56 protein-coding genes, 1 rRNA gene and 6 pseudogenes (2 of these 63 only partly in view) are annotated in these 57,671 nt (G+C 35.7%); 44 read left to right on the forward strand and 19 right to left on the reverse strand.

What is annotated here, in order from left to right; translation table 11 throughout:
• Window positions 1–455, reverse strand: a 16S ribosomal RNA gene (locus MHB50_RS14245) (it extends 1,095 nt beyond the left edge of the window).
• A 1,300-nt stretch (window positions 456–1,755) separates the two neighbouring features.
• Between MHB50_RS14245 and coaA the strand changes: the two genes are divergently transcribed.
• The 9 genes from coaA to MHB50_RS14290 all read left to right on the forward strand — a co-directional run bounded on the left by coaA (window position 1,756) and on the right by MHB50_RS14290 (window position 9,565).
• On the forward strand, window positions 1,756–2,712 hold the full coding sequence (coaA, locus tag MHB50_RS14250) for a type I pantothenate kinase (RefSeq protein ID WP_339164417.1): 957 nt from the start codon (window positions 1,756–1,758) through the stop codon (window positions 2,710–2,712).
• 480 nt (window positions 2,713–3,192) lie between these two features.
• The gene (locus tag MHB50_RS14255; RefSeq protein WP_340083985.1) at window positions 3,193–3,798 is read left to right on the forward strand and encodes a TetR/AcrR family transcriptional regulator; all 606 of its coding nucleotides are present in this window, start codon (window positions 3,193–3,195) and stop codon (window positions 3,796–3,798) included.
• Between the two features lie 145 nt (window positions 3,799–3,943).
• On the forward strand, window positions 3,944–4,654 hold the full coding sequence (locus MHB50_RS14260; protein ID WP_340085345.1) for an ABC transporter ATP-binding protein: 711 nt from the start codon (window positions 3,944–3,946) through the stop codon (window positions 4,652–4,654).
• Window positions 4,651–5,817 (forward strand): hypothetical protein, encoded by a 1,167-nt coding sequence (locus MHB50_RS14265; RefSeq protein WP_340083986.1) that lies wholly within the window; start codon window positions 4,651–4,653, stop codon window positions 5,815–5,817. Before MHB50_RS14260 ends, MHB50_RS14265 begins: the two co-directional genes overlap by 4 nt.
• An 87-nt stretch (window positions 5,818–5,904) precedes the next feature.
• A complete protein-coding gene (locus MHB50_RS14270) occupies window positions 5,905–6,213 on the forward strand; it encodes a hypothetical protein (protein WP_340083989.1) in 309 nt (102 codons plus the stop codon).
• 19 nt (window positions 6,214–6,232) lie between these two features.
• On the forward strand, window positions 6,233–6,442 hold the full coding sequence (locus MHB50_RS14275; RefSeq protein ID WP_077113027.1) for a DUF1648 domain-containing protein: 210 nt from the start codon (window positions 6,233–6,235) through the stop codon (window positions 6,440–6,442).
• A gap of 1,498 nt (window positions 6,443–7,940) precedes the next feature.
• Window positions 7,941–8,696 (forward strand): MerR family transcriptional regulator, encoded by a 756-nt coding sequence (locus MHB50_RS14280; protein WP_340083991.1) that lies wholly within the window; start codon window positions 7,941–7,943, stop codon window positions 8,694–8,696.
• Window position 8,697: 1 nt separating this feature from the next.
• The gene (locus MHB50_RS14285; RefSeq protein WP_340083993.1) at window positions 8,698–9,195 is read left to right on the forward strand and encodes a hypothetical protein; all 498 of its coding nucleotides are present in this window, start codon (window positions 8,698–8,700) and stop codon (window positions 9,193–9,195) included.
• A gap of 100 nt (window positions 9,196–9,295) precedes the next feature.
• Window positions 9,296–9,565, forward strand: a complete 270-nt coding sequence (locus MHB50_RS14290; RefSeq protein WP_340083995.1) for a hypothetical protein — start codon at window positions 9,296–9,298, stop codon at window positions 9,563–9,565.
• Between the two features lie 468 nt (window positions 9,566–10,033).
• On the opposite strand, the gene MHB50_RS14295 is transcribed toward MHB50_RS14290, so the two are convergent.
• From MHB50_RS14295 to MHB50_RS14305, 3 genes are all read right to left on the reverse strand, one after another.
• Entirely contained in the window at window positions 10,034–10,666 is a 633-nt protein-coding gene (locus MHB50_RS14295; protein ID WP_340083997.1) for an alpha/beta fold hydrolase, read from the reverse strand.
• Window positions 10,667–11,641: 975 nt separating this feature from the next.
• Window positions 11,642–12,085: a YaiI/YqxD family protein gene (locus MHB50_RS14300; protein WP_077113020.1), complete on the reverse strand. Its 444-nt coding sequence runs from the start codon at window positions 12,083–12,085 to the stop codon at window positions 11,642–11,644.
• 14 nt (window positions 12,086–12,099) lie between these two features.
• Window positions 12,100–12,228 carry a hypothetical protein gene (locus MHB50_RS14305; protein ID WP_340083999.1) on the reverse strand — a complete coding sequence of 43 codons (129 nt, stop codon included), beginning with the start codon at window positions 12,226–12,228 and terminating at the stop codon, window positions 12,100–12,102.
• Window positions 12,229–12,343: 115 nt separating this feature from the next.
• Here MHB50_RS14305 and MHB50_RS14310 point away from each other — a divergent pair, with 115 nt between their 5' ends.
• Window positions 12,344–12,499 (forward strand): hypothetical protein, encoded by a 156-nt coding sequence (locus MHB50_RS14310; RefSeq protein ID WP_171973967.1) that lies wholly within the window; start codon window positions 12,344–12,346, stop codon window positions 12,497–12,499.
• A gap of 483 nt (window positions 12,500–12,982) precedes the next feature.
• Here the strand turns inward: MHB50_RS14310 and MHB50_RS14315 are convergent, their stop codons facing one another.
• Genes MHB50_RS14315 through MHB50_RS14335 form a run of 5 tightly spaced genes read right to left on the reverse strand, consistent with a single transcriptional unit; the run spans window position 12,983 to window position 16,461 of the window.
• Window positions 12,983–13,987: a HAMP domain-containing sensor histidine kinase gene (locus MHB50_RS14315; RefSeq protein WP_139345691.1), complete on the reverse strand. Its 1,005-nt coding sequence runs from the start codon at window positions 13,985–13,987 to the stop codon at window positions 12,983–12,985.
• A gap of 5 nt (window positions 13,988–13,992) precedes the next feature.
• On the reverse strand, window positions 13,993–14,676 hold the full coding sequence (locus tag MHB50_RS14320) for a response regulator transcription factor (RefSeq protein ID WP_339164430.1): 684 nt from the start codon (window positions 14,674–14,676) through the stop codon (window positions 13,993–13,995).
• Window positions 14,677–14,695: 19 nt separating this feature from the next.
• Window positions 14,696–15,427 (reverse strand): ABC transporter permease, encoded by a 732-nt coding sequence (locus MHB50_RS14325; RefSeq protein WP_339164431.1) that lies wholly within the window; start codon window positions 15,425–15,427, stop codon window positions 14,696–14,698.
• The gene (locus MHB50_RS14330; protein ID WP_339164433.1) at window positions 15,420–16,277 is read right to left on the reverse strand and encodes an ATP-binding cassette domain-containing protein; all 858 of its coding nucleotides are present in this window, start codon (window positions 16,275–16,277) and stop codon (window positions 15,420–15,422) included. Before MHB50_RS14330 ends, MHB50_RS14325 begins: the two co-directional genes overlap by 8 nt.
• 10 nt (window positions 16,278–16,287) lie before the next feature.
• The gene (locus MHB50_RS14335) at window positions 16,288–16,461 is read right to left on the reverse strand and encodes a hypothetical protein (RefSeq protein WP_171973966.1); all 174 of its coding nucleotides are present in this window, start codon (window positions 16,459–16,461) and stop codon (window positions 16,288–16,290) included.
• 1,116 nt (window positions 16,462–17,577) lie between these two features.
• On the opposite strand from MHB50_RS14335, the gene MHB50_RS14340 reads away from it, so the two are divergent.
• From MHB50_RS14340 to MHB50_RS14355, 4 genes are all read left to right on the forward strand, one after another.
• The gene (locus MHB50_RS14340) at window positions 17,578–18,201 is read left to right on the forward strand and encodes a TetR/AcrR family transcriptional regulator (protein ID WP_340084001.1); all 624 of its coding nucleotides are present in this window, start codon (window positions 17,578–17,580) and stop codon (window positions 18,199–18,201) included.
• On the forward strand, window positions 18,202–19,074 hold the full coding sequence (locus MHB50_RS14345) for an alpha/beta hydrolase (RefSeq protein ID WP_340084003.1): 873 nt from the start codon (window positions 18,202–18,204) through the stop codon (window positions 19,072–19,074).
• Window positions 19,075–19,134: 60 nt separating this feature from the next.
• Window positions 19,135–19,734: a class I SAM-dependent methyltransferase gene (locus MHB50_RS14350; protein WP_340084004.1), complete on the forward strand. Its 600-nt coding sequence runs from the start codon at window positions 19,135–19,137 to the stop codon at window positions 19,732–19,734.
• A gap of 413 nt (window positions 19,735–20,147) precedes the next feature.
• Window positions 20,148–20,981 (forward strand): hypothetical protein, encoded by an 834-nt coding sequence (locus tag MHB50_RS14355; protein WP_077735371.1) that lies wholly within the window; start codon window positions 20,148–20,150, stop codon window positions 20,979–20,981.
• A gap of 332 nt (window positions 20,982–21,313) precedes the next feature.
• On the opposite strand, the gene MHB50_RS14360 is transcribed toward MHB50_RS14355, so the two are convergent.
• A complete protein-coding gene (locus MHB50_RS14360) occupies window positions 21,314–21,901 on the reverse strand; it encodes a hypothetical protein (protein WP_340084005.1) in 588 nt (195 codons plus the stop codon).
• Window positions 21,902–22,072: 171 nt separating this feature from the next.
• Between MHB50_RS14360 and MHB50_RS14365 the strand changes: the two genes are divergently transcribed.
• The 18 genes and pseudogenes from MHB50_RS14365 (at window position 22,073) to MHB50_RS14450 (ending at window position 40,166) form a co-directional block, all read left to right on the forward strand.
• Window positions 22,073–22,534 carry a hypothetical protein gene (locus MHB50_RS14365; protein ID WP_340084006.1) on the forward strand — a complete coding sequence of 154 codons (462 nt, stop codon included), beginning with the start codon at window positions 22,073–22,075 and terminating at the stop codon, window positions 22,532–22,534.
• Window positions 22,531–23,109, forward strand: coding sequence for a hypothetical protein (locus MHB50_RS14370; protein ID WP_340084008.1), 579 nt, complete (start codon window positions 22,531–22,533; stop codon window positions 23,107–23,109). The genes MHB50_RS14365 and MHB50_RS14370 overlap by 4 nt, the downstream gene beginning before the upstream one ends.
• The gene (locus tag MHB50_RS14375) at window positions 23,099–24,712 is read left to right on the forward strand and encodes a hypothetical protein (RefSeq protein ID WP_118889934.1); all 1,614 of its coding nucleotides are present in this window, start codon (window positions 23,099–23,101) and stop codon (window positions 24,710–24,712) included. Before MHB50_RS14370 ends, MHB50_RS14375 begins: the two co-directional genes overlap by 11 nt.
• Before the next feature lie 90 nt (window positions 24,713–24,802).
• The gene (locus tag MHB50_RS14380; protein WP_340084010.1) at window positions 24,803–25,864 is read left to right on the forward strand and encodes a DNA cytosine methyltransferase; all 1,062 of its coding nucleotides are present in this window, start codon (window positions 24,803–24,805) and stop codon (window positions 25,862–25,864) included.
• Between the two features lie 75 nt (window positions 25,865–25,939).
• Window positions 25,940–26,125 carry a hypothetical protein gene (locus MHB50_RS14385; RefSeq protein ID WP_095312477.1) on the forward strand — a complete coding sequence of 62 codons (186 nt, stop codon included), beginning with the start codon at window positions 25,940–25,942 and terminating at the stop codon, window positions 26,123–26,125.
• A gap of 101 nt (window positions 26,126–26,226) precedes the next feature.
• Window positions 26,227–26,541, forward strand: a complete 315-nt coding sequence (locus tag MHB50_RS14390) for a YdcP family protein (RefSeq protein ID WP_095312475.1) — start codon at window positions 26,227–26,229, stop codon at window positions 26,539–26,541.
• A 12-nt stretch (window positions 26,542–26,553) separates the two neighbouring features.
• A complete protein-coding gene (locus MHB50_RS14395; RefSeq protein WP_095312472.1) occupies window positions 26,554–26,934 on the forward strand; it encodes a YdcP family protein in 381 nt (126 codons plus the stop codon).
• Window positions 26,934–28,274, forward strand: coding sequence for an FtsK/SpoIIIE domain-containing protein (locus MHB50_RS14400; RefSeq protein ID WP_340084011.1), 1,341 nt, complete (start codon window positions 26,934–26,936; stop codon window positions 28,272–28,274). Before MHB50_RS14395 ends, MHB50_RS14400 begins: the two co-directional genes overlap by 1 nt.
• A 227-nt stretch (window positions 28,275–28,501) precedes the next feature.
• Window positions 28,502–29,704, forward strand: a complete 1,203-nt coding sequence (gene mobT / locus MHB50_RS14405; protein ID WP_095312466.1) for a MobT family relaxase — start codon at window positions 28,502–28,504, stop codon at window positions 29,702–29,704.
• A 26-nt stretch (window positions 29,705–29,730) separates the two neighbouring features.
• Entirely contained in the window at window positions 29,731–29,952 is a 222-nt protein-coding gene (locus tag MHB50_RS14410; RefSeq protein WP_010097509.1) for a hypothetical protein, read from the forward strand.
• A gap of 167 nt (window positions 29,953–30,119) precedes the next feature.
• Window positions 30,120–30,620 (forward strand): antirestriction protein ArdA, encoded by a 501-nt coding sequence (locus MHB50_RS14415; RefSeq protein WP_095312464.1) that lies wholly within the window; start codon window positions 30,120–30,122, stop codon window positions 30,618–30,620.
• 61 nt (window positions 30,621–30,681) lie between these two features.
• Window positions 30,682–31,074, forward strand: coding sequence for a conjugal transfer protein (locus tag MHB50_RS14420; RefSeq protein WP_095312461.1), 393 nt, complete (start codon window positions 30,682–30,684; stop codon window positions 31,072–31,074).
• Complete coding sequence (locus tag MHB50_RS14425; RefSeq protein ID WP_340084014.1) at window positions 31,058–33,514, forward strand: ATP-binding protein; 2,457 nt, start codon at window positions 31,058–31,060, stop codon at window positions 33,512–33,514. Before MHB50_RS14420 ends, MHB50_RS14425 begins: the two co-directional genes overlap by 17 nt.
• Entirely contained in the window at window positions 33,504–35,690 is a 2,187-nt protein-coding gene (locus MHB50_RS14430; protein WP_240033818.1) for an MFS transporter, read from the forward strand. Before MHB50_RS14425 ends, MHB50_RS14430 begins: the two co-directional genes overlap by 11 nt.
• Window positions 35,691–35,698: 8 nt before the next feature.
• Window positions 35,699–36,394 (forward strand): annotated as a pseudogene (locus tag MHB50_RS14435) (lysozyme family protein); the annotation flags it as partial.
• A 620-nt stretch (window positions 36,395–37,014) separates the two neighbouring features.
• Window positions 37,015–38,823 (forward strand): reverse transcriptase domain-containing protein, encoded by a 1,809-nt coding sequence (locus MHB50_RS14440; protein ID WP_340084015.1) that lies wholly within the window; start codon window positions 37,015–37,017, stop codon window positions 38,821–38,823.
• A gap of 104 nt (window positions 38,824–38,927) precedes the next feature.
• A pseudogene (locus tag MHB50_RS14445) lies at window positions 38,928–39,239 on the forward strand (C40 family peptidase); the annotation flags it as partial.
• A 15-nt stretch (window positions 39,240–39,254) separates the two neighbouring features.
• On the forward strand, window positions 39,255–40,166 hold the full coding sequence (locus MHB50_RS14450; protein ID WP_340084016.1) for a conjugal transfer protein: 912 nt from the start codon (window positions 39,255–39,257) through the stop codon (window positions 40,164–40,166).
• A 46-nt stretch (window positions 40,167–40,212) separates the two neighbouring features.
• On the opposite strand, the pseudogene MHB50_RS14455 reads toward MHB50_RS14450, so the two are convergent.
• Window positions 40,213–40,350, reverse strand: a pseudogene (locus MHB50_RS14455) (TetR family transcriptional regulator); the annotation flags it as partial.
• Window positions 40,351–40,673: 323 nt separating this feature from the next.
• On the opposite strand from MHB50_RS14455, the gene MHB50_RS14460 reads away from it, so the two are divergent.
• The 3 genes and pseudogenes from MHB50_RS14460 (at window position 40,674) to MHB50_RS14470 (ending at window position 42,891) form a co-directional block, all read left to right on the forward strand.
• Window positions 40,674–41,423, forward strand: a complete 750-nt coding sequence (locus MHB50_RS14460) for an alpha/beta hydrolase (RefSeq protein WP_204797938.1) — start codon at window positions 40,674–40,676, stop codon at window positions 41,421–41,423.
• Between the two features lie 399 nt (window positions 41,424–41,822).
• A pseudogene (locus MHB50_RS14465) lies at window positions 41,823–41,965 on the forward strand (helix-turn-helix domain-containing protein); the annotation flags it as partial.
• A 323-nt stretch (window positions 41,966–42,288) separates the two neighbouring features.
• On the forward strand, window positions 42,289–42,891 hold the full coding sequence (locus tag MHB50_RS14470) for a hypothetical protein (RefSeq protein WP_018705617.1): 603 nt from the start codon (window positions 42,289–42,291) through the stop codon (window positions 42,889–42,891).
• A 360-nt stretch (window positions 42,892–43,251) separates the two neighbouring features.
• Here MHB50_RS14470 and MHB50_RS14475 read toward each other — a convergent pair.
• Window positions 43,252–43,470: pseudogene (locus MHB50_RS14475) on the reverse strand (LOG family protein); the annotation flags it as partial.
• 650 nt (window positions 43,471–44,120) lie between these two features.
• Window positions 44,121–44,726: a TetR/AcrR family transcriptional regulator gene (locus MHB50_RS14480; protein WP_077735375.1), complete on the reverse strand. Its 606-nt coding sequence runs from the start codon at window positions 44,724–44,726 to the stop codon at window positions 44,121–44,123.
• Window positions 44,727–44,822: 96 nt separating this feature from the next.
• Between MHB50_RS14480 and MHB50_RS14485 the strand changes: the two genes are divergently transcribed.
• From MHB50_RS14485 to MHB50_RS14510, 6 genes are all read left to right on the forward strand, one after another.
• A complete protein-coding gene (locus tag MHB50_RS14485) occupies window positions 44,823–45,536 on the forward strand; it encodes a GAP family protein (protein WP_077735377.1) in 714 nt (237 codons plus the stop codon).
• A gap of 24 nt (window positions 45,537–45,560) precedes the next feature.
• Window positions 45,561–45,782 carry a hypothetical protein gene (locus tag MHB50_RS14490; protein ID WP_077735380.1) on the forward strand — a complete coding sequence of 74 codons (222 nt, stop codon included), beginning with the start codon at window positions 45,561–45,563 and terminating at the stop codon, window positions 45,780–45,782.
• Window positions 45,783–45,968: 186 nt separating this feature from the next.
• A complete protein-coding gene (locus MHB50_RS14495; protein ID WP_340084019.1) occupies window positions 45,969–47,036 on the forward strand; it encodes an acyltransferase family protein in 1,068 nt (355 codons plus the stop codon).
• A gap of 459 nt (window positions 47,037–47,495) precedes the next feature.
• Window positions 47,496–47,933, forward strand: a complete 438-nt coding sequence (locus MHB50_RS14500) for a sigma-70 family RNA polymerase sigma factor (protein ID WP_077735385.1) — start codon at window positions 47,496–47,498, stop codon at window positions 47,931–47,933.
• Entirely contained in the window at window positions 47,917–48,171 is a 255-nt protein-coding gene (locus MHB50_RS14505) for a helix-turn-helix domain-containing protein (RefSeq protein ID WP_077735386.1), read from the forward strand. The genes MHB50_RS14500 and MHB50_RS14505 overlap by 17 nt, the downstream gene beginning before the upstream one ends.
• Window positions 48,172–48,545: 374 nt before the next feature.
• Window positions 48,546–48,692 carry an SHOCT domain-containing protein gene (locus tag MHB50_RS14510; protein ID WP_091775827.1) on the forward strand — a complete coding sequence of 49 codons (147 nt, stop codon included), beginning with the start codon at window positions 48,546–48,548 and terminating at the stop codon, window positions 48,690–48,692.
• A 205-nt stretch (window positions 48,693–48,897) separates the two neighbouring features.
• Here the strand turns inward: MHB50_RS14510 and MHB50_RS14515 are convergent, their stop codons facing one another.
• Entirely contained in the window at window positions 48,898–50,823 is a 1,926-nt protein-coding gene (locus MHB50_RS14515) for an FtsX-like permease family protein (protein WP_094423637.1), read from the reverse strand.
• On the reverse strand, window positions 50,810–51,577 hold the full coding sequence (locus MHB50_RS14520) for an ABC transporter ATP-binding protein (protein ID WP_018705605.1): 768 nt from the start codon (window positions 51,575–51,577) through the stop codon (window positions 50,810–50,812). The genes MHB50_RS14515 and MHB50_RS14520 overlap by 14 nt, the downstream gene beginning before the upstream one ends.
• A gap of 207 nt (window positions 51,578–51,784) precedes the next feature.
• On the opposite strand from MHB50_RS14520, the gene MHB50_RS14525 reads away from it, so the two are divergent.
• Together MHB50_RS14525 and MHB50_RS14530 are read left to right on the forward strand one after the other, a co-directional pair.
• Window positions 51,785–52,456, forward strand: a complete 672-nt coding sequence (locus tag MHB50_RS14525) for a response regulator transcription factor (RefSeq protein ID WP_077113180.1) — start codon at window positions 51,785–51,787, stop codon at window positions 52,454–52,456.
• Window positions 52,453–53,478 (forward strand): sensor histidine kinase, encoded by a 1,026-nt coding sequence (locus MHB50_RS14530; protein ID WP_077113179.1) that lies wholly within the window; start codon window positions 52,453–52,455, stop codon window positions 53,476–53,478. Before MHB50_RS14525 ends, MHB50_RS14530 begins: the two co-directional genes overlap by 4 nt.
• 402 nt (window positions 53,479–53,880) lie before the next feature.
• Here MHB50_RS14530 and MHB50_RS14535 read toward each other — a convergent pair whose 3' ends face one another.
• From MHB50_RS14535 to MHB50_RS14545, 3 genes are all read right to left on the reverse strand, one after another.
• Window positions 53,881–54,093, reverse strand: a complete 213-nt coding sequence (locus tag MHB50_RS14535) for a hypothetical protein (RefSeq protein WP_033369738.1) — start codon at window positions 54,091–54,093, stop codon at window positions 53,881–53,883.
• Window positions 54,094–54,311: 218 nt separating this feature from the next.
• Window positions 54,312–55,486, reverse strand: a protein-coding gene (locus MHB50_RS14540; RefSeq protein ID WP_139345697.1) for an IS3 family transposase whose coding sequence is annotated in 2 segments (ribosomal slippage) — window positions 54,312–55,243 and window positions 55,243–55,486 — 1,176 coding nt in all. Because the reading frame shifts where the segments join, the coding sequence is not laid out codon by codon here.
• Window positions 55,487–55,621: 135 nt separating this feature from the next.
• Window positions 55,622–56,584 carry a VanZ family protein gene (locus tag MHB50_RS14545; protein WP_077113177.1) on the reverse strand — a complete coding sequence of 321 codons (963 nt, stop codon included), beginning with the start codon at window positions 56,582–56,584 and terminating at the stop codon, window positions 55,622–55,624.
• Window positions 56,585–56,626: 42 nt separating this feature from the next.
• On the opposite strand from MHB50_RS14545, the pseudogene MHB50_RS14550 reads away from it, so the two are divergent.
• A pseudogene (locus tag MHB50_RS14550) lies at window positions 56,627–56,716 on the forward strand (hypothetical protein); the annotation flags it as partial.
• Window positions 56,717–57,087: 371 nt separating this feature from the next.
• On the opposite strand, the gene MHB50_RS14555 reads toward MHB50_RS14550, so the two are convergent.
• A protein-coding gene (locus MHB50_RS14555) for an NAD(P)/FAD-dependent oxidoreductase (protein ID WP_018705598.1) crosses the window boundary here: on the reverse strand, window positions 57,088–57,671 show its 3' portion. It continues 331 nt past the right edge of the window; the window shows 584 of its 915 coding nt (coding positions 332–915); the start codon falls outside the window, past its right edge; the stop codon is at window positions 57,088–57,090.

A 57,671-nucleotide genomic window follows, 5' to 3' on the forward strand; every position in this document is an offset into this window, starting at 1 on the left:
TTCCCTGATAACAGAGTTTTACGATCCGAAGACCTTCATCACTCACGCGGCGTTGCTCCGTCAGACTTGCGTCCATTGCGGAAGATTCCCTACTGCTGCCTCCCGTAGGAGTCTGGGCCGTGTCTCAGTCCCAGTGTGGCCGATCACCCTCTCAGGTCGGCTACGCATCGTTGCCTTGGTAGGCCGTTACCCCACCAACTAGCTAATGCGCCGCGGGCCCATCTGTAAGTGACAGCAGAGCCGTCTTTTATCCTTTCTCCATGCGGAAAAAGAAATTATCCGGTATTAGCCCCGGTTTCCCGGAGTTATCCCAGTCTTACAGGCAGGTTGCCCACGTGTTACTCACCCGTCCGCCGCTGACTAAAAAGGAGCAAGCTCCTATTAGTCCGCTCGACTTGCATGTATTAGGCACGCCGCCAGCGTTCGTCCTGAGCCAGGATCAAACTCTCATGTAAAGTTTGGTTAGCTCATAATTAAAGCTGACTAATCAATTATTGATTGACGTTTCGTTTCGTTCAGTTTTCAAAGATCAAACTTTCGTTTGCCGCTCAAGAGGCGACTTTATTAATATAACACGCATATAAAATGCTGTCAACTCATTTTGAAATTCTTTTTTTGAGTTCACCGGATTGCTCCAGCAGAGTTATAGTACCACCGTTGTCTGTCTTGGTCAATATATTTTTTTAATAGACAAAACTTCTCCCTTATCAAACCGCGCATTCCACGTTTCCATGTTGACAAGAGGGTGACTTCACTTCAAACTGATGCACGTTTTAAATTTTGGAAAGGTGTTGCCCTGCCACCTTTTTGATTCAATGCGTATTATCTTCCCCATGACAACGGCGGATAAGCATTTTCCCCACTAATCCTGTTAATGGCGTACGTGTCAAGATCTTCTCGAATCATTATAGACGCGTTTGATTCGCTAACGCGCTATCGCTTGCTGGCCGCCATTTAGATGTAGGATTTATGAAAGTTCGTGAAAATACCTTTTCCAATTTGCTTATCGAAGATAGATCAGTCTACTATAAATAAATTGTACCTTGTTTTGCCCTCATTGATGGACACGCCATTTAATGAAGGAATGCGAACATCCTAAGGGCTTGATATTTCCTTTTGCTTACTTCTACGCTGTTCATTCAAATATGCGCGTCGCAAGGTCATGTTTAGGTTTAGTTGCTTGACTTTTATCATGACTTCCCTTCTTTGGCACTCTAATATATTTTCTTTTCTTCATGCGGGAGGTGATATGGGGGGCCGTTTGGATTCCATATCGCCAATGGTTCGGAAGTTCTGTCACTTTGTTCCTCCAGTCAAAAATTCTCTTCCCGTACAACAACGGTAAATATCGAGAAACTTCCATAAACAGTTACCAAAAAGATGGGATTTGCCAAAACTGCTTTTACAGTTTTTCAACGAAAGAAGAATTTTTTCCATAAATCAAAGAATGTTCAAAAAAACGAAGGCGGAATGTCAACCATTTTTCTCCTCAAACCTCTACATCTGATATTTTAAAGAAGGTGATGGTGCATTTTTCTTCTGGAAGCAGTTTCGGGATTTTTTCTTTCCATCAATTGAAAAAGCTCATGCTTCGTTCATTGTCTGCAGGAGGTGTCAGGTCATACGTCTAACCACATCCCGTATGCATAAGCATTCCTCACCCTTACGGTTCTTAAGCAGTCAAATTCGATATTGAAAAAAACATCATAATTTGTCAAAATGAAGAAACAAACAATACAGTAGGAGAAACCAGGTATGCTAGTTAATGAACATGTTTCCCCGTACATCTCATTCACACGTGAAGAGTGGCGGCAATTACGAAATTCGACCCCGCTTCCGCTGTCTGAGGACGAGCTCGTGAAGCTCAAGGGAATTAACGAACAAATCTCATTGGAAGACGTATCGGAAATTTATTTGCCTCTGTCAAGATTGTTAAACCTTTACGTTGCTAGCAGTCAAGATACGTACCGAGTAACGAAAACATTTTTACGACATCCGACGGAGAAGGTGCCGTACATCATCGGCATTGCCGGAAGTGTAGCTGTTGGAAAAAGCACGACTGCCCGCATTTTACAAGCGCTGCTTTCGCGCTGGCCGAATACACCTAAAGTCGATCTCGTAACGACGGACGGCTTCTTATATCCGAACCGCATCTTGGAAGAGCGCGGTTTAATGAAACGCAAAGGCTTTCCGGAAAGCTACAACATACGACGCCTGATTCGATTTTTGGCTGACGTTAAATCGGGACGCCCTGAAGTAGCGGCTCCGGTTTATTCACACATGGCGTACGATATTGTACCGGGTCAAGTACAAACGATTCGCAAACCGGATATTGTCATCGTCGAAGGGCTTAACGTACTGCAAACAGGCGAATCCGAACAACGAAACGGCAAGTACATTCCTAAGCTGTTTGTGTCGGACCTTTTTGACTTCTCCATTTATGTCGATGCTGATGAAGACGATATCGCCCGTTGGTATGTCGAACGGTTTAAAGTGCTGCAACGAACGGCGTTTAGCAACCCGAACTCTTATTTCCACCATTACGCATCCCTTGAAGACGAAGAAGCTACAGAAACGGCGCTGAGGATCTGGAGGGAAATCAACGGGCTTAACCTAGTCTCTAACATCTTGCCAACCAAACAGCGCGCGCAATTGATTTTGGAAAAAGGACCGAACCATTCCGTGCAAGGAGTCAAGCTGCGAAAACTTTAATATGAACTTTTGTAAAGCTCTCGTAAAAATAGGCGGTCGGAACGGACATGCGCTTGTCTTATCATTTTCCGGATTCTTCCAACCTTCTAAATAATCATGCGACTTGCTACTTCTTTTCATCCGTAAATATACGACACCAACTAAAACGATTTTCATAACATAGAACGCCCATGGTAACCACTATATTTTGTACAAAAGAATGAACAATAATTAACTGGTTTCAAAGTGAATGGAATGATTAACAGTTAAATGAAGTGAAATGCGATCTTACTTATTTTGATCACTTTTGACAGTTCATTGATCTGTATATAAGGAACGATTCACATATATTTGTATTTTATCATTCAGCATTTTTTTATAATTAAGTCGTTAAAAGGCAGTGATAAAAACGTTGGCGGGATGAAATGATGTAACCCGCCTCTACATTGAATTGACAAAGTGTCAGTTGTTGTATATACTCGCCATTAGAGAGGTGATTGTGTGCGAGATGTCAAAGATCCGGAAGTTCGCAGGGCCGAAATCATGGAAGCTGCATTACACCTATTTGTTAAAAAAGGATATTTAAAAACTACAACACAAGATATTATAACCAAAGCCAATATCTCTCGAGGCTTGCTATACTACCACTTCAAAGACAAAGAAGATATACTGTATTGTTTAGTGGAACGATATTCCGAACCAATGATAGAACGATTGTTTAAAATCACCTATGACGACAAATCGGCCATCGAAAAGATTCGCTCCTTTATAGAAGCTACTCTCATACAGCCAAACAGCGCAACTCCTGACATGATTGCATTGCAAAACAGTGTTGATTTGAACCAAAATCGCTATTTAATGGATCGTTTCGCTCATAAAGTTTCTGAGAAACTCACCACTTATTTGGGGCATATTATGGAGCAAGGTATCTCGGAAGGCGTTTTTCATGTAGCCCGGCCGTTGGAAACAGCTTCTTTTCTCATCAACGGTTATGTATTCGTTTCTATTGATACAAGTACGTTGTCGAACGAAAAAAAACTGCTTTATTATGAAGCATACAAAAGTTTACTCGAGCGCGCCTTAGGCACTACAACAACGATCTTTTAACTGGTGTATGAAGCTTGGCGATATTCTCATACGATAAAACGTTATATTTTGCAGTCATTTCGAAAACCAATGGTGTTTTACCATTGGGTATTCTTTACCAGTCAACTGACAAATTGTCAGTAAGAAAGGAGCACGATTTATGCCTATTTTAGAAATCAACCAGCTCACGAAGGTCTATAAAAACAATAAGAAAGCCGTTGATCAATTAACACTATCTGTCGAAAAGGGAGATATTTTTGGATTTATCGGTGGCAATGGCTCAGGAAAAACAACTACCATAAAAGCAGTCGTCGGCATTCACCATTTTGACCAAGGAGAAATCCTCATCGATGGCCATTGCATTCAAAAAGACCCGTTGACTTGCAAATCCAAAATGGCGTATATTCCCGATCAGACAAATTTATATGAACATCTGACTGGATACCAGTATATTCATTTCATTGCGGACCTATATCACGTTCCAACCGCTAAGCGGAAACAAGCGATTAAAAAATATAGTGATTTATTTGAAATGACGCCAAACCTTGGGAATGTTATCTCTTCCTATTCGCATGGGATGAGGCGAAGAACTGCTATTATTGCTGCTTTGGTTCATGCACCCAAACTCTTCATTTTAGATGAGCCATTTATTGGGCTTGATCCGAAAGCTTCTTATTTATTAAAACAGGCGATGCAGGAATGTGCTTCAAACGGTGGCGCTATTTTCTTTTCAACGCATGTTCTCGATGTGGCAGAAAAACTATGTAACAAAATTGCCATCATTCATAACGGCAAGTTGATAGCAAGTGGTCCTACTGAAGCTGTTAAAGGCAATCGATCGTTGGAAGATTTTTTTATGGAGGTACAGAGCCCATGAGTAGAGCCTATCTGCTGCTCCGAACCCAAATCACGAACTATTTGGCGCTTAATGAGATCAAGCAATCTGGAACGAAAAAGAAAACAATGGTCATTACCGCTGTTGGTGTCATCACATTTGTGCTTTTGTTTTGTATCTATAATTGGTTGACAGCACTCGCCCTCGTCCAACTCGGAAAGCAGGATTTAATACCTGCTTATATGGTTTCGATAGCGAGCTTTGCTATTTTTATTTTAACCGTGCTTCGTTCCAATGGCATTTTATTCGGAAGTCGTGATTTAGATATGTTGTTAGCATTACCTGTCAAATTCAGTGAAATCATAACCAGTAAATTTTTATTGATGTATCTCCTTCATTTCGTGGTTGCTTTTGTATTTATGGCTTCAGGTGGCATTGTATGGATGATGCACACACCTTTAGACATGTTGCAAACGGTGCTTTATGTTATTTCCATATTTTTTGTTCCAATCATTCCAATGTGCATCGCTTCTTTGCTTGGATTATGCATCGTATACATCGCTTCTTATTTTAAAAATAGCAACATGTTCTCCCTGATATTTTCCTTTGTCGCACTTGGCGTAGTAGGATATGGGGCGGTCTTTATTTTGCAATCGGAAGCAGGGATTGCAAATGTTGGAGCTATGCTAGCGGGACAAATTACTAAACTGTACCCTCCTGCCATTTTATTTCTAGATGACGCGCGCTTTCACGTATCGATTCGTTTAGGAATCTTTATCGCCCTATCGACTGCTGTCTTCTACCTTTTTATCCATTTTGTCTCCATGAGGTACAGTGCACTTAACGACCTGGCAAGCACATCATCAAAATATAGGGCTAAGCAGAAAAACGTGATTAAACAAAGATCTCCATTCGTTGCACTTTATCACAAAGATTTCTCGCTATTTTTCAGTTCTTATACAGCCGTACTAAATGCTGGGCTTGGAGTGATCCTATTGTCTCTTTTTAGCATTTTTCTGTTGCTCCTATCTCCAGAGCAGTTAGGAAAATTTATCGGTATGGATCATATCCATCGTTTTCTCCCGACATATGCTCCGGTGCTTATTTCCGCTATGCTCTCCTTAAGTTGCCCGGCTGCATTCTTTATTTCATTGGAAGGTAAACATATTTGGATCGTACAAAGTTCACCCATCTCCACCAAATAGATTTTAAATAGTAAACTGGCGGTTAATTTAACATTACATGCTGTTGCCTATTGTCTCGTGATTATAGCTATGATGACACGTATACAAATGAATACATTACAAACTGTGAGCACATTGCTTATTCCGATCGCCTATTCGCTATTTTCAGTTATCCTCGGTCTTTTTCTCAATAAAAAGCATCCGAACTTCACTTGGGATAATGAAATGATCATTGTAAAGCAAAGCCTTCCGGTGATTGCGTCTAGTTTAATCAGCATGGCAGCAGTCGCTCTGCCTGTTCTGCTTCATTGGTTTGTATCTTTTCCACTCCTCCCTCTGTTATGGGGAGTAGCGATTGTGATTACCATCGCATCAACCTTCATGTATCAAACAGCTTGTCGCTCAGCAGTTATTTAATAAAAGGTTGGGATATAAGATGACATTAAAAGATATCATCGTTTTTATACTAATTGCTGCCGTTATATTTGTTATTTGCTTGTTTTTACCTGAAGCCATTCCCATTCATTTTAACGCACAAGGAAAAGCGGATATCATTGTGAATAAGTATTTTTTACTCCTTGGCTCCGTTATTCCATACTCTATTTATTGGCGGTTTTTTCGAAATGACAACGGATCAAAAGAGTGACATCTTCTACAGTAAAAGGCTCCATAAGTGTTCCAAGTATATGTTTAATGGCTCTTTTCTCGAAGATGGTGGCTTTTGAACATATAAAGTGAAACTTCATAATGAGGATAGAGCATAAGCGTCCTTTGCTGTTTGAAGGCAGAGGATAAAAAAGTATATTAATTAAAGAAAGTAGCTGTATTAACTGCAACTTTGGCAATAGGTGGAATTGTATTTATTAGTCGTCGTCTTGCAGATTCATCAGAACTTAATGTTGATTATGAACGAACTAACGACTTCAATGGATAGTTTGGGAATCCAAAGCTAGCATGGATAGCAGAAGTTTGCGGAGCTAGTGAATTAAACGATTAGACATAGGCACAAATATGGCATAACAGATTGATAAAAGAGATAAAAAGAAGAATAATGGCGATATAGAGATATGTTAACTACATAAATCAATGAACACGATTTAAATCTGTCATAATTTACTAAGCATTTGATCATTATCATTTTCGGGAGGGCATATTTTCAATATGAAAAAAACACTTGGATTATTAATTACTTGCATTTGGGCAACATTATTCTTCTACTTTTATAATATGTTTATGCCTAAAGGAATTTTATATTTATTAGTTGCTATTCCTACTATATACATTACAACATTTTTTATTTTAAGAAAATCTGGATTTAAGATGTAGTTCGGGATCTACGTCCCTACTTCTAAATGAAAGACTCATACGAATCTTAATAAAACACCCCAGAAATGAACTGCCGACCAACCTGAAAATTCAAAGGACGGTAAACAACCCGTAAAACCTGATAACAAAGTCGGTAAAATTCCTGATAAAGCAAGTGATGACAAATCGGCCGTAAGGATGATCATAAAAAGATGGTTGACCATACGAATCATAAAGGTACAGGAGGAAAACAGCTGCCCAATACCGCAACATCAATCTATATGACATTATTAATTGACAGCTTACTAGTTATCACCGGCAGCTATCCTCATATATAGAAGATATAAATCAAAAATGACAAGGACACCTTAAATGAATTATATGTTAGCCGGTTTACTTTTTTTAGAGTAGCCACGTTCTTCTATTCAATAAGAGTCTCCCGAAGACAGAACCATGGGGAAGGAGCGTGTCCAGGATGAACAGTCCATCTCACCCTTTAACATGGCCTCAAACATGGGGCCAAATTTTAACGTTTTTTTTGATTTAAAAATACAAAAAAGAAATCTATTATTAAAATGACTAACCAAATAACAATAATGGTTATATTCACTTCACTAAAATAAACCCATATTTTGTTCGATTTGAAAATATGCTGTATGTTCTCAAGGCTTTTAGGTACTTTCTCCAATCTGATAAAGATATTTAGAACAATATGCCCCACTATAAATGTTATCAAATGCACAAAAAATTTTTGTTTATTATCCATTAAAATCACCTCATAAACATCTTGACATTCACGTTGACGTGAATGTCAAGATGTTTATGAGGAGGAGATTATTTTGTATACAATCTCAGAAGTAAGCAAAAGATTTAATATTTCGCAGCGAACATTGAGGTATTACCATGAGATTGGTTTGCTTCTACCCAATGTTGATCCAATGACAAACTACAGATATTATAACAATGCTCATTTAATTGATTTGCAAATTATTCTAAATTTTAAAAAAATGGGCATGAGTCTCGATCAAATCAAAATAATGTTAGAAAATATTCATTCTGAGAATACAAATAAGCATCTGGAAAATGCGATTGATTTAGAAATTTCAGTTATAGAGGAAGAAATGGATAAATTAATGAATAGAAAGAACAATCTATTAAGACTAAAAAATGGGATAGAAATAAACCCTAAAATGATGTCTCTTGATATTCATAGACTTCTCGAATATATAACACATAATGACATAGATAAAGATAACACTTTTTCATCAGATGATTTTAGCTTAGAAGAAATAGAAATATTAAAGAATCTCCCTAATTTAGATAATCCTGTTGACATTCATTCAGATATGAAAGAACTTCTACAAATGATCCGGCGCGGTATGGAAAAATCAAATGATTTGCTAGAACAACAAATATATGCAAAATACATTCAGGTCGTTCCACCATTATTTAATGGTGACCGTCATTTAGAAAAAAAGTACTTCGATATATTAGAAGAAAGCTTGTTAAAAGAGCCGAAAGTCATTCCTTTTAATCAAACATTTTTTAATTATATGAATCAAATATTATTGAAATTTGATGATTGGAGGAGTTGAAATGCTCATTTTAACTCTCATTATTATATGTGAAATCTTATTCTGGGTCTTTGCAATTCTGGGTGTCTTTTTCAGATCAATCATTAAAAATGCTAAGCTTGGGAACTTTTTCCTAATACTAATTCCAATAGACGATTTGCTATTAATTATTTTTAATATTGTCTCCCTATTAATGGGTGAACCTTTTTCTTATAGTCATAGTTTGTCTGGTATTTATTTAGGTGTAACAATAGCATTTGGAAAAACGATTATTAAATGGTTGGATAATAAAATGAATAGAGTTAAAACAAACAAGAAAAAAGATTACCACTATGAAATGTTTCACTTTAAAAAATGGCTACTTGCTGTACTCATTTATCTAATTGTTATGGGCGTTTTTTATATGATACTTACTATGACTGGAGAATCACATAACACCTTCGAAGCATTACCTGGATTCATTATTGTGAGTGTTATTTGGTATGTAACAGGACCCCTATGGGTGAAAAAAGAACATTAGAATTCTACATTTTTTCGATGTACTGTAAAAAAGAGTTAGAAGTTACCATTTTTCTTACTACCCATTATTTAGAAAAAGCTGATATGTTAAGCGACACAATATGTTTTATCAAGACGGTAAAAAAGTACTTCAAGATTCGCCAGCAAATCTTAAACGTTTTACAAGAAAAATTATAATCAGAATTATTGTTACTGTTATTCAAGATTCTGGAAAACTTGAAGAACTGTTACTTCCAAAAGACTATGTCGAATATGTTACTGTTAAGGATCGTTCCGATGATAGCCAACTAAATTTTTCAGATTTAAATTATTATGTACTTCGTCCAAAGATAAGTTTTGAGTTGAATAGAAATTATCGAACCTACTCTTGATGATATATTGAGATTATTGGTGAAAGGAGAAATTAGCTATGGAAGTACTTAATATCTTTAGGAAAAATGTAAAGTGGCGTTTTCAAAATCCAGCCACGTCTGTGGATTGGAATGAAATCCTATTTGTATCAATTCTGCTACTTGTAGTTGGACTTTTATGCTTCAAATTATCTGTTCATATGTTGAATATGGAAAGAAACATTACAATCTGTCGTCCAAACTAATTTTGTGATGAGCTATAATGGTATCCCTACACAAAAGCATACATTATTGCATGCCATTACATGCTACTGAATTTAATAGTGCATCTAAGCAATCTTTGAAATCTCTTCTAGAGAATAACCTTTTATGATAGAATTTACAGCGGGAGTAAAACGAGAATGAAATATATTCATTAGTGTTCACTCCCTACATTTCGTTAGCGTAATTTACACTTTATTGTGAATAATTCAGTATTCAAGCTATAGTTTATGTATTTTCAACCCAAAAACTTTTAATTATTTTCGCCATACCTTCAGGATTATCTACATTTGCTTCATGACCAGCGTTTTGAATAAATTTCAACTTTGCATCCATTATTAGATTGCTTAATTGTTTTGCTGCTTTTCGATTTGGCTTATCTTTTTCCCCGCATAGAATAAGTGTTTTACAGGATATTTCTGATAGCCTCATGCTGAAATCTAATTCTTTCATAGATTTCATTAATTGGATTGCATCCTTTTTGGGTAATCCCATTTTTTTAAATACGGAATTTGGTAGCACTTGAAAAATTACGTTTTGTACAGAAAGAAGAAACTGGGGCATTTTATATTGTGTATTTATTAAAATAAGGGAATTTACCTTCTCTGGACGATCCAATGCATAGTTTAAAGATAGAATTGCACCTAACGAAAGACCACCTAAATCAATAGAGCCATCTTGGTTTTCGCAATAATCAAAAAAGTTATGGTACAAATTACGATAATCAATTTTTCCTGCTTCAATAAATTGAAACAAGTCAGGTGAAACTATCTTTTCGGAATCTATTTTCATGTAGTCTATGACTTTTTGCCAGCTGGTAGCATTTTGACCAAGTCCATGGACCAACATATAAGTCATCATTGCATCCCCTTCTACTTTATGGATTAAACTGTTTTTATTATATCTTAAGTAATATTGAAAAACAAAAATGAAAGATTTAATACTAATCTAAAGAAACGTATTACAAACTTGCAACTGCTACCAATTAACATGTTGAATGAAAAATTACCCGACGGAAAATTTAATGTCATATCTTAAAGTTTTATGAAGTTCTTGAAAATCCAGATAAGTACGGATTGACGCAATTAGAAAAAAAGCAGCTCCCTCATTTGAATGATGTAGTTCTTCGTGACATTTTATTACCACAAAAACAGGATAAAGTTAAATAAGTTTTTTAATACATGAAGCGAGCTAGCCAGGTGATTTCGACTAACTCGCTTTTGCACTTATTGAATACCTCGTCATTCGTTGCTTCACGACATGTCGTTCTTCAACAGGAATCCGCACAATGAGCATCCAATCGTTTAGCAGCTAAAAATACTGCTTAGCTCTACACATACAGCAAAAACGTCGGGTTACGTTCGGCACTAGTCGAAGCTCCTCTTCTCCCGCAACACCTCCTGCACAGCCGAGCCCTCAAATGGAGTGCGCACCAAAAGGAAGCTCATTCATTAGTAAAGCAGCGATACGTGGCGTGGCAATGCCTGTACTTGAGACGAAAAAATCCCGTCCATTTCGGAAGGGACTCTTCATTTTACAAACTCCGACAATTGCTTCTTTAGCAAGGACAACAACATGTTCACAATAATGCGGATTGTGTTCTTCGAAAGTATGGATTCAAAAGGCAGACCATTCTAAAGGCATGCAGACGTCTCTAGTATCTATTTTTCCATTTCGAAAGAACTTTAAGTATTTTTCTTTCTGGCTTTTCAATTTTTTGTGCAGTTTATGACCTGACTTGTTAAAGAATGAACCGAAACAACTTTAGACATTTTTCACCTCCCGCAGTTGAAGGTAATTCCAACGATTTAAGGCGATACATGATTGTATTCCAATTCATTCAATAATAGCTAAGCAAAGTTGGCGTAAACTATCTGTAAATTGGATGTCTTGTTCCTTCAAGCGCTTTTTCGGTCCTGGTAAACGCCCGCCAGCACGACGAATTTTTTGAGCCTGATGCCGAGCATAAAGCAGCTGATCAATATTTTCTTCTGTATATAATTGTCCATTTTGGTTGATGGCATATGCCTGTTTGGCTAAAGCCATAGCTGCCAATCCATAATCTTGTGTCACAACAATATCACCGCGTTTTACGCGATTAATTAAAACGAAATCCACTGCGTCTGCCCCTTTTGAAACGATGATCGTACTCGCTCCATCTCGGTGGATTTCATGTGCAGTATCACAAATAATGACGCATTGTATGTCGAGCTCTTGGCATACAGCAATGGTTTCATTTACAACCGGGCATCCGTCTGCATCGATAAAAACAGTTGTCACATGAACACCTCCATTTACGACTTGAAATACTTCAACGCTTCGCGACGGCATCTCATGTAAGCTTCCATCGAATTTCCGAGCTCAACATTCCGCTGCTCTTCAGATAGATCAAGTAGAGCAGGCGTTGACCATTGTTTTTTCATAGCTGCTTCTCCTTACAGACCGTAATGCCTAAAGTGTATCATAGTGGTAAATCATTGCACATTGCAATTCAATGTATGTCATACTTGAACTAGTAAAAAAGAGGTGAGTTGAAAAATGAATGAAAGCTATTTTGTCGGGTGGGGGACATTGGCGCTCATTAATGCCGGAATCGCTCAAGGAAAAAACCGGAGTGGTTTAAACTGGTTTTTACTATCACTACTATTAGGGCCGTTCGCCACTTTATGCTTGGTAATCGCAGAAAAGAAATAGCCGACCTCAACATGGTCGGTTATCAATCCTGACAAATGTCTTTCAAACTTATCGTGCGATCATGATTCTATGCGACAGGATGTTTGAGCTTCTGCAAGAATATGGAGCAATTTTCTTTTATCGCATTTCACCGAGACATTATGGGAGCTTGCGGGAGAGGGCCGGTACCGGAAACATGATGAGAAACAGGTCCTTCAAAGCGAATTGTTTGAGGGGGATCGTAAGGAGTGGCCAGTTACCGGAAAAAACATTTGACTGCGTCCGCCACCAGGTGGGCAAAGACAGACAAAAACGGTTTTATCATCATTGAACAGAAGCACTCTTCCACTTCCCCAGTTATAAGGAATCCTTATTGCATTCTTAAATACTGTTGACAAGCGGCATTTATTAATTACTATTTTATACCTTTTTTACTTAGCAAATACACTTCTGAATCTAAATCATTGATTTATCTAACATGAGCCTATCACGTGCATTCTTTCTCTATATTTTAGTTAGTACAATCCTTGTGCCAGAATCATTGCTCTCTATTAGAATGTGAAGATTTAACAACTTAGGAACTTCATTAATAATATTTAGCCCTTTTTGATTCGATTGCTGAAGTTGTTTTTTTAAATCAAAACCCACACCATCATCGGTTATTGTCAACTGTTCTTGATCATTTTCTTTAACACCTTCTATAGTTAGATGACTAGCCTTAGAGTGGTATAAAACATTTTGCAAAATATTATCAAGTAGTCTTTCAAACCATACTCTATCCAACTTCCAAACAATATTAGATTCTATATTGCTGGTACAATTTATTTTCTTATGTCTTAAAGCATTGTTCCATTTTTCGATAATGGCAATTATGCAGTCATTTAAGCTGACCGGCGACATATGAGTAATGATAGAGTCCGGATTCAGATAATTCTTATGATATATTCGGTCGCTTAGCGTCGATATTATATCTGCATTTTTATTAATTTCTTCTATCGCTTCTTCGACGTTTTGTTGCGTTTTTAGGTAGAATAAATTAATTTTTATGAGAGATAACGGCGTTTTAATATCATGTGAAAGTTGATCTAAATATCTTTTTCTAATTTCTTCTGATTCCCTATATTTATCCTGATTATATTTTAATCTATCAATTAATATATTTATCGACTCACCCAGATGGTTCATTTCGCTATTTTTTAACACCTGGAGCTCTACTGGCTCTGGATAGTTTTCGTCTTTCGCTATCCCCCTTATAAGATGTGAAAGAAGCCTTATTTCAGATGAAATATTTATAATCATTTTTGATAGGAAGAAAACGTATAATAAAACCATAATGAAGAAAAGAGAAAAAATATATAAATAATGTTCATGTGCTATAAAAGGAGTATCAGTCCCATTGATATAATCGTGTATTAAATGGGCTAAGAATACGATATAATTTGACATGATAAAGGCAATTGGAAAGAACAAGATAGAGATAAGCGTGAAAAAGTAAATCTTTTTTTTCAATAACATCATTCCTTTTGATCTGTTAATTTGTATCCATAACCATAAATAGTTTGAATTAACTTGCCTTTAATATCCACTTTATTTCTTAAACTATTTATATACACATTTAGGGAATTTTCTTGACGGCTACGACCTTCTACTCCCCACACATGATTTATTATTTGCTCCCTTGATAAACTAATATTCATGTTATCAAACAAGTAAAAGAATATCTTATTTTCAGTCTCACTTAATGGTATTCTGTTTCCCGTTACACTATCTACAATTAAATGTGCCCGTTTATCGACTATTATTCCATCTAAATAGACAAGGTCTCCATACTTGTCCTTCAATAGATTTTTAAGCCTCGCAATAAGTTCTAAAGGTTCAAAGGGTTTAGGTATAAAATCGTCACCCAATTCTAAGCCTTTGATTTTATCATCAAGTTGACTATGCGCCGTGAGAAAAACGACAGGCTTGTTAGGATAAACCATTTTTATCCGTTTACAGACCTCATATCCACTATCGAACGGTATCTCGACATCTAACAAAAAAATATCGACATTGTCTAAATCCGAATAATTAAATCGATTATCTGTTTTCACAATCACCTTATTAAAATAATCACTCAAGAATATATTTAGAAACTTTGATATATCTGGATCATCTTCGAGAACAAAAATGTTTGACTTTTTAAGTATATTCTCCACGATCAGACTCCTTCTTTCCTTACAAATTCTTTTTATAAATTAATCTCAGGTTGATCATTAGCATAATGGCGTTTATTAAAAATAACAGGGCTATGCCTATAATAGTGGGAGTCATGCCTCCCTCATAATAGTATCCATTATCAATGACGAATAGTCCGAGTCTATACCCAAATGCTGTCGGAATGTAAAAGGAAAAAGGTGCCGCCATTAGAATCATTGACAATAAAGAAACACCTATCCCAATAGATATGCTTGCTACTATATTCTTAGTTAATTGGATGACAGCTGCAAACACTAGTGTAATGGTTGTAATCACTATTATATTAAGGATTATATAAGAGGATATTAAGCGAAGAATATTCTCTATATTCCCGTCTATAACAAAATAGAAAACAGACAAAATAAATAATTGCATTACACAAATGGCTGACATAATGATTGTAGAGACAAGTATTTTTGAAAAAAGTAATTGATAACGTGGAATATTATACGTTATCCAATCTAAATACATTTTGTTCTTGAATTCGATATAAAAAATAAAGGAGATTAACACACTAGAAATGATCGGTAACATCATGAAATACTGATTATAATAAGTAAAGTAAAAACCACTATCCAAGCTTATATCTTTATTATTTATAGCAAAATTAGCGAAGTTCATGAGTAAAGGAATCAAGCTAAGTACTGCAATGACTAGTATTACCTTTTCACTTTTAACTTTAATCCATTCATTTTTAATCAACTTAAACATAGCTTTTCACCTCTATCAAATCTGTAGACATCAACTTGATATACAAGTTTTCCAAAGTTAGGTTTTGCACATCACTATATACAAAATCGTTAGTCGTCTTTAGATTATTGAAATTGGTTTCGCTTAAAATAAAGTAGATTTCTTTTTTATTATCTTCCAATAAAGTAATAGCTTGTTTAACGTTTTGATGATCAGGTATTTGTTGCACCCGACCAAACATATATATATCTTCGTTATTATCAATTTCTAATATTTTTTTGCCTTCCCTCATAAATAGGAAAGTATCCGTAACGAAAGAAACTTCATTTAAATTATGACTAGAAATGACAATGGTTCTTTGTTTGCCTTTTAGGTTCTGTTCGATGAGATTTCGCATATCTTTCATCCCCATAGGGTCTAATCCATTAGTAGGTTCATCCAACAGTAATAAATTTGGATTTCCCATCAGCGCTTTTGCTACACCCAATCGTTGTTTCATCCCCATAGATAATTCTTTAAACTTTTTATGCTTCGCATCGGGTAAGCCAACTATTCCTAATAAATCATTTACAATTGAATCATTGTACTCTATATCAGCATATGAGGCATGCAGCTTTAGGTTTTCTACACAAGTTAAATTTGGATAAAAGGCAGGATATTCAATTAATTTACCTATTGTCACATGGTTATAATCTTTGAAAATGTCCCCCTTGTATTCTATTACATTTAATAAAGCCTTAAATAACGTGGTTTTCCCTGCCCCATTGGGACCTAATAGTCCATATACTTTACCTCTTTTTAATTTCATATTTATGTTATTTAGGATGTTATGTTTCCCCACTTTGAAACGAACATTTTTTAAAGTAATCATATTATCCTCCCTAATTGTTATAGACAATTAAAAGTAAAATCACACTAAAGATATAAACAACAAATAAGAATAAAGCTGGTTTAAAATTACTTCCCTTAAAACCGTTTTTAACAATTTCTACTATAAATAAGGCAGCGGATAGCAAAAACGAAACAACTGCCAGCATTATAAACACCTTTACCATACTTCCGACCTCCTTGATTTATGTTCTTGTCTATACAGTAATACATGATTATTAAAAAAAATTTAATTTTTATGATATACAATCATAGAATAAGTCAACAAGCTACTAAATATAATTAAAAAATTACCTATTCATCCTCACACCGTACAACATTTTTTGTGGGTATAAATAAGGCTTCAGTCAATGGTATGTAGGAATTAAACGAATTTTAAATAAACATTAAAGAAGTAATAAAATTGGAACTGATTTTTTGCGCTTACAGCCATCAACTTTATTAGTCGATTAGCTAAAACATACTAAGATTAGTATGTTTTGTGTAAAAAAATCCCAATCATCGCTACGTCAACATATTTCGCTTTCCGCGGGCCCGGCTTCAGCTTCCTCGGAAAGCAAAGGTCGCTTTCCTGCGGGATCTTCAGCTCGAGCTATTCCCCGCAGGAGTCTACATATGTTGACTACGCTAAAAGCTTGCGTATTATACACTGGGACCATTTATCCGGCATGTAAGGTGCCGTAAGCCTCCCACTTCAAAATCTTGAGTGAACACAAAAGGTCCAAGTGGGAGAAAACGGCACCTAAATGCCCGATTGGTTCAACTAACATTTAGTAGGAGCCCTACTGAATGAAGTTTCACTTTATCCCGCATGTAAGGTGCCGTAAGCCTCCCACTTCAAAATCTTGAGTGAATACAAAAGGTCCAAGTGGGAGAAAACGGCACCTAAATGCCCGATTGGTTCAACCATTCAGTAGGAGATGGAAGAAAACTCCTATTGAATGAAGTTTCACTGTATTGTTCGTTTTTTAATCAGATGATTTAGTTGTGTTCCAGCTTCTTTTGGTAGGAAACCAAGTATTTATACTTTTTATCCGTTTTTTTATTGGATTAAATGCTGTTAAATAGGCATTCCCAAACTAAATTTTCCTATCAAATATTACGAGTTATCAATGATATGAGGTGTGCAACAAAAAGTTCTTATCCAGTTATTGCTGTTTCGAAAAACGTTACAAATCATTTTTATCCTATTTTCCTAATTCAACTTATTTACCTTATAGGTAAATTATGTTAAAGTTAATTGACCTAACAGATCAATTAATAAATCCGCAAAGGTGATTATCATGCAATTAAAGCTTTTGAATCTGGAACCCAAAAGAAGAGGTGCTATTTTAAATGCTGCACTAAAAGAATTTTCCATGAAAGGATTTGATGATGCCTCAACGAATGTTATTGCAAAAGAGGCTGGTATTTCAAAGGGGCTCATGTTCCACTATATAAAGAGCAAGAAGGATCTTTTTCTATTCCTTTATGATTATTGCACTGACATGATTCATAAAGAATATCTTGATTTAATGGATTTGAATCAAAAAGATATTTTTGAAAGGATTCGACAATCATATATACTCCAGATTGAGTTACTACAACAGCATCCTTGGATATTTGACTTTATTAAAATTACTGGCACTACGAATTCCGATGAAATCAATAAGAATCTAGAAGGAAAAGTAAATGAAAAGCTAGCACGATGCCAAGAGGAAATGTTTGAATTTGTTGATGAAACTAAATTCAGAGAAGGATTGAACCTTGAAAGATGCAAACAGGTTATCTTTTGGGCGAATGTTGGTTTTACAAATCAGATTCTGGAAGATCTTCGGAACTTAGAATTTACTGAATTAGATTATGACAAAGTGCTTGCAGAACTAGATGGTTATCTTAATGAACTCAAGAAGATCTTTTATAGATGAATGTATCTGGACTACCCAACTACCTTTCAGAAAAGGAGTGGGGATGTATTCATACCAGCTGCCGGGATGGTCGGACTTGATTACCTGAATCTGCATCATAAAGTTAGTACATATACAACATCAGTCATTTATGATCGATTGGGAACTGGATGGAGCGATCATGTTAAGCTTCCTCGAAGTGCCATTGAAGTCACTGATGAATTGCGAAATGTATTGCATACGGCTGGTGTTTCAGCTCCCTACCTGTTCGTCGGTCATTCGCTGGGCGGAATCTACGCGCAGCGGTATGCTCAACGATTTCCAGATGAGGTAGCTGGGATGATTTTGCTAGAACCACCTCACGAGGACTTTCGCACCAATACACCGAAGTTTAAAAAACGTTACCTCCTTCAGCAGAGTTTTACTATCCTTCGGGCACTCTTGACTTACAAAAAATCCTTTCGTGCTTTATTTAATCAAATGTTTGCAACTTGGCCAGACGAAATCCGTGAACTACTAATTAAATATCATCTCAAGACATTATCTAAAACGTTTACAGAAAGAAAAAACTTAAATAGCCAAATCTATGAAGAAATACGTAAAGGAGGAAAACTGCCAGATATTCCGTTGATCGTATATACAGCGATGGGAATCGACCCATTCATGACTCCAATCACAAGCAAATCATTTCTTCGTGATACACATGATCCATTCAATCACATTAAAAATATTGTTTACACAAAATTAGCAAATTCCGTTCCGCAGGGAGAACTTCGTATTCTCAGAAATGCTGGACATACCACAATCCATACTGACTGTTCAGATGAGGTAGTCGAAGCGATCAGTCATTTAATTGACTTAATTCATACACATGAAGAAAGTACATCTGAATAGAGAAATATGATGAATCACCTGGTTTTAAAAATGATTTAAATGACAGAATGGAGCGATGGTATGGACCGTCAATCATTAATTCAAAAGTTTGATGAGCAAGCAAAGAAATATAGTAAAAGACGAAAAAACAATCATGCTTATAAGTTTCGTCAACGAATTTTTCAAGAAGCTGAAGGAAAAGTATTAGAAGTTTCAATTGGTGCTGGACTTAATTTTCCCTTCTACAATAAAAATATTGAATTAACAGGAATAGATTTTAGCCATGAAATGTTAAAGTCAGCACAGGATGCTGCAAAAAATTATCCTTTTAAAACAACATTTATACAAGAAGATGTTGAATCTATTGAACTTAGCGCAAGTAGCTTTGATACGATCGTATCATCGGGAAGTTTATGCGCTTATCAAGATCCTATCCATGTTTTAAATAATTTTCAAAAATGGTGTAAGCCAAAAGGAAAGATTCTTTTGTTAGAGCATGGACTTTGCACAAACAAAACTCTGGGATGGTTACAAAAATTTTTGAATCCTTTATTGCTCAAGCTTACAGGGTGTCACCAAGACAGAAACATGACTGATATCGTTAAAAAATCTAATTTAAAAATCATTTGGGCAGAACGTCACTTTGGAGGCTATTTATATCTGATATGGGCTAAACCCTAAGCATTTCTTTTGGGCGTATTGATTGAGAAATACTGAATTTAAACGTCTACCGAAATCAATAAAAAAACTTAAAGGCCCTGTATTACCAAGGCCATTAAGTACTTGCGTATTATTCCCACTCTACTTTCACGATGCTAGTTATAGAGCAATATCATTGATTATAAAGGGTTTTAAAGAAGTATCAATCCATATAAATTGATATAAAAAATTAAAATAATGCAATTTTAATGCAATAAATGCAAATCGCAATTTAGAGTTATCACTATAAAAATTTGATATCTTTTGGTGGAACAAATGTTATAAATATCGTTTATGCACCACCTGTTCAAAAAAGGATACAACTTTATCACTATACCCAACAGACCTTAAAAGTAATGTTATAATAAAAATAGAAACACTTGAGGAGGTATAGTGTGTCAGAACGTGCTTACAGCTTAGAATTAAATAGAAATATAAGTGCAAAACAAGCGAGTAATTTTTCGATCAAGGGACGATTACACGACAGGCGGGCATTTCAATGTAGTAATCCAAACTGTCAAATTAATATGACTTGCACAAACTGGAACAAAAAAGGAATACGATATTTTTTTACACCATCATCTCAAGACGAGCTTCATGTCATTGGATGTAGTGAATTGTCGGAGGAGGAAATTAAAGAACAAGAAAAACTTGAAAGCAATCTTGCCAAGGAATCTATTCAAAAAAATGGATTAATTAAGATGACAAAATCGATTGGTAAAGCAAAAAGTAATGATAAAACTAATTTAAAAACTGAATTCTCCAGTGAGGAAACTAATCAAACAACTAATTCGAATAATAAAGTGAAAAGCGAAGCAAGACACGTCTACCCTATTGCCAGTTTTATTAATTTATTTGAAGATCCTGGACTAGACAAAGATTCACAAATCATCGCTATCGAAAATGAAAAAATTTCATTGAACGAATTATTTTTGGAAAGTAAAAATAACTTTGTTCCGTATGACTGTACACGAATAATCTACGGGGAAGCATTAATTAGAACCGCTAAGTTTGGTGATAATATGTTAGAAATTGAATTCATTAATAGTAAATTACCAAAAATTTTTTCAAATATAAAATCGGTATCTGAGAATAAGTCTACGTCTGATTTAAAAAAATTCTTAGACACAAACAAAAAAGTAGTTGTCTATTATCGAGGTAAACTAATCAAAAATGGTACTAAGTTTGAATCATTCAATGATCATGTATTTAAAGATATTTACTTTTAAGGAATCAAAACAAATCTATGATCCTTCTCCTAAAATAATTTAATGTAGATTACTTGTAGAATAAAAAAAGAATCTAAATTCTTTGATATACAAAGATTTCTAGCCCCGCTATTACTACTCTACTCCCAGTCTGTTGTAAACGTACATCATATAAAGAAAAACACAGTAGTATCATGGAGTTTGGGAGCATATGAAAACAATTAAGCCGCATAGAAAAAAGTAAAAAATGCCAGTTGTACCAAATCGGAATTTCTATTTACTATCTGGAAATAGAGCCTAAACTTAAATATTCTTAATAGGGCGTTCAAGTCTTTGAACATCTTTTCATTTGTCTAGTCACTTAACTTTTTTCCAAGTGAGTCTAACAGTTTCAAACCCACGTCAAAAACCCAGTCAAAAGTTTCACTGTTATACTCACCCAATTGGCTGTGAACAGCACGATTTAAAACACTTGAAATATCATATATCAATGAACTTTCACCGCTAGTAATGATATTGTTTTTTGATAAAATATTAGTCATTTTATTTAGACCAAATCGTTGACCATCGAGAGAGTTCTTTTCAACTAATTTAATCAATGTGCTTTCTAATTCAATTCTTAAACCTGCAAGGGCAAGTTTTGGATCTTCATATCTTAAATTGTAAAATGTATAATTATTACTTATTTCATTCTCTTTAGTACCAGTTAAAATTCCTGCTTCATCAGCATTCTTCTGGATTGCTTGCTTTTGGTCTTCTGTAATTAACTCAACTTTACCAAGACCATTTATTTCTAAAGACTTTATGTATTGAATAAACCAAGGTACTAACGCTAATACAATTAGCATTACCAAAATCGAATCGATATTTAACTCTGGTTTCAATATTCTTAACAGAAAAATTCCAATAAATAATATTGAGGCTGATAGTTTAAATTTCATTTAAGGTACCTCCAAAGACATATATATTGATTATATTAATTATTAGCAAGAAAAACATTACGAATAATGATGAAGCATTTATTTAGTGAATAATTTAATTTGAATTATTAGATTGTTTATTACCTTTAATATACAATGAAATTAAAACTGTTGCTAGAAAGGGAAAATATTATGGTCTATACTGTCTCCTCCTCGGAAAAATTAAGAAAATCCGCAGCAGATTCGGAAACGAAAGCGCTACTTTATTTAATGAATTTTCATGAAAACAATGATGATATTCACTATTTTGTTGTGGATTTTTTTAATGATTTAACTGGAATGGATCGAATGGCAGATAGACTTTGGGATATTCAATCTAAAGGAGCAAAAAACAACTCCCCAAAAGCACTAGGAAGAGAACTTGTAACATTATATAAAAACTTTGTTAGTTATTTTGAATTTGACAGTTATATTTTGTTTGTTGGGGGCGTGTCATCCACTGTTCGTATTGATTCAACAAAAAACATCTTTAAAATCGATAACATTCAAGTGAATGCACGTGAAAAATTAAAAGAGGGATTAGTCGAAGAGGCTCAATCAAAAAATTATTTTAATTCTTCTGATATTTCCGATGAAAGAATTGAGGAATTTTGAACAACGTTCTTTTCGTGATAGATGATAAAGAACCCAGTGATTACGTAAAATCTATTATTAAAGATCATATTGCTCTAATACCAAAAAATGACGAACTAACAGCAATTTTTAATGAAATTCGGAAAATTCAATCGGATAAGAAAAATACAGACCCAGTGGAAGGCGTTACCATTACTTCTATCGATCAATCCTTATACTACTATCGACATTTAACTAGTGGTCAAATAAAAACACTTGTAATAGGTAGATTAATTAATAAGAACCCATTTGAAAAAGGGTGTCCTGTTCCTTTTATAGATATCTACACTTCTTTTCCTCCTGAATCAAGAAAAGATGCATTAGAGGAGTGTAAAATTGCATTCTCAAGAGCTCTTTTCAATAAAAACTGTGCTGAAGAATTTTGGGTATTATTTAACGAAACATATAATAAAATACTTGATTATCCAAATAAAAGTGTAGAAGAAATATTTAATTTACTAGATAAAAACACAAAGCAAAACTGTCCTGACTTTGATAACTTGTCTTTAAAATACTTTATTGCAACTGTAAAAGAGGGTTTACAAAATGATAATTAAAAAGATTGCTGTGGGAAATTCACATGAAGCATATATAGAAAAAAGGTTAACAAAAGAACTAAACGTTATTTCAAGTGATGACAACAACAAAGGAAAAACTATTATTATACAGTCTTTGATGTATTGTCTTGGTAGCGAACCAGTTTTTCCATCATCTTTCAAATTTGAAGAATATTATTATATTATTGAGTTTGAATTTAATAGCACTACGTACATTATCTCAAGAAAAAAAGACACTTTTGTATTGTATGTAGAAAAATCAATATTAATATTTGATAATGTTTCCGAACTAAAAAGATACTGGACAAAAAACATATATCCACTGCCTGAAATTATAAAAAATGGAGTCCAAAGAATTGTAGATCCTGATTTATTTAATCAAATTTTCTTTGTTGGTCAGGATAAAAAGGATTCTTCAAATATTTCAAATAAAGGGTTTTATACAAAAAAGGACTTTTATAATGTCCTCTATTCTTTTGCTAGTCTAGGGGGAAAGACACTAAGTTTGGCAGAAATTTCACTTGAAAAAGCTAAATTAAAAAGCTTGAAAGAAGAAAAAAAGATTCTTTTGGAAAAAAATAAAATTTTAAATTCAAAGGATCAGTCTATGACTTATATAAGTAAACATAGCGATAGAGTAGCCTTTGAAGATAAAATAAAACAGATTGAAAATGTGAGGAAAAATTTAGTACTCTCAAAAAATGACAGGAATCGAACATTAAATCGTCGTATAAAATATGAAAATACTTTAAAAGAACTCAACTCTTTGAATAGAACAATATCAACAGGTGAATTACAATGCTTAGATTGTCATTCTACTCATATAGGGTACTCTTCTAGCATCAAAAAAAGTTTTACTTTTGATGTTTCAACTAAAGAGGTTAGAAACCAAATTATTGAATCTATCACTGAAAAAATAGATTCATATACTGAAGAACTAGATAAACAAACTAGTGAAATAAATATCTATCAACAACAGCTTCAAGAACTATTATCTGATGAAGACATTTCTTTAGAATCAATCATTCTTTACAAAGAAGATGTAACTGACATTGATAAAATTGAAGTAAAGTTAGAATCTTTAGAAAAACAAATTTCGGGGATAAACTCATCTATTAAAGAGAGTGAATCGAATAGTAAAGAAACTATTAATAAACAAAATTTACTCATGAAAGATATATTAAAGGTAATGAATGATGTATATAAACAAATTGATCCTAATGGAAATTTGATTTTTGACGATATATTTACTAAGAAAAGTCAAGTTTTTTCCGGAAGTGAAGCGACTCAATTTCATTTAGCTAAAACTTATGCTCTTGCTAAAGTTCTGAAACATCCCTATCCAATTGTTATTGATTCTTTTCGAGCTGAAGATTTATCAACAGATAGAGAACAAATTGTAATTGATTTATTTAACCAGCTAGATAATCAAGTAATATTTACAACGACATTAAAAAAGGAGGAAATTGGAAAGTATAATAATGTTTCAGAGATAAACCATATTGATTACAGTTCTCACATTCCCAGCAAAATCCTTCGAAAAGAATATGTAGATGAATTTACTATACTAACGAAAAAATTGATGGTAGATATTTTGAATTAAAATTTAATATCTTTAAAATTTCTAAAAGTATTTTAATTAGACACTTCTCATTCCGAAGTGTCTTTTTTATTTTAAAGTGAGTTGATTAAAATGAAAAATTTAACACTTGGTAGCCTTTTTGATGGAATCGGTGTCTTCCCCCTCTCTGCTTCCCGTTTTGGAATTAGTCCAACATGGGCAAGTGAGATTGAAAAAGCACCTATATCTATTACAAAACGACACTTTCCTAACATGATTCATTTTGGAGATATTACTAAAGTAAATGGTGGGGAAATTCCACCTGTTCATATCATTACATTTGGGTCACCTTGTCAGAACCTATCCAATATTGGTAAACGAGAAGGTCTTACTGGAAGTCAATCCAGTTTATTTTATCATGCAATACGAATTATAGAAGAAATGAGGTGCGCAACGAATGGAACATATCCAGTTATCGCTGTTTGGGAAAACGTCATGGGAGCTTTTTCATCAAATAACAGGCTGGATTTTAAGGCCTTGCTTGAATCGTTCACAAATACCGAAATTTCAATGCCTACTTCTGGAGTCTGGGCAAACGCTGGAATGGTTCGAGGGAATGATGTTGATATCGCTTGGCGATTGTTGGATGCCCAATATTGGGGAAAGCCCACACTCGCTCAAAGAAGAAGACGTATCTTCCTCGTGGCAGATTTTGGAGGAACACGTGCCACAGAAATACTATTTAAAGCCCGCGATTTGCAATCGATTTTTACGTCTTGCAGAGAAAGCAGGCTGTCCTCCCCCACTACCAGTAGAATATCTTCTCAAAAAGCAGGGGGGAAAATACCCATCGTCCGCCCCTTTCAAGAAAGACGCATGCGAAGTACAGCTAAAGAAAGAAACAAAAAAGGATTTCATGGAAGTTTCGGAAAAACAAACGATCCCTTCCCTACTTTGTTAGCGGGCTCTGTCAATAACTTTTCTTTTTGGTACGAAGGGAAAGAAAATGAAGGCTATATTCGGCAGCTTACTCCATTGGAATGCGAACGTTTAATGGGTTTACCAGAGGGTTGGACAGCCTTAGGGAACAAAGGTGAAGCGATTAGTGATTATGCTAGATATAAGGCAATTGGAAATGCGATTGCTGTACCATGTGCGGAATATATTATGGCTGGTATTGCTGAAGTTTTATAGATAATAAAACCAACGTATGACAAATTCTATCTGTCATGCTTTTTTTATTGCCCAAAATAAGGTGGTGTGATTTATATGGAAGAAATTGAAACGAAAGTAATGGATTGGATTGAAGACCATTTTGTTTTAAATGAGATAAAGATTGAAGACTTTCCGTTTTTTCCTCATGGAAAATTGATACGTGATAAAAATGAAGAAACGATGGTTGTTTTTTGGTGTGTAATTTATGGACGTGTGGATTATCGACTACAAGAAGCATAGGAGTGATTGACAAATGAAAGAGTATTTTCCCCGTTCCCCTCCCTTCTCCCCTTGCTTACTAATAAATAACAAAAATTAAAACAAGAAGAGAGGTCTATATAATGGAGTTAAAACATGTCATTCCAAATATGGAAAAAACGTTTGGAAATTTAGAATATGCTGGTGAAGGTAAGGTGGAACAACGCCGTATTAATGGGCGCATGACAACATTGTCACGTAGTTATAATTTGTACTCCGATATTCAACGTGCAGATGATATTGAGGTAATCTTGCCTCAAGAAGCCGGAGAGAAATTCTTTGAACATGAAGAAAAAGTGAAATTGGTCAATGCAAAAATTACCGCAGAAGGTTATAAAATTGGTGATCGCGGTTTTACAAAATACATTTTACATGCTGACGATATGGTCAAAGCATAAGGAGGAAAAAACATGAGGTTAGCAGAAGGAATTGTCATTGATAAAGAAAAGACATTCGGATTATTAAAGTTTTCGTCATTACGTCGGGAAGTGTTTTTGCAAAATGAAGATGGAACGGTATCAACAGAAGTAAAAGAACGCACGTATGATTTAAAGTCTCGTGAACAAGGACGTATGATTCAAGTAAGTATTCCTGCATCCGTTCCATTAAAAGACTTTGATTATAATGCAGAAGTGGAACTGATTAATCCTGTCGCAGATACAGTCGCAAATGCAACTTTTCGTGGTGCGGATGTGGATTGGTATATCAAGGCAGATGACTTGGTTTTAAAAGGGAAAACAGCGTCGCCAGGCACTAACACTCAAAAATCCACTCCATCCAAAGATAAATAATGAAATTTTACAAAAAAAGAGGGAAGCGAATTCGACCGAGTGACGCCTCTCTCTTTTTTCAATTTATCTTTTTTGGGTTGTTTGGTGTATGGCTCGTTTTCTTTATCCCTTTTCATATAAAGTTTTTACTTTCGACAACGTGGGAAGTTGATCCATTTCAAACTCACTTTATAAGTACGTATGGATTCAGTTCCCTAATTATTAGTTTGCTATTGATGGCAATCTGTGCATTTGTTTATTATCGGTATCGTTATAACCATCTAAAACAGTTGATGCATCGTCGAAAGCTCGCAAAGATGATTTTAGACAATCAGTGGTATGAAACAAAACAAGTGATAAATGAAGGATTTTTCAAAGATATCCCATCTAGTAAGGCGAAGGAAAAAATGACTCATTTTCCAAAGATGTATTATCGGTATGAAAAAGGCATGATTCATATTCAAGTAGAAATAACACTTGGTAAATATCAAGAGCCACTTTTAAATTTGGAAAAAAAGTTAGAAAGTGGCTTGTATTGTGAGTTAGTGACAAAGGAATTACATGATTCCTATGTGGAGTATGTGCTTTTTTATGATATGATTTCGAACCGTATTTCAATTGATGAAGTCATTGCGCAAAACGGTCGTTTAAAGCTCATGAAATCAATGGATTGGGAATACAATCAGCTGCCACATATGTTGATTGCTGGCGGAACAGGTGGCGGAAAAACGTATTTTATTCTTACATTGATTGAAGCGTTGTTAAAAACGAATGCGAAGTTATATATTTTAGATCCGAAAAATGCAGATTTAGCCGATCTAACTACTGTCATGCCTGGAGTATATTATAAAAAAGAAGACATGATGGCATGTATTAACCAATTTTATGAAGATATGATGGCTCGAAGTGAAGAAATGAAACAAATGCAAGGATATAAAACAGGGGAAAATTATGCTTACTTGGGTTTACCTCCCCATTTTCTAGTGTTTGACGAATACGTAGCTTTTATGGAAATGCTTGCTTCTAAAGAAAGTACAGCTGTATTAACGAAACTAAAACAAATTGTAATGTTAGGTCGTCAAGCCGGTTTCTTTCTTATTCTCGCCTGTCAGCGGCCAGATGCAAAGTATTTAGGCGATGGGATTCGTGATCAATTTAATTTTCGCGTTGCTTTAGGCAGAATGTCCGAACTAGGATATGGCATGATGTTCGGATCGGATGTCCAAAAACAATTTTTCCTAAAACAAATTAAAGGACGCGGGTATGTCGATAAAGGTGATGGTGTCATTTCTGAATTTTACACACCTCTTGTCCCCAAAGGACATGATTTTCTAAAAGAAATTGGAAAGTTAGTGTCATAAAGGCTGCCCAGTGCGGCGGCGTGCGAAGCGAAAGCCGACGTGCTGGGCTAAGCCTGCGTGGCGACAGCCACGCCTTAACCCCCCAATTCTAACAGGGGGGTAGAAAAACAATAAGAAACTGTTCCAAAAGCCAATAACACCTGATGGCGCAACGGTTTGGAGCATATCAAGAAGATGTCAGCTTTTAACCTTTAGTTGACATCTTTTTTTAGTTTGGAGGAATGCACATGAATCAAGTACCTTGGTATCAACGGTTAAAAGAAAAACGATTGGAATACGGTGTATCGCAAAATAAACTAGCTACTCATATTGGGATTTCAAGACAATATATGAGTGAAATTGAAACGGGAAAAGTAACACCTTCCGATTCACTACAAGCTACCTTGTTCGATATTTTAGAGCAATTTAATCCAGACGCTCCATTAGAAATCTTGTTTGACTATGTACGAATTCGATTTTTAACGATAAACCCGAAGCCTGTCATTGAAGAGATTTTGAAACTCAAAATGGAGTACATGTTACATGAGGATTATGCGTTTTATTCCTATATGGAACAATATGTTTTTGGTGATATTGTGGTGATGGTTTCACCTGATGAGGACAAAGGCTGTTTACTTGAACTTAAAGGAAAGGGATGCAGACAATTTGAGAATTTCTTACTAGCACAGCAACGAACATGGTTCGATTTTTTTATGGACGTGTTTCGTGTTGGCGGAGTTTTCAAACGAATTGATCTTGCGATAAACGATAAAACAGGGATATTGGATATTCCATTTCTGACTAACAAATGTCGTAATGAAGAATGTATCTCTGTTTTCCGTAGTTTTAAAAGCTATCGTTCTGGTGAACTTGTGCAGAGTGAAGACAAGCCTGACATGGGAAATACGTTATATATTGGCTCTTTAAAAAGTGACGTGTACTTTTGTGCGTATGAAAAGGATTATGAACAATACGTGAAATTTGGAACATCACTCGAAGATACGGACGTGAAAAATCGCTTTGAAATTCGATTAAAGAATGATCGTGCTTACCATGCGGTTGTCGATCTAATGATGTATGAAGACGCTGGACGGACTGCCTTTTCGATCATTAATCGGTATATTCGTTTTGTCGATAAGGACGAGGAAAAACGTCGCAGTAGTTGGAAAATGAATAAGGAATGGCAACGATTTTTGGATTTGGGTGTGAATAGAAAAATTTCATTAACGACAAAGCCCGAACCTTACACTTTTGATAAGACACTCAGATGGCTAGCTCATCAAGTCGCCCCCACTTGGAAACTAGCGACAAAGATAGATGAACTCAATCAAACGAGTGTAATTAAGGATATGTTGGAACAGACAGAGTTATCCAAGCGCCATCAAAAAATACTCATGCAACAAACCATTCCTATAGAGAAAGTGATTCAACCATCATCAGATAACGAATGATTAACTTTTGAAGGGAGAAAATCCAAATGAATTTTGGGCAGAATTTATACAACTGGTTTCTAAGTAATGCACAATCGTTAGTATTAATGGCAATTGTCGTGATTGGAATTTATTTAGGCTTTAAACGAGAGTTTTCCAAATTGATAGGCTTTTTAATTATTGCTTTGGTTGCGGTTGGATTAGTCTTTAATGCGGCCGGAGTGAAAGATGTGTTGTTAAACCTCTTTAATCGAATCATAGGGGCTTAAATTATACCGTTTTTTTGTGGAAGATAAGTGGTCTTCTTATGTTCTGCAAAAAAATGGTGGACCAAACGGTAGTGCGGTAGGGATTAACAAGCCTCATTTGTGTATCAGCAGATAAAACGCTGCTGCTTTTTTTATGGCTATTTTTAATAAAAAGGATGTGATAACCAATGGAAATGCAGGTCTATATAGCTAACCTCGGAAAATATAATGAGGGTGAATTGGTTGGTGCTTGGTTTACCCCACCCATTGATATGGAAGATGTGAAAGAACGTATTGGTTTAAATGACGAATATGAAGAATATGCAATTCATGATTTCGAGTTGCCCTTTGAGGTGGATGAATATACGCCGATTTCTGAAATCAATCGGTTATGTGCAATGGTTCAAGAAATCGAAGGCTCTCCTTTATATGATGCACTATCAGAAGTGCAAGGCTATTGGTTTGATAGTTTGGAAGAATTACTGGAACATCAGGATGACATCATTTGTTATTCTGATTGTGAAGATATGGAAGATGTTGCGAGATACTTGATAGAAGAAACAGGCGTACTTGGAGAAGTCCCTGCTAACTTACAGAATTATATTGATTACAGAGCTTTTGGACGTGACCTTGAAATTGAAGGCAGCTTTCTCGTGACGTCACATGGTGTATTTGAATATGTTCAATAGATGAAGAAGCAGCTTGTTCTCGTACAGGCTGCTTTTTCTATGTACGAAAGGATGATTTTATATGAAAAAACTCAAAAGTTATACTCGTATTTGGTCAGTCGAAAAAGTGATTTATGCCATTAATGATTTTCGTTTACCTTTTCCCGTAACATTCAATCAAATGTCATGGTTTGTACTTTCGCTCTTAGTTGTCATGTTGTTAGGAAATCTTCCCCCGTTATCTTTGATTAATGGTGCATTATTAAAATATGTCGGAATACCAGTTGGTTTGACATGGTTTATGAGCCAGAAAACATTTGATGGCAAAAAACCGTACAGCTTTCTCAAGTCTGCATTGACCTATTGGTTTCGACCTAAAGTTACGTATGCAGGAAAACCTATCAAACTACAACATGTAAAGGTAAATGAAAGCTTAACGGCTGTTAGGAGTGAAATCCATGCGTTATCCGATTAAATATCTTGAAAACAATCTTGTTTTCAATCATGACGGCGAATGTTTTGCGTATTATGAGCTGTTGCCATATAATTATTCCTTTTTATCGGAGGATGAGAAAATACAGGTTCATGACCATTTCCGTCAATTGATTGCACAAAATCAAGACGGGAAAATACATGCTTTACAGATTAGTACCGCAAGTAGTATTCGCTCGGTACAAGAACGAAGCAAAGACTTAGTCACAGGGCGATTACAAGAGGTTGCTTATGAACGGATTGACGACCAAACGGAAGCCCTTGTTTCCATGATTGGTGAACATCAAGTAGATTATCGTTTCTTTATTGGGTTTAAGCTGTTACTGAATGAAGAAGAAGTCAGTATGAAATCAATGGGGAAAAACATTAAAAATTCACTATCTTCATTTGTCCGTGATGTGAATCATCATCTGATGGGAGATTTTGTTTCCATGCCTCATGATGAAATTAGACGTTTCTCTAAAATGGAATCGTTATTACAAAACAAAATTTCGAGACGTTTTAAGGTACGCCCATTAGATAAAAATGACTTTGGCTATCTAATTGAACATCTTCACGGCCAAACTGGAATGGCTTATGACGAGTATGATTATGCTCTTCCCCTAAAGAAGTTAAAAAGGGAAACGTTAGTGAAACGATATGATCTGATTAAACCGTCCCGTTGTTTAATTGAGGAAAACCAACGCTATTTAAAAATCGAACAGGAAGAACAAACAACATATGTGGCCTACTTTACGATTAATTCCATTGTCGGTGATCTTGAGTTTCCATCGGATGAAATCTTTTATTATCAACAACAACAATTTGATTTTCAAATCGATACTTCCATGAACGTAGAAATTGTAACGAATAAAAAAGCATTGTCTACCGTTCGGAATAAGAAAAAGGAACTCAAAGACCTGGATAACCATGCCTGGGAATCCGATAACGAAACAGGTAGCAATGTCATCGACGCGCTGGAACAGGTCAATGAACTAGAAGATGTGCTCGACCAAAGTAAAGAATCAATGTATAAGTTAAGCTATGTCATTCGAGTATCTGCCCCTAACTTGGATGAACTCAAACAGCGTTGTAATGAGGTGAAAGATTTTTATGATGATTTGAACGTAAAACTTGTTCGTCCATTTGGAGATATGATCGGTTTACACAGTGAATTTATCCCAGCCAGTAAACGGTATATGAATGATTATATCCAGTACGTAACTTCTGACTTTTTAGCAGGACTCGGATTTGGAGCTACACAAATGCTGGGAGAAACAGAAGGAATATATTTTGGTTACAACTTAGATACGGGAAGAAATGTATACCTAAATCCAAGCTTAGCCAGTCAAGGTGTAAAAGGTTCCGTCACCAATGCGTTAGCTTCCGCTTTTCTAGGTTCACTGGGTGGTGGAAAATCATTCTCGAACAACTTACTTGTTTATTACTCGGTTCTCTTTGGTGGTCAAGCTCTCATTGTTGATCCCAAGGCGGAACGAGGAAACTGGAAAGAAACATTGCCCGAAATTGCTCATGAAATAAATACTGTCAATTTAACGAGTGAGGAAAGCAATAAAGGATTACTTGATCCTTTTGTCATTATGAAAAAGAAAAAAGACTCGGAAAGTCTTGCAATTGATATTCTTACCTTTCTCACGGGTATATCGAGTCGAGATGGAGATAAATTCCCGGTATTACGACGAGCGATTCGAGCCGTCGGCCAACAGGAAGAACGTGGTTTACTTCTTGTGATCCATGAACTAAGAAGTGATCCCAATCCTTTAGCAGGCCCTATTGCTGACCATATCGAAAGTTTTACGGATTATGACTTCGCCCACCTTCTGTTTTCAGATGGAGCAGTGAAAAACTCGATTAGCTTAGAAAAACAATTAAATATCATCCAAGTGGCAGACTTAGTATTACCAGATGCAGAAACAAATTTTGAAGAGTATACGACGATGGAGTTACTTAGTGTCGCTATGCTCATTGTCATTTCTACATTTGCATTAGATTTTATCCATTCGGATCGCAGTGTATTCAAAATTGTAGATTTAGACGAAGCTTGGTCATTCTTGCAAGTAGCACAAGGAAAGACATTATCTAACAAACTAGTGCGAGCGGGGCGTGCGATGAATGCGGGTGTGTACTTCGTCACGCAAAATGCGGCTGATCTAACCGATGAAAAACTAAAAAATAACATTGGTGTGAAGTTTGCTTTTCGCTCTAGGGATATAAATGAAATAAAAAAGACACTTGAATTTTTTGGAGTAGATAAAGAAGATGAAGGGAATCAAAGGAAACTTCGGGAACTGGAGAACGGTCAATGTTTAATTCAAGATTTGTATGGACGTGTGGGGATTATTCAAGTCCACCCTGTCTTTGAAGATTTATTTTATGCTTTTGACACGCGTCCACCTTCACAGGAGAAGAAAGGTGGCGATTAATTTGAACAAACAAAAATGGAAAAAGATTGTCTTAACGGTGGTACTTATTGGTACTGCCGTTTTTCTATACCTTCTTTTACTTGGAACATTTGCCCAAGCTGCTGGGTTGGTTGATGATACGATATCGGAAGACAATCTGTATTCTAAATATCCGCTTGATCATTACCAACTCGATTTTTACGTAGACACAGGTTGGGATTGGCTGCCATGGAATTGGAATGATGGCATTGGAAAACAAGTGATGTATGGACTATACACAATCACGAATTTCATTTGGATTATTAGCCTGTATTTATCAAATGCGACAGGCTACTTAATCCAACAAGCTTATTCTCTCGACTTCATTTCCCAAACAGCAGACGCTATCGGGAAAAACATGCAAACATTAGCTGGAATTACAGCAAGTGGGTTCAGTAGTTCTGGATTTTATGTAGGTTTTTTGCTTCTTTTCATTTTAGTGATTGGGATTTACGTGGCATATACAGGATTAATGAAACGGGAAACGACGAAAGCGATTCGGGCAATCCTAAACTTTTTAGTCGTGTTTATTTTGTCAGCTTCTTTTATCGCTTACGCTCCAACATATATTGCTAAAATCAATGATTTTTCAGCAGATATTAGTCAAGCAAGTTTAGATTTAGGAACTAAAATTTTGATGCCTAACTCTACAAGTCAAGGAAAAGACAGCGTTGATCTGATACGGAATAACCTCTTTTCCATTCAAGTGGAACAGCCTTGGATGTTATTACAATTTGGTGATTCGGATAAAGAAACAATTGGCGAAGAACGTGTCGAAACCTTAGTTTCTATCAATCCTGATACGAATAACGGGAAAGATCGTGAAGATGCTGTCAAAGCAGAAATTGAAGACCATGACAATAAAAACTTAACGATTACGAAAACGACCACTCGCTTAGGAATGGTCTTCTTTTTATTTCTATTCAATATTGGGATTTCAATTTTTGTGTTTCTTCTTTCGGGAATTATGATCTTCTCGCAAATTCTGTTTATTATCTATGCGATGTTTTTACCCATCAGTTTTTTACTGTCGATGATACCGACTTTTGAAAACATGGGAAAACAGGCGATTATGAAACTATTTAATGTGATTATGCTTCGGGCTGGTATTACGCTCATTATTACAGTTGCTTTTAGTGTTTCATCCATGCTTTACAGCTTAACAACAAGTTATCCATTTTTCTTGATTGCCTTTTTGCAGATCGTGACGTTTGCAGGCATTTACATGAAACTTGGTGACATTATGAGCATGTTTAAACTGCAAAGTAGTGACTCGCAACAAGTTGGACGTCAAGTTATGCGTCGCCCTTACCGAATGTTTAATCGTGGCAGCCGGCGATTACAGCGAACAATCGGACGCACCCTTGCAGGAGCAACAGCTGGAGCAACGGTCGGGGCAATGGTTGGAAAATCAAAGCAAACAAAAGGGGCCTTCCCCCCTATTCGACCGTTACAGCGGTTGACATCAACTGCAAATAACAATAAAGAACGCTCAAATGGCAATACAAAACAAACAACTTTGAGCCAGAAAGTAGGTCAAGTCACAGGAAAAATGCTTGGTGCGAAAAGTCAGTTCCGTGCAAATATAGTTCATCGTAAAGAACAACTGCATGATTTACCTACTACTGCTCAATATGCGGTGATGCAAGGAAAAGAAAAGCTTACAAAGCCTACCCGTAATTTTAAAGAAGGCATGAAGCAAGCAAAGGAAAAGAGACAAAAAACACATGCAGACCGTCAAGCAAAACATCGTCAAACCATTGCAGATAGACGGCAAGCATTGGATAAAAAACGTACCCCTTCTCTAAAGACTGCTAGTTATGAACGACCAGTCACGCATGATGTCAATGAATCAGCACATCAAGACAGATTAAAGAACCCAACTGTTCAACAAAAAGAAAAGATAAGACCTGTCGCAAAAAGCGAGCATATGAAGCAATTCAAATTACAACGACAGTTATCGAGTCCAGACAGAAAAGTGTATTTTACAGATAATCCCAAACAACCAGTAAAAAAAGAAAACCGATCTCCCAATGAAGAACGTTCTCGATCAAAAAATAGTCGGACAATCATCGAGCGTCCTTCTAAACCGTTGAAACGTACAAACCAGAAACAAATCACTAAGCGTCCAATCCATGCAACTAGGAGGAAACGCTAATGAAAGTCATGAAATTAAAAATCATGTTCATTGCTTTGGGATTAGGCTTTCTTGCCTTTTTAGGATTATTGGCCTTTGTAGCGATTTTTATATCGAATGAAGAACACTCATTAGATAGTGATGACTCCATTGATGAGATAGGCGGTATATCTGTTTCTGCGGATGTGCTAAAACATCAAGCAATGGTAGAAAAATATGCGAAAGAATATGGCATTCTTGAGTATGTTTCTACTCTACTTGCCATTATTGAAGTAGAAAGCGGCGGCAAGTTAAAAGATGTGATGCAAAGTAGTGAATCATTGGGATTACCACCAAACACATTGGATACCGAAGCATCGATTCAACAAGGGACAAAATACTTTGCGGATTTATTACGTTCCGCAAAAGCAAGCGGTGTCGATGAGAATACAGTCATTCAAGCATATAACTATGGCGGTGCTTTTATTGATTACGTTGCAAAAAGAGACACACAATATAGTTTTGGACTAGCCGAAAGTTTTGCGAAAGAACGTTCAGGCGGTAGCAGAGTCATTTATTCAAATCCAATAACCAAAAAGAAAAATGGTGGTTGGCGTTACCGTTATGGCAATATGTTTTATGTCGATTTAGTCAGTCAATATTTTATATCGCCTCACTTCGATGATGAAATGGTTCAGATCGTGATGAATGAAGCTTTAAAGTATGAAGGGTTTCCTTATGTTTTTGGGGTGCGCCCATAAGGGCTTTAAGAGATTGCGTACTAACAATACGCTAGGTAATTGGATTTGTATGATTCAACCTATCAACAGTCAGCTTATCTGGAATAGAAATTGAACAGGGAGTGTAGCATGCTGGCAAAGCCGAAAGTTAGATAGTTGCTAATCTACAACTGAACAGGCGAGTTGAAAGGATAAGAATAAGGATGAAAGCTAAACTGCCTAAATGACAATCTGATTGGTCTAACATAGCCTACAGCGGAAAGCAACTATACACGCTGTACATTCATGAATAAATAAGGTACCGTCGAAGCCTTATTTATACAAATCCTCATGAATGAACCTTTTGGTAGAAAAAAGGAATACAGATGAATGTCACATCCGATATCTTATCAAGTTATCTTTTAAAGTACTAAATGGGGATTACCTAAATCAGAATGCTTAGAAAAGCTATGTGCAATGCCTTCATTGGTGAGAAATCTCAAGATTAATTCGAGAGAGATGGCACTGAATATCTGACATGGTAACGGAGACTCCGTAGTAGTCCGAGCTAGGGAAAGCCTAGTACATGGCGAAGGGAGTCAGCTTATTACGTTTAATAGAAATTTTAGGAAGGAGCGTGAGGCTCTATGAGAAATCCCGAAACTGTATTAAACAATCTAGTGAAAAGTACCATCAAGCGAAACTACAAGTTTGAGAGACTTTACAGAAATCTTTTTAACAAAGAATTTTACATCTTGGCATATGCAAGGCTCGCACCGAAAGTAGGAAATATGACTAAAGGAACTTCAGAAATCACGATTGATGGCTTTAGTATGAAAAGAATTGAAAATTTGATATCTCAAATGCGGAACGAGAAATATCAACCTAACCCTGTCAGAAGGGTTTATATACCAAAATCCAATGGCAAAAAAAGACCGTTAGGTATTCCAACATTTGAAGATAAATTAGTACAAGAAGTCATTCGAATGATTTTAGAAGCAATCTATGATAAGACCTTTAGCAAAAGCTCACATGGATTCAGACCAAATAAAAGCTGTCATACAGCTTTAGCAGAAATACAGGTTAAATTTACTGGGGCTAAATGGTTTGTCGAAGGAGATATAGCTTCATTCTTTGACAACATCAATCATCATATATTAATCAAGCTACTTTACAAAAAGATTAAGGATGAAAGATTCATACGATTAATATGGAAGTTTCTTAGAGCTGGATATTTAGAAGAATGGAAATATCATAAAACTTTTAGTGGTTCACCACAGGGAGGCATTATCTCTCCCCTTCTTTCCAATATATATCTGAATCAACTGGATAAATATATGAAAGAATACAAACAAAAGTTTGATAAAGGAACAGCTAGAAAAAAGAATCCTAAATACAAGCAGATAGACAACAAAATTCAGCGCTTGAAAAAGAAACTTCAAAAATTAGATAAGCATTCTGAAACAAGGGATGAAATTATTTCAACTATAAAGCGCCTCAAAGAGGAAGCCATTAATATTCCTTACTCTTTACCTATTGATGAAAACTATCGAAGAATTTTCTACACCAGATATGCGGATGATTTCATCATTGGAGTTATTGGCTCCAAACAGGACGCAATAGATATTAAACAGGATATAAGTAATTTCTTGTGTGAAAAGCTTGATATCAAATTATCTGATGAAAAAACATTGATTACCCATTCAAGTAAATTTGCTAGATTTTTAGGCTATGATATTGCGATTAGTCGAAACAAATCTACAAAAAAATATGCTAATGGTCAGAAAAAACGGGCGCATAGCTATAGATGTAATTTGTATTTACCAAAAGATGTCTGGATTAAAAAAGTAAAAGAACTTGGGGTTTTATTAGTCAAAAAGGATGGTACTTGGCGACCAACACACCGACCATGCCTACTTCACCTTAGTGATATAGAAATTCTAAGTATCTATAATGCTGAAATCAGAGGATTATATAACTATTATAAACTTGCGAAAAATGTGAGTGTGCTTAACAAATTCATGTATTTCATGAAGTATAGTTTGTACATGACTTTCGCTGCAAAGTACAATTCCTCCGTACCGAAGGTACTAAAAAAATATCAGCACAAGGGGAAATTTACTGTAGCATACCAAACCAATAAAGGGAAAAAAGCACTTAGTCTCTATGACGAAGGTTTCAAAATGGACAGAACCGTCTTCAAAAATAAATCAGTAGATGAGATTCCAAATACCTTTGTATATAGTGCCCCTACGGAATTAACTCAAAGGCTACTAGCTAATGAATGTGAATGGTGTGGTGAAACAAAAAAGCCTGTCGAGGTACATCATATTAAAAAACTAAAAGACCTTAAAGGCAAGGCGAGATGGGAAGAAATAATGATTGCTCGTCGAAGAAAAACAATGGTGCTATGTGTCCCCTGCCATCATAAATTACACGCAGGGAAACTAGATTAATAAGTGGAGAGCCGTATACATCGAGAGGTGTACGTACGGTTTGGGAGGGAGCGTTTGGAGACCTGCTGTAGAAATATAGTAAGGCGCTGGGCGCTTACCTCAACGGAGATAATCCAAATACTTCTTTTGATTGTAGCGGATTAACACAATGGAGTTATCGAAAGGCGGGTATTAACTTGCCCCGAACAGCGCAGGAACAGTATGACGTGACCGAGCATATACCCTTGTCTGAAGCAAAACCTGGTGATTTAGTATTCTTTCATTCCACATATAATGCAGGAACCTATGTCACTCACGTTGGAATCTATGTTGGGAACAACCAAATGTATAATGCTGGAGATCCAATCGGTTATGCAAATTTAACTACTGCCTACTGGCAAAAGCACTTAATTGGAGCTGGACGTATTAAACAATAGAAAGGTTTGAATCAGATGAGAAGATTTTTTAAAAGAAAAGAAAAACAAACGACCGAAGCAAAATCCAGAAAAATGAAAGTACGGACTGTCGGTACACGTAAAAAAACAGTAACTCTTTTATGGATGTTACTTATTGGTAGCCTAGCCTTTGGGATCTATAAAAACTTTACAGCAATTGATCAACATACCGTTCATGAAAGAGAAATCATTGAAACCAAGATCATGGATACCAATGCGATTGAGAGCTTTACAAAAAACTTTGTGAAAGACTACTACACTTGGCAAAACGAAAAAGATTCCATTGAACAACGAGCGGAAAAGATCAGTCACTATTTGACAGAGGAATTACAAGCTTTAAATACCGATACTGTTAGAGTGGATATTCCTACTAGTTCCAGTGTGAGTGGTATTGATATCTGGTCAGTGTCACCAAAGAATGATAGTACCTATGCGGTTGTTTATTCGGTAGATCAAAAAATTACGGAAGATAAAAATAGCGAAAGGGTCCGATCCACCTATCGAATCATACTACATCAAGATAATATAGGTAACTTAGTTATTAAACAAAACCCTACCTTATGGAGCATACCGAATAAATCAGACTATGAGCCACAACAACCTGAAAGTAATGGTACAGTTGATTCCGATACTGTGCAAGAAGTGACAGAGTTTTTGGAGACGTTCTTTACATTTTATCCGACTGCAACAGAACAGGAACTTGATTATTATGTGAAAAATAATGCTTTACCACCGATTGGTAAGGATTATCTATTTTCAGGGCTAGTCAATCCAGTATTCCAGACAATAGAGAACCAAATAAAAGTATGGGTTACTGTTAAATATATTGACGAAGCAACAAAAGCCACACAGTATTCGCAATATATAATCACGTTAGAAAAAGATACAAATTGGATGATTGTCGAGTAAAAATGATTTAGTTTATTTACTGTAGCTTTAGAATAAAGGTTTGATCAATTGCTCCAGTAGACATTCCAGCTTCAGATGCAATTCTTCGGATAGATGCTTTTTCAATGCCTTCCGTTTCAATAATTTTCCAAGCTGTTTCAGCGATCATTTTTCTTTTGTGATCATTATCAACTATTTTCGGCACTCAAATCACCTCTTGCTTTTATTTCACACACTGTGTTATTATCATTTCATCACAGTGTGTGAAATAAATAAGGGGGGATGTTTAAATTCTTGAAATCGCTTATTAGAACATTAAAGCGGATGGGCATTATAAAAGTGGTGAAATAGGACCTTCTTGAGCAATTAAATCATTTGTAATGGTACATTAAACTTCCTTTTTAACCGAACAAGTTAATTAAATGGTTTTGTAAACAGTTTGGGAGATAAGAAAAGGAATCTTAGAAATGAAACGAAGATAGTCATGGGGCAATGCCTACTTTTTTCAGGGAAAGGAGATTGAAATAGATGGATCTTCATTACGAAATTAAAGGAAGAGGAAAGCCAGTTATACTACTTCATAGTGGAGCTATGGATTCACGTGACTGGGAATTCATCACACCACATCTTTCAAAGTCGTTCAAAGTAATCACTCTTGATGTCCGGGGTGCAGGGAAGTCACCTGTTCCGAATGAACCCATTGATTATGTTAAGGATCTTAGAAAACTCTTGGATCATCTTAAAATTAAGAAAGGTGCCCTCGTTGGACATTCCCTAGGTGGACAAATTGCAACTGATTTTACTCTGACCTATCCAAAAAGGGTGTCTCAATTGGTATTGGTCGCTCCAGGCCTGTCGGGGTTTAAATTTTCTTCCGAACATGCGGAATTAGAGAGCCGAGTTTCTAAAGTTGCACCAGATGTTGAGAAAATGACTAATATAATATTAAGCGAGCCTTCCTGGAGCGTTTCTTTTGGAAAAGCATACGATTTATTGCGCGAAATGATGATACACAATATTCAAAAAACTTTTGATTGGAAAACATTCGAAACTGTTTCCTCCAATTCAGCGATGGAAAGATTGGGAGAAATTAAAACGAAGACACTTTTTATCATAGGCGAGAAGGACTCTGGAGATCTCTTTAAAATCGCACAATTATATAAGGAAGTTCCCAATATTAACTTTGTGCGTATACCTGGTGCTAATCACATCATCACTTTGACCCACCCTAAGGAAGTTTCCGACCATATCAATCTTTTTTTGAGGTTACCAGAATGATAATCAGAAATGACATCTTATCACCATAGACAAATAATTCTAAACCACTTGCGCCAAAACTAGCAAAATCTAAGGTTTTCCATTCACCTGATTCTGTATTTTCATTTAGTATATCTATGATTTTTATATTTTCTTCATTAAAGTTTTTAAATTTTTATCATACTCAATAAAATAGAGTGCCATGTTACCTCTGTTCCAGTCAATGAATCCATGGGGCTGTCTCCACCTAAAGAATATTGATAACTTATGACACCTTCACGTCTTTATATCAGTTGGTGAGAAATTAAATGACAAAAGTAATGGTTATTCTCAAACAGCATGACTAGAGCCAGTGGTACCACTGTTTCTTTTTTATACATTAAAAGAGATTAAAGGATTTCCTATTAATAAGGAGTGTTTATGATTGCTCGAAACTATCACGGTTTTCATGCTGTTGGAATAAAGAAAATTATTGAGGAAGCAAATGTAGCTACTATGACGTTATACAAAACCACTTTACATCAAAGGAACAACTAATCGAAGAGGTCCTTATGCAATGTGAAGACATTGCTTTCCAAATGATGCTTTTATTAGAAGGGCAACTTCGATGGCAGAAACCGTTGGATCCTAAAAAGCAGAAACATGCCATTCATATGTTGAAATCACTTTTAAAAACATGGGACAAGTAGATGCAGGTCTATGTAAATATCATATCTTACCAGAAGAGTCAGTCAATTATTAAGGAGGTGAAAATTAAGTCATATTATTACAAAAAGGAAGGTGAGGTTCAAGCGGAATATCGTGTTGTGGATTTAAAATAAAGTTTAACCGTTTTGAAAAAAGTTGCACTACAATAGATTGACTTTTAATTTAAGGAGGAACTTTGATGAAAAGAAAAATGATACGTAATCTGTCTTTAGCTTTAATAGCCCTAGTAGGAGTTTTCTCTTTAGTTTTTAGTTTTGAAGGTAGAACAAATGCAGCTAGTTTAACATCGAATCCAGATCAGGATCTAAAAGTTGACACAGTAGATGGAATAAAATATGCACCAGGTAAACATAAAAAAATTGTTGGAATGGTAGTTGAAGCAACTGATCAAGGAGAAAAGGTACATGGCTTCTCAACTCCAGAAAAATATGAAGCATATCATCAAAAAGTTACAGAGCGATTATCTAGTCAGTCAATAGGTATAATGGCAAGACCAACTTATTTATATGAACATACTTCGGGTCATGGATATGGAAGATCATTAATTGCGTATCCTGGAACTCAGGTCACTTCTCTGAGTACTGCATGGGATAACAGAATATCTGCTGTATCTGTAGCTCCTGGTTCTTGGATTAGGCTCTATCAAAATCGTTATTATGGTGGTCGTTATTTAACTCTTGTAGGTTATCCAAACAAATACTTTACCACCAATTTAACTTCTTGGGGAATGTCTGGTACTACTTCTTGGAACGACCAAGTCTCATCTTATCGAGTTAGATGAGAAAAACGGTAATGTCCACGAAAAAAAGGGAATCTTAAAACAACCATTCAACATTTCTGTGTTTGGATGGTATCATAAACTCACAGTCCTAATTATTGATCTTAGTTCAACAAACAGGCTACTTTGTGAATAATCAGTCACCTAAAACTTCTAGAGTAAATTATAATTTGTTTATTTAACCAGAGGAAAGAGGAATATGAAGTTTAGAAAAACCTGGGACATTATGCATCATGATCGAAAGGTTTTAATGTCCTTCTATGAGCCTAATTTCTCAATTTTAATGTTGAGAAATTAGGCTTTTATATTTACTTAATGCAAAATAGCGTTTAAATGGTATGCAATATATCTCCTAAAGTGACATTCTAATGTTCCTGGTCCACTTGGCAAAGCGACAAAGCCATCTACAAGCTCTTCCATTTTAGCCTTTCTCTCATGCATAGATTCGACAACTATCAGCTTGGATAATCTTTTATGCGATATTTCTCTCTGCTCTAAAAAACTAGGCATAATTCCAATAACTTGTCTACCTTCATCTAAGACAGCATCCGCAACTGCTCCCATAACACCAACACTTGCTCCACAGTGTTCGCATGATGTGGCTAGTGCAGGGTTACGGACTAAGCTATCGCATGATTAATCGCTTTCGTTCCGATCCCCTCATTGAGAATATTCTACAGGAAGTTTTGTAAGAATGATGAGAAAATTGACATTTACGCGATATTAAAGAGAGTTTTATTTATACCGGAAAAACTTATCATAATCATCAATTTGATCCGGACTTATTCCAGTTTTATTAATCGCTTCTTGTTGAAATGAATTATTGCAACTTTTACATATATAATATTTATTTTCTCCTTTTTTGATTTTATAATATTGTGAATCAGAATGATTAATCGTAAATTTATTTTTGCAGAAAAAACATATAGTATCCAACATATTTTCACACTTCCTATCAGATTTTTATTGAAAAGTAACTATTTTTTAAACCTATGATTAAAAATGTGAATTTTTCATCTAATTTACTGCCATTCTAAAATTATTTATTTTTAACTTAGTTACAAGCTTATCCGTGAACTGTATTTTTACTAAAAATATGACGGCTATGCCTGTAATGGAAGGAAAAGCTGTAATATACTAAAGCCTACTTCATGCAACTGTTCAACAAAATGCCCCTTTGAAGTGCATCTCGTTATAACACAAATGGACTATAACTTCAGATACATGATCAATTAACTCAATTTACTTTCATCGCAGAGTGTTTCTAAATGATAACGGATTACTTCCTTCACCTTTTCTGGAGTGTAGACATCAGGTCTTAACAGAGCATGAATGGACAATCCATCAATTAATGCCGCTAGCCTACTTTTTTCTAATTTTACATTAGTTGAATCAGATAAAATCCCTTGTAGGACTAATATCTCAATCATTGAATTTGCTAATTCATACATACCGTTAGTCATTTCATCTTTTTTTTCTTTTAATGTATCACTTGTAAGTGACTGAAGTGCAAGGATCAACCAAACGCTCGTTTCGATTTTCTTTTCTTCATCAATTGGTACAAGCTCCAATAAAACTTCTGCGACTGCCTGCAATGGATTGTCTGACCAACTTTTACTTTGAGAACGTTTTTTCCCTTCTTCCAGGTAATAATCCATGATAAATAATAACATTTCATCCTTAGTTGAAAAATAATGTCTTAACGCTCCAGCAGACATGCCTGCTTCAATAGCAACTCTTCTTATAGATGCCTTTTCGATTCCCTCTTTCTTAATAATATTCCAAGCGGCCTCAGCAATTGACTTCCTCTTTTTTTCATGATCAACAATCCTTGGCATAAAAAATCACTTCCTTTTCTTAACACAGTGTGTTATTATAATTTCAACACACTGTGTTATTTAAATTATAACATATAAAAAGGAGGGACTCTATATTTGATCGAAAGTATTGAAGCATTAATGCCTTCTTCAACAATAGACACATCGATAGCTTTGCTAATTATTTCTATTTGCGCATTAATTGATATATTAAGTCCTGGTGTACTTGCTGTAACAGCCTATTTATTATTGACACAGCCTAATCAATTATCTTCTCGTTTGCTTGTTTTTTTGTTTATTACGCAGTTTGGCTACTTCATCATGGGCTTATTACTATACTTTGGTGGAGATTCACTATTGAAAGGAATCGGAAAATTATCTGAATTTGACTTTATCAATTGGTTTTATCTCCTTTTTGGAGCAGTTATGGCTCTAATTAGCTTCTGTAAACCAAATGATAATACAAAAAAACGTTTAATTTCATTTATACCCCAAAAAACAACGATGAAAGGGATGATCATGTTAGGTATCATTGTTTTTCTAATTGAATTTGTAACTGCTTTGCCTTACTTTTATTCAATTTTGTTAATGAATCACCTAACAATTGAGCCTTCCTCTTCTATCTTTATTATAATTGGCTACAATCTTGTAATGGTGCTTCCTTCTCTTCTTTTGTTAGGGGTTAATATTATGTTTAAAGAGAGACTGCAACAATTTCTAAATAAAATTAGATCAAAATTAAATGAAGCTCCGATTTCCTCACTCTTGGTAGCGATAGGAGTAGTAGGTGCGGTTTTTTTTAATATCGGTCTTAGAGGCATATTAAATTAAAAAATTATTAATGAGGTGTTCATCATGAAAGAAATTATCAGTGGACTTGGTCTACTTTTCGTTATACAGGGAGTAGGCGGATTAATCAATCATTTGACTAATGGTGGAAAAAGTTGGTTTTTGGTAAATTATATTGATGCGTTTCAGGGATTTGAAATTGTTATGGACATTATATTTATTGTAGTTGGCGGGATCATAAGTTTAGCCTCTTGGAAAATAGGCGGATCAACTAAAAGTGAAAATTAAAATATAGAGCAAATAGGACGGATTATACATAGCCGTCCAGCTTGGCGGATGCTCCGTTGAGATATATTTTTAAAGATTAATAGGGGGAACATAAGAATTATTATGAATTCAAGACATATAGGGAGCTCGTCTCTCCAAAAGGAAGGTCGGTTATACTTTATTGATAACCTAAGGGCAGCTCTTACAATGTTAGTAGTGCTACATCATTTAGTGTATTTTTCCATCTATAACGAAGTATTATCACAAGGGTCTATTGGGGTTGTTATGGGCCTTCTATTCCTTGCTTTTAATCAGACTTTTTTCATGGGGACGTTTTTTCTTATTTCCGGATATTTTGTTCCTTCATCTTTTGAACGTAATGGAGCGACCCAATTTATCAAAGATAGATTCATCCGGTTCCTAGTCCCGTTTATCTTCTACGTTCTCATTCTTAGCCAAGTTCAATCAATTGAAGTCTATATGCTTAACCAGGAGCCATTTACATGGCAAACCTATTTTTCAAATTTAACCTATGGCCCGATGTGGTACGTCGAGCTACTTTTCGTATTCATTTGTTTATACGCAGTCTGGGCGAAGTTTATGAGTAAAAATAAGCTATCAGTAGTTCGTCAGAGTACGCCACCCACCTACAGGATGTTTACAGTCTTTGTCATGATATTAGCAGTAGGATACTTCATCATAAGACTGTGGGTCCCTGCTCTTGATTTACCCGGTGGATCTCCCGGGGTTCAATCATTTGTTGGACTTTTTACAGCAAGCGGCTATGATCTCCCACAATATGTCGGGCTATTCATTTTGGGCATCATCGCTTACCAACGCAATTGGTTTCGAAATACTCCTGATTCTATGGGTAGAGCGGGTTTTGGAATTGCAATTGGAGCATCGATTCTTCTCCTTCCCTTAGTCTTGATATTTGGGGTAGACGGATTACAGTTTTCTGGCGGCTGGAACTGGACATCTTTGGTTTATTCTCTTTGGGAAGCTCTATTTTGTGTTGGCATCATTCTCGGATTAATCATATTCTTTCGCAAAAGAGTTTTTCATCAAGGAAAAGGTTGGAGCTTCTTGTCAACCCATTCCTTCGTGATTTACATCATTCATATACCGATTATCGCTATTGTTATTGCTGGATTGAAGGTCATCCACTTTCCACCATCCTTCATGTTTCTAGCTATGATTCTGATCACGATACCACTTTGCTTCTTGTTAGGTTATATAATTAGGCAGATTCCCTTTGTGTCAAAGATTCTTTAGGGATGGTGAGTTTTAAAGAAAAAAGAGGATACGACGATAACCATATCTGCCCTTATGCTTCTCAAAAATAGAACTAATGAGCCTTTTCTACTTTGGATTTTTATATGAGTGCTTAAAAGTATTAATTTTATAATAATAAGTGTTACGTGGAATACCGGCAATTTTGAGTAATGCCTTCACAGGATAATCGTGCCTTAGCTCATATACTACTTTTACTTTTTGTTTTGTCGTATTTTGTTTTCTTCTTGAACTAAGGCTTTCAACTTTTTCAAATAGAATTTTCCATTTAATAATATGTATAAATTTTTACTCCCACCTGGCTTATGTTCAGTTGGGCTTTTTTGTATTTAATGAATAAAATATTGCTTTTATTTTTGGCATTTCATAAAAAATCTTGTTGAAGGTTATGAAAGGGGAAATCATCACCCACCTTTGCAGTTGCGAAGGGAGAGGAAATGCATGATAGAACCAGATCGTACCGAGTGGCAAGTTCGCTGTGCATTTAATGCTTTTTGTAAACGTGTATTGAAGAATGAAGCAATTAATATTTTCAACGAAAGACAACAACGACAAGCAAAGGAGATGACATTTTCTGATCTCACACCACAAGAAGAAAATCAACTCTATACTTTAGATAAGCAATATGAAGGAGAAGAAGGACAAAGTTTTCAAGTGGCTGGAAAGAAAATAACTCCGAAATTACTCGCTGAAGCGTTGCGTACTTTGCCAAAAGAAAAGCGTAAGACTGTCCTTTTATACTACTTTTTTGACAAATCAGATGTAGAAATAGCTGAACTACTCGATATTCCACGTAGTACCGTTCAGTATAGGAGGACAAGCTCTTTCAAAAGGTTAAGACGATTTTTGGAGGAACATGCAGATGAATGGAGTGATTAATTCTAATGTTGGAAACAACGAGCGTGGTTTATTGCCGTACCCAATTATTTTAGCTGCAAATAAGGGTGAGCCAGAAGCAATGAAAGTAGTTGTTCTACATTATGGAAGCTATATGACAAGCCTATCCATGCGTAAGCTCCGTGATGAACAAGGAAACACTTATTGGGGCATCGATGAAGATACACGCGAACGCTTACGAGCGAAGCTTATGCAATCTGTTTTAGCTTTCAAAATTTGAATACAGAATAGTTAGGTTTTCCCTTTCATTAATCATATATTTGTTCTTTGACAAAGAAAGCACGGAAGATAACGCTGTGCAGTATAAACTAAAAAATCAGATACATTTTACTGATGACGAGCCACTTGATTCATACGCCATGACTTTCGTTAGAAACGAGCGATAATCTATGAATCTAATGCAATCGTGGTGGATTGCTGGCGATAACCCATCAGTTAGGATAATGATACTCCCCTATCGTCATGGTTCGAGCGTTCAAAGCGTCGCAAGCTATGAGTAGGGCTGGAAGAAATACTTGCAGGGGTGAAATTCCCGTGGAGCTGTACCAACAGCCGTCTGATTTTTAATTGATTAATTATAAGGGGGCGTGTTTTTTGAAACAGAATTTGATTCCTTATAGTATGCAAATTGCTATGTTAAAACAACTGCTAACCCGTAAATTGATTACTGAGAAAGAATATTACATGGTTAAAAATAAATTAATGAAAGAATATGGTGTTATTTCTGATATTACAAGCTGAATTGTGTTTCTATTGGCGATACATTTTGTATGGGAGTTATCATATTTCCAATCATTCGATTTTTTGATGTTAGAAGATTTAAAGATGTTCAAATTGAACTTCAATAATATAATCGGTCTAGATTCTAGAGCAATGAGGATTTTTTTAACAAAGGAATACATGACAAAACACCTCTCGAACCGAACATTCGAGAGATGTTTCGCTCTTATTTGTTTACAATGCGATTGTACGTATTAACAGTTAATACATAATAGACTGCATAGATGATAACAAAGAAGACTATAGCCATTAGAATAGGGAAGATAAGATTGATTCCAATTAGATTAGAAATAAAGTTGCTAGTAAAGTACAATGTCACACAACTATGCAATATTCCTACGGTTAGTGGCAATCCGAACACAAATAATGACTGTCTTTTGATTGATTTACGTATATCCTTTTTATTGACACCGATTTTTCTAAGGATTTCATAGTGTCCTTTCGCCTCATTCGCTTCTGTTAACTGTTTGAAATAAATGATACTTCCACTTGCCGCTAAAAATACAAGTCCCAAAAAACCAAAAATAAAGAGAGTAATTGCGTTTCCTTCTTTACCTTGCTTATACTCAGTATAAAATGATGAAGAAACTTGAAAATCGTTTCCAACCAGTTTATTTACTTTCTTTGAAGTGGCTTGTGCCGTTACTTCATTTTCCACTTCATATACTTTATAAGTTAATGGAGCCTCTTTTTTGGCTATCTCAGCAAACATTTCGTTACTGACTACGAGAAAGAAATCGGGATAATCGAAAGGTAGCACATTACTTTCAACCATATGAACAAATGGCAGTTCGCTGCTTCCTTGAGGCAATTGAATCGTTATATTTTCTCCTTTAAAAACCGACTTCGTATATTCAGTAAACCTTGGCTGGATTACTGCTGCTTGATTTCTTGATAGTAAGACTGTTTCATCCTTATTTAAAGCATTCGCTGCTTTATTAAATGTACTTTCTGAGATTAATTGCACAGGATTTATGTCATAATCCAGTTGAAATGAGAGTATTCCTTTTACCTGAATGACGGGTATGTCTAGTTGGGCTTTTATTGGATGTCGATGATCTGCTTTTATTATTCTCTCCACCTGCGAATCAAATTCTGGACCTTTTGACAAATGCGAATAACTGAACGGAACAACTTCCTCAGCTCTTTTTTCGTTGCTGTAATACCCACTGTAAGTTGCACCTAAGAAACAGATCGTTGCAGAACTCAACAATGCAATGACTGTAAAGGTACGTGCATTCCCTCTAATACGAAACAGTAAGCGAGATGTTTCAATTATTCTAGTTCCTCTGTAATAACGCGACTTATTTTTTTGTGATAATCTTAATAAATAGACCGTTACAGATCGAAAAAATAAATGGGTGCCAATGACGAGAGCAACAAAAGCAATACCATAATTTTTCATTAAATATTCCGTAGTAAATTCGTCAGGAAATGGTTTTAATATCAGCCAGTAACTAACGACAAGCAATATAACTCCGATAACAGCCGATATAAGTGAAACCTTTGGAATTTGTTCACCTTTTTTCTCATCATAGAATAATTCGATTAATGTAAAACGATAAATCAAACGGTAACCTTGAACGGAAGTGAATAAAATAATGACCATAAAGACTATGACTGTTTGGGTAATCGCTAGAATGGAAATACCGAAGTCCACCTCGGCAATTGAACCCATAAGTTTTATTAAAATCATTGCAAATAATTTGGAAAGTAAGGTTCCAAGAATAATTCCAATAACTATTGCAATGATTCCCATAATCAAATTTTCATAAAATAACATTTTTGCAATGGTTTTCTTGCGTAAACCAAGTATGGCGTACAATCCGACTTCTTTCTTCCTTTTTCTTGTGAAGAATGAATTGGAGTACAAAATAAAGATTGCTACGAATAAAATTAAGATAATTGATGATACCCCAAACATGAAACTCATTGTATCCGACAATTCAATGCTTTCCTGAATTTTTTCGCTATATTGCAAGGAAGTGAACGTATAATAAATAACCATGCTGAAGACGAGCGTAACAAAATAGACAAAATAATTATTGAAGTTACCTTTAATATTTTTCCTTGCTAAACTAAATAACGTCATTTGCTCCACCCCCCAGTGCTGATAGAACATCCAACACCTTGTTGAAAAATTCTTTGCGGGATCTTTTCCCTTTCACAAGTTCTGTGAAGATTTTACCGTCTTTAATAAATAGGACGCGATTACAATAACTTGCCGCATAAGCATCATGGGTAACCATTAAAATTGTTGCCTTGTCTTGTTCATTAAGATCCTTTAAACTTTCTAATAAGTCTGTTGCTGATTTCGAATCCAACGCACCTGTTGGTTCATCTGCCAATATTAGGTTTGGCTTTGAAATAATCGCGCGTGATGCTGCCGTGCGTTGCTTTTGTCCCCCAGAAATTTGATACGGGTACTTATTTAAAATGTCGCGAATGCCAAACTTATCTGCCACTTCATCTGCTCTTCGTTCCAATTCCTTAACGTTCAATTTTGCCAAGGCTAACGGCAAGATAATATTTTCTTTCACAGTTAGAGTATCTAATAAATTATAGTCTTGGAAAAGGAAACCAAGTTTGTCACGGCGAAAGGCAGATAATTGCTCTTCATTCATCTTTGTCAAATTGATTCCGTCAACCACGATGTCACCAGCAGTCGGCTCGTCAATTGTTGCCAATATATTTAGTAAAGTTGATTTACCAGCACCCGAGGGACCCATAATACCGACGAATTCACCTTCCATGACGGTTAAGTCTATATCCTCCAAAGCTGAAAATACATTTCCCTTTGCACCATAGACTTTTTTTATTTGTTTTGCTTCGACAATAGTTTTCATATTTAAATCCTCCATTCAGAGTTGTTTTGTTTTACGTTTTTATTTTACAATAGGTGCCCTTTATATAAACTTACAGCTTGATCTCGTAACCTTACATTTTCGTCACATTGATAAAAAATATGTTTAAACACGATATTTTCTTTGTATGTTGGTCGATATTCAATTAATATGATGTTAAAGAAGGATGATTGTTTGGAGGGAAGAGGAATGAAAATCATGATTGTGGAAGATGATTTGACCATTCGTGATATGGTAGGGGAAACATTAGAAAAGTGGGGTTTTGAAACCGTTAAGATCGAAGACTTTGACCAAATCATGCAGGTATTTCTTAATCATGATCCTCACCTAGTCATCATGGATATCAATTTGCCATCGTTTGACGGATTTTACTGGTGTAATAAAATCAGAGAAATTTCAAAGGTCCCTATGATCTTTCTCTCTTCCCGTGATACACCAATGGATATAGTGATGTCGATAAACATGGGAGGAGATGATTATATTCAAAAACCTTTCCATATGGAGGTATTGATTGCAAAAATTAATGCACTCCTCCGCAGAACGTATTCCTACATGGAAACACAGTCTAAGACAATCGAACATGATGGAATTATATTAAACCTTGAGAACGGAGAGGCCTTACATGGAGATCGAAAGTCGGAACTCACGAAAACAGAATTTCTTATTTTGAAAATCCTGATGAAAAATAAAGGAACCATCGTCAGTCGTACGAAAATGATGCGTAGCCTTTGGAAGAATGAAAATTTCGTAGACGAAAATACATTGACGGTTAATATTGCTCGTCTGCGTAAAAAGCTTGCTGAACTTGGAAAAGAACACTTCATTATGACTAAGAAAGGACAAGGTTATATTATCCAATGAGTTTCTTTCAATATCTAAAAGATAAACGGAATTTCTTTATATTAAACGTGATCATTATGTTCTTTGTTTCTTTGATGACGATTGTGAGCACAGATTCCAGAAACACTGTAAGTAATATCGTATATACCAATGTGGTTATCTTTTTTATTGTAGCTATATACGTAATCATCGAATACTATTACAATAGAGAATTTTATCGGGAATTAAATGATTTGGTTGAAAGTAATCATGAAGAATTTCTCGCAACTCTGCCTAAACCGCGAAACGATGAACAACTGTTATATCTTGAGTTATTAAAAAAAGTAAATAGTGTGCATGGCGATCAATTACAAAAGTTGTATAACGAAAAAATGGATCATCAAGACTTTATTACATCTTGGATTCATGAAGTCAAGGTTCCGATTGCGGCAGGTCGCTTGCTTATGGAAAACAGTAATGGAAGAACTGTTGAATACCTTGTGGACAAGTTTGAAGATGAGTTGGATAGAATCGAAAATTACGTGGAGCAGGCTCTTTATTACTCTCGCATTGATTCTTTTTCTAAAGATTATTTTATTTCCGAGGTAGTGTTGGATCAAGTTGCTAAAAACAGTGTAAAGAAATTTGCCAAATCTTTTATTAACAAGCAAATTCGTTTTCATATGGACAATATTGAACAGGTTGTCCATACCGACAGTAAATGGCTTGGTTTTATTATGGATCAAGTTTTTTCAAATTCTTTAAAATATACAGGTGAAGGCGGGGAAATCTCCGTACAATTTGAGGAAGATCTAAAAGAAAAGCGGCTACAGATTCAAGATACAGGCATTGGAATTAAGCCAGAGGATATCAGCCGCGTATTTGAAAAAGGATTTACAGGATCTATTGGGAGAAGTCATGCCAAATCTACCGGTTTAGGTCTCTACCTTGCAAAAGAAATGGCTCTTAAATTAGGACATGACCTTTCCATTCATTCAGAAGATGGGAAATATACGAAGGTCATCATCCACTTTCCAAAAATCAGAAATTATTATCATCTATAAGTATAATGGTGGGGTTAAAGAAATTGGTTAATCGGAAAATAGTATCAAATTAAAGGTGTTCAAGTAGAATAATGTTTATCGTAAGGCTTAAGAAATATTAAATAATATAGCCAATAGTAAGTGAATTAATTGATAAAAAAATAAGTACTTGAAAATAGCTATAACCAGGTTTTTATTATATTTTAATCGAACTTTTCAAATATGGTTTTATTAATACCACGATAAATCAACGTTATATGTCCTCTTTTTATCTCCAGTTCCAAGTATGGGAAATATTATCCATGGTTTTAACATGCATATGCAATGACTTTTGAAAATCAATTGAGGCTCAAACACTTTATTTAAGATTTTTATTTGGTTATAATTTTTATGGGGTAATCGGAAAATAGTGTAGAAAGAGGGTTAAAAATAACCCTCCTCCATTGCTTTAGTCAGTGGTGAAAAGTCAGCACCATAGATTTCTTCATAAACCCATTCATAGCCTATTTGACCCCAATTCGGGAATTGATCAGGTAACAATTTTATGAAAGTAGCTTCAACTTCTTTGAATTTCTTTTTCTTTTGGGTATTCGGATTATAGTGTTGAAAAACCCTATTAAATAAATTAATGTTCATAGCACTGTAAATCGTATAATTGGATCTACGCCAATATTCTGGACACAAAATAGATGGTGGATTGGACAGAGCTCCATTTCATAAGAGTGGGTTGGTCTATGTCGCTTGACATGGAGCCTCTATGGGCATGGGTGTCTTGCGAAGGGCGAAAGGGTCAAACAATCCTTTCGCAGGCGGACGAGCCTAACATGCCCCCCCCTCCATGTAAAGCGCCGTGCTCAGACATGATGCAGTGACTTAGCCGCCACCCGGATTTCATCTTCAACCTGTTGTGGGGTCTTATATTGAAGGCTGCCATGCATTCGCTTTCGATTATACCAGCCTTCAATGTATTGGAAGAGATGAATCTTTGCAGAGGCGTAATCCAGATAAGTTACGTGATGTATTTCTTCCTTCTTCAAAATAGCATGGAAGGATTCAATACAGGCGTTATCGTACGGGCAGCCCTTTCGACTGAATGATTGTCTGATCTTTTTTGACTCAGCCTCTTCCATGAAAGCCTCACTCGTATATTGGGAACCCAAGTCACTGTGCAGAATTAACTCCTCTGGTGGTAGATGCGTGGCATAGGCGTTATCCAATGCTTTAATCACCAGGTCTGTTGTCATTGTACAAGAAAAGGAATAGCCTACGATTTTCTTTGAATGCAGGTCCATCACAGAAGCAAGGTAGCACCAGCCATCCTTTAATGTATGGATATACGTAATATCGGCCACCCATTTTTCATTGATGGTGGTCGTAGAAAAGTCCCTGGCCAGGATATTCTCGCGTTCGATAACTGTTTCTTTGCTTGGTGTTGGCCGATATTTTTTAATGACGATGGAACGGATGCCCTCTTTTTTCATCAGTCTCTGTACACGTTTCAGACTTACTCTATATCCTTCCGCACAGAGATATTGGTGAATTTTTGGGGCTCCATAACGTCCTTTGCTTTCTTCGTGGATCTCTTTGATCCTTTTTGTCAGCTCCTTGTTTTCCCGCTCACGCTTGGATTCGGTTTCTTGGAGTGTTAGGTAGTAGGAGCTTCGCGGCAATTCCAAGACTTCGCACATAGTTTGGATGGGATGTTGGTCTTTATGTTGATCAATCACGGAAGCTACTGCAGATTGGCTTACCTTTTCGCGAATATGGCCATAGCCTTTTTTAAGATTTCATTTTCTTCCTGCAGCCGGCGAAGCTCCTTTTGAATCTTGGTATAGTCATCCGCCGTTGCCACGGTTCCATCTTCAAATTTGACGGGAGAAAACTTTTTGACCCAATTATAAATGGAGACATCAGATGCGCCATATTCGCTGGTTAATTGCTTGACTGGAGTGCCAGATTGATATAATTCCACAACCATCCTTTTGAAATCTTCATTAAATTTATTTTGGTTTTTATTATGGCCTTTCATTGGACACACCTCTTCTTAATCTTATTCCTCAAAAATTATGAAACTAACTAGGATGTGTCCATGAAAATATACTAGCACCACATGTTTGGGGTGGGAAAAAGAAAAAAGACCATTATCTTGAACAAAACGTTTGAATCATTTCCAGAAATATTTCATTTCCCTAAACCCTACATCCCAAAGCTTTTCATTCCCCTTAACGATTATCGTAATCTTACTTGCACGTTCAAGTGGAATTTCAAACATTTGTGGAAACAATTCCGGATAATTCAGTTGCTCCGTTCCAGAGCCGGATAATACCTCACGACCATCGACTAAAACTCGTATACTTCCATCACTATCCATTAAGTCCGGTATTCCATAATAAAATGAAAAAATAATCTCCTTCTTGGACGTATAAGTGTAGGTTTCACTTCCTTTGCCTTTGGCGCCAAATATATTATATCCAGGTTCGACGTTTTGACCGCTAACTTTAAAGCTGTACGGTTTTGTTCCCGCTGTTGTATGCCCGGAACTATTTTTCAGTTCATTTAAAGCTATAAAGGGACCCTCTGCTTTGGTGAACGTTTTCTCCAAAATTCCGCAAATTGCTAATACCCCGATTAGAATAACAATACACGTGATACCGGTAATAGCCATATTTAGCCAAAAGTTTTTTGTTCGATACCCTAGTTTGTACGCTCCGAATCCGATGCTTGCGCCTAGAGAGTTTTGAATGGCATCGTTAATATCAAAGCTTCCGAGCAAAGTTAGTGCCTGTATGGTTTCGATCACGAGAATAGACAGGAAGAACAATGAAAAGAAACGAATAAACTTCACACGGAATAACAATGGAATCAATATGCCGAATGGAATAAAGGCTGCCACATTTCCTAGATCTACGAAATCCATCAGAGTAGGATGCAGAAAATCAGAAATCTTTGGCAAATGGTAGAACTCAATCGGAAAAAAAATAAAGGTGACCCCAGTCGTGCTTGCAGATGCACCTATTCTGCCGAAAGCGAAAAAAATAAAATATAGTATCAAAATAGTATAAAAAATAGTTACGGTAAAAATAACTGTACGTTTTTGTGGCAATGTTATTTTGCCCTTGGCAGTCATATAAAAACACCTCCTGAAACAGTGTATCAAAAGTCATGTTTAAAATACATGATTTACTATAACCGTTACAGATATCAATGGAACCTGATGACCCCTATTCAATACAGAGATCACCTTCTTAAGTCTGCCTAGCTTTTTTATGATTGTCCTTTACAAAGGGTACAGTCTAAAGAAGGAATGGCTCCTTTTTTGTGGAAATAATCGCACCTCTGGTTGTCTATCCGCTTCGTGGACAGGATTATCCTCCACACCGACTAAATTTTTTTACGGTCAATTCCACAAATTTATTGACAGACCTGTTTTAGGACCATTTTGCACAGTGGCAAATCGTGCAGGAGTGACCCTGCCACCTTTTCTAAAGAGTTGATTCATAAATGGTAATGAGGAGTATTTCATAGTACTGGAATCACTTTCTTCAAGTAGCTTGGCCTTATAAAAGTGTCTTTTACAAAGGGTACATTATAAATTTAAAGTCCTCTTTATAAATATATTTAGAATTTGAATCAAACGTTGTTCTTATGCCATTCTTCTCGATTTAATTCTCCGTTTATTGCGGCTGCGGATACAGCTCCTGAAGCAGCTGCAACAATAGATTGGTGCAAGTGTGTAGTTGCATCCCCAGCTGCATAAACACCAGGTACACTTGTTTTTCCAAACTCATCGACTTCAATTATTCCAGTATCCAACATCCGGCAACCAAGTGCGACAGGTAATTCCGATCCAAGTACCAATTCTGCCTTGAAGAAAATTCCTGTGCATGGAATTTCTGTTCCATCCTCAAGCTTAACATGCCTTACCATGCCTTGATTTGATTGGATGGAATGAATTGGTGAATGAAATAACGGGATATTATGCGCACGCAATTCTTCACGTTCTGCTTCACTTAATTCATTGGGACCATTTGTACAAACTACAAACTGCTTTGTCCACCCGTAAATCAATGGGACAAAATGCATTAGCGCTGCTCCTCTGTTTATGACAACTAATTGCTGATCTCTTAGTTCCCAGCCATCACAATACGGGCATACAAATGCGCTCTTACCATAGACCTCCGCCAACCCTGGTATGCCAAGATCGCGATCCTTCA

The organism is Siminovitchia sp. FSL H7-0308 (assembly GCF_037980985.1).
Lineage (GTDB): Bacteria > Bacillota > Bacilli > Bacillales > Bacillaceae_C > Siminovitchia > Siminovitchia thermophila.

Excerpts from the sequence above, each read along its gene's own strand:
- MHB50_RS14525 (WP_077113180.1), top strand. The coding sequence starts at position 51,785 with ATGAAAATCATGATTGTGGAAGATGATTTGACCATTCGTGATATGGTA.
- MHB50_RS14535 (WP_033369738.1), bottom strand. The coding sequence starts at position 54,093 with ATGAACATTAATTTATTTAATAGGGTTTTTCAACACTATAATCCGAAT.
- MHB50_RS14530 (WP_077113179.1), top strand. The coding sequence starts at position 52,453 with ATGAGTTTCTTTCAATATCTAAAAGATAAACGGAATTTCTTTATATTA.
- MHB50_RS14345 (WP_340084003.1), top strand. The coding sequence starts at position 18,202 with ATGTATCTGGACTACCCAACTACCTTTCAGAAAAGGAGTGGGGATGTA.
- MHB50_RS14440 (WP_340084015.1), top strand. The coding sequence starts at position 37,015 with ATGAGAAATCCCGAAACTGTATTAAACAATCTAGTGAAAAGTACCATC.
- MHB50_RS14395 (WP_095312472.1), top strand. The coding sequence starts at position 26,554 with ATGAGGTTAGCAGAAGGAATTGTCATTGATAAAGAAAAGACATTCGGA.
- MHB50_RS14460 (WP_204797938.1), top strand. The coding sequence starts at position 40,674 with ATGGATCTTCATTACGAAATTAAAGGAAGAGGAAAGCCAGTTATACTA.
- MHB50_RS14480 (WP_077735375.1), bottom strand. The coding sequence starts at position 44,726 with ATGCCAAGGATTGTTGATCATGAAAAAAAGAGGAAGTCAATTGCTGAG.
- MHB50_RS14295 (WP_340083997.1), bottom strand. The coding sequence starts at position 10,666 with ATGATGACTTATATGTTGGTCCATGGACTTGGTCAAAATGCTACCAGC.
- MHB50_RS14410 (WP_010097509.1), top strand. The coding sequence starts at position 29,731 with ATGAATTTTGGGCAGAATTTATACAACTGGTTTCTAAGTAATGCACAA.
- MHB50_RS14330 (WP_339164433.1), bottom strand. The coding sequence starts at position 16,277 with ATGATTACTTTAAAAAATGTTCGTTTCAAAGTGGGGAAACATAACATC.
- MHB50_RS14310 (WP_171973967.1), top strand. The coding sequence starts at position 12,344 with ATGAATGAAAGCTATTTTGTCGGGTGGGGGACATTGGCGCTCATTAAT.
- MHB50_RS14400 (WP_340084011.1), top strand. The coding sequence starts at position 26,934 with ATGAAATTTTACAAAAAAAGAGGGAAGCGAATTCGACCGAGTGACGCC.
- MHB50_RS14490 (WP_077735380.1), top strand. The coding sequence starts at position 45,561 with ATGAAAGAAATTATCAGTGGACTTGGTCTACTTTTCGTTATACAGGGA.
- MHB50_RS14505 (WP_077735386.1), top strand. The coding sequence starts at position 47,917 with ATGAATGGAGTGATTAATTCTAATGTTGGAAACAACGAGCGTGGTTTA.
- MHB50_RS14425 (WP_340084014.1), top strand. The coding sequence starts at position 31,058 with ATGCGTTATCCGATTAAATATCTTGAAAACAATCTTGTTTTCAATCAT.
- MHB50_RS14500 (WP_077735385.1), top strand. The coding sequence starts at position 47,496 with ATGATAGAACCAGATCGTACCGAGTGGCAAGTTCGCTGTGCATTTAAT.
- MHB50_RS14325 (WP_339164431.1), bottom strand. The coding sequence starts at position 15,427 with ATGTTTAAGTTGATTAAAAATGAATGGATTAAAGTTAAAAGTGAAAAG.
- MHB50_RS14305 (WP_340083999.1), bottom strand. The coding sequence starts at position 12,228 with ATGAAAAAACAATGGTCAACGCCTGCTCTACTTGATCTATCTGAAGAG.
- MHB50_RS14270 (WP_340083989.1), top strand. The coding sequence starts at position 5,905 with ATGAATACATTACAAACTGTGAGCACATTGCTTATTCCGATCGCCTAT.
- MHB50_RS14415 (WP_095312464.1), top strand. The coding sequence starts at position 30,120 with ATGGAAATGCAGGTCTATATAGCTAACCTCGGAAAATATAATGAGGGT.
- MHB50_RS14390 (WP_095312475.1), top strand. The coding sequence starts at position 26,227 with ATGGAGTTAAAACATGTCATTCCAAATATGGAAAAAACGTTTGGAAAT.
- MHB50_RS14385 (WP_095312477.1), top strand. The coding sequence starts at position 25,940 with ATGGAAGAAATTGAAACGAAAGTAATGGATTGGATTGAAGACCATTTT.
- MHB50_RS14275 (WP_077113027.1), top strand. The coding sequence starts at position 6,233 with ATGACATTAAAAGATATCATCGTTTTTATACTAATTGCTGCCGTTATA.
- MHB50_RS14545 (WP_077113177.1), bottom strand. The coding sequence starts at position 56,584 with ATGACTGCCAAGGGCAAAATAACATTGCCACAAAAACGTACAGTTATT.
- MHB50_RS14380 (WP_340084010.1), top strand. The coding sequence starts at position 24,803 with ATGAAAAATTTAACACTTGGTAGCCTTTTTGATGGAATCGGTGTCTTC.
- MHB50_RS14335 (WP_171973966.1), bottom strand. The coding sequence starts at position 16,461 with ATGGTAAAGGTGTTTATAATGCTGGCAGTTGTTTCGTTTTTGCTATCC.
- MHB50_RS14495 (WP_340084019.1), top strand. The coding sequence starts at position 45,969 with ATGTTAGTAGTGCTACATCATTTAGTGTATTTTTCCATCTATAACGAA.
- MHB50_RS14340 (WP_340084001.1), top strand. The coding sequence starts at position 17,578 with ATGCAATTAAAGCTTTTGAATCTGGAACCCAAAAGAAGAGGTGCTATT.
- MHB50_RS14520 (WP_018705605.1), bottom strand. The coding sequence starts at position 51,577 with ATGAAAACTATTGTCGAAGCAAAACAAATAAAAAAAGTCTATGGTGCA.
- MHB50_RS14290 (WP_340083995.1), top strand. The coding sequence starts at position 9,296 with ATGTTTTATCAAGACGGTAAAAAAGTACTTCAAGATTCGCCAGCAAAT.
- coaA (WP_339164417.1), top strand. The coding sequence starts at position 1,756 with ATGCTAGTTAATGAACATGTTTCCCCGTACATCTCATTCACACGTGAA.
- MHB50_RS14375 (WP_118889934.1), top strand. The coding sequence starts at position 23,099 with ATGATAATTAAAAAGATTGCTGTGGGAAATTCACATGAAGCATATATA.
- MHB50_RS14450 (WP_340084016.1), top strand. The coding sequence starts at position 39,255 with ATGAGAAGATTTTTTAAAAGAAAAGAAAAACAAACGACCGAAGCAAAA.
- MHB50_RS14350 (WP_340084004.1), top strand. The coding sequence starts at position 19,135 with ATGGACCGTCAATCATTAATTCAAAAGTTTGATGAGCAAGCAAAGAAA.
- MHB50_RS14365 (WP_340084006.1), top strand. The coding sequence starts at position 22,073 with ATGGTCTATACTGTCTCCTCCTCGGAAAAATTAAGAAAATCCGCAGCA.
- mobT (WP_095312466.1), top strand. The coding sequence starts at position 28,502 with ATGAATCAAGTACCTTGGTATCAACGGTTAAAAGAAAAACGATTGGAA.
- MHB50_RS14420 (WP_095312461.1), top strand. The coding sequence starts at position 30,682 with ATGAAAAAACTCAAAAGTTATACTCGTATTTGGTCAGTCGAAAAAGTG.
- MHB50_RS14470 (WP_018705617.1), top strand. The coding sequence starts at position 42,289 with ATGAAAAGAAAAATGATACGTAATCTGTCTTTAGCTTTAATAGCCCTA.
- MHB50_RS14515 (WP_094423637.1), bottom strand. The coding sequence starts at position 50,823 with ATGACGTTATTTAGTTTAGCAAGGAAAAATATTAAAGGTAACTTCAAT.
- MHB50_RS14360 (WP_340084005.1), bottom strand. The coding sequence starts at position 21,901 with ATGAAATTTAAACTATCAGCCTCAATATTATTTATTGGAATTTTTCTG.
- MHB50_RS14265 (WP_340083986.1), top strand. The coding sequence starts at position 4,651 with ATGAGTAGAGCCTATCTGCTGCTCCGAACCCAAATCACGAACTATTTG.
- MHB50_RS14285 (WP_340083993.1), top strand. The coding sequence starts at position 8,698 with ATGCTCATTTTAACTCTCATTATTATATGTGAAATCTTATTCTGGGTC.